This window comes from Streptomyces sp. NPDC059909, from assembly GCF_042730885.1.
Taxonomy (GTDB): domain Bacteria; phylum Actinomycetota; class Actinomycetes; order Streptomycetales; family Streptomycetaceae; genus Streptomyces.
The window spans coordinates 18,625-72,723 of record NZ_JBHWKX010000031.1 but is presented as its reverse complement, the minus strand read 5'-3'; the positions used below and the strand labels follow the sequence as shown (position 1 = coordinate 72,723).

Here is a 54,099-nt window from a genome sequence, read left to right as displayed (position 1 = left end):
TACCCAGCACCAGGGCCGCACGGATGTGGGCGCCCTCGCGGACGAGCTTGGGCAGGTTCTGATCGGTCGGGTCCTGCGTGCCCTGCCACAGCGTGACGTTGACGGCCCGGCCCTGGTTGTGAATCTTCCTCGCGGCCATGAAATAGCGGCTCGTCGCCTTCGTGCCGCCGTACGGGCGCCCGTCCTCGCCCTTCACCGGGCACATGAACGCCACCTGCGCCTCGTCGACGAGGAGCACCAGCGGGTCAAACTGGGTGCCGGGCGGGGCGAGGAGGCGCCGCTCCATCTCGCGTACGCCTTCCTCGGCCATCTCCGTCACGGCCACCACGTGGTCGTCTGTCGGGCCCTGGATGAGCACCGTGGCAAGCCCGTCGAACATGGCCCAGTCGCCGACGCCCTTCAGGTCGCCGATACGGAACTCCACGGTCTTGTCGAGCGCCAGCCACAGGGCCAGGGCGCGCAGCGAGGCGGTCTTGCCCTGGTTGGACAGGCCCGTGATGAGCATGTGCCGCTGGTAGAGGCTGATGGCCGCCGCGTCGCCGCGCAGGTCCTGGCCCCATGGGGCGCGGCCGGCCTTGTAGTCGGCCGTGGCGTCCGCGTCGAGGACGAGCGGCGACGGGCCGATCGGCTCGTCCAGGGCGCCGCTGTCGGCGATCCACAACCTGACCGTGCGCGCGGCCTCGGGGATCGTGATGAACACCTCGTGCTCGTGCCGGTTCAGGTTCTCGGCCAGCTTCCGCCGACGGCCCTGCACCTCCTCGGTCGACACACCCGAGGGCAGGGTGACGTCGACCTCGACACCACACCCGGCGATAACGATCGGCGACAGCATGGCCGCGCCCGCGTCGCCCATCTCCTTGATGGCATTCCTCAGTGCCGCGACACCGAGGTCACGCATGGCCGTGACCACGATGGACGGGGTGATGGGCCCGCCGCCGTTGCTGCGCTGAGCCACGGGCAGCGCCCACTGCGGTGCGGTGTGCTGGTGCCGTCCGACGGCCCACAGGCCAAGCAGGGCCAGCCACGGGCCGACAGCGACGAGCGGGCCCCACACGACACTGGCGATGACGACGAGCCAGTGAATCAGCTCGATGACGGTCATCATCGGGACGGCGACGTCGGCCACGTCGCCGCTGTGGATGGCCATGGCGCCGCCGAGGAGTACCAGGCAGCCAGCTGTGGCCGCGGTGCCCATGGCGGCGCTCTTGGCGAGCTTCTGCGGGGCCATGATGAGGTCCATGCGCCGCTGGTGCCGGGCCGCACGGAACTGCCGTCCGCGCTCATCCCAGTCCGCGGCGAGCTCCATGTTCCCGGCGGCCTCGGCGGCGCGCATCAGCCGCTCGTAGCGGGCCGCTGTACGGCCGTCCCACGCCCGGCGGGTGACGATGCGGGTGCCGCCGAGCAGGTACATGCTGTGGCGCACGGCCACACGGCCGGCAGTACGGGTGCGGTCGTGAGTGGCGACGACGCGCACCCTGCGGCCGGCCCTGCGCCACGCCGTCGGGCTCGGCTGCGGCGGCTGCTTGAACAGTTCGACAACGGTCATGATGGGGTTCCTGTCTCCCTCGTGGGACGGGAGCGGGGCGGCCGGTTTCCTTGGTCGGTACGGCCGCCCCGCGGCTAGCTACTTGGCCTTCTTTGCCTGCTCGCGCTTGCGGGCCTGCTCGAGGATCTGGTTGATGCGGGCCTGCTGTCGGGTGGTGAAGCGCCCGCGGATCGCGGCCCGCATGCTGATCCCGAGGATCCGGGCCAGCTCCGTGTGATTGATGTCGTCCTTGTCGGTGATCCGCATGTCACTTCCGCCCCTTCTGCATGTCGACCCACACCGACCGGAGCACCAGCACGCAGACCGTCAGCGCCACCGCGGAGATGGCCACCGCGACGGCCGAGACGGCCACGGTGAGGAGGAACACGGAGCCGCCCACACCGATGCCGACCCACGCCGCCGGGCTCACCGAAGCCCGCTGTACGGGCGCCGGCGGGGCGGGCTGCTGCTGGGTGAGCTGCTGCGCCTTCAGCACCGCGGCGATGAGCGCCAGCTGCTCGCTGTTGTGGGCCGCGTCGACCGCCTCGCGGGCGGCCTTCTCAAGCTCGCTCATGACCGGGCACCCCCGACCACTTCGCGGCGCAGCTCGGTCGCCTCGCGGCGCGACAATCCGAACGTGTCGCGCAACTGCTCGATGGTCACCCCTCGGCCGCCCGAGGTGACCACCTGGCGGTGCATCCTGCGGGCCTCACGGCGCAGATCAGCCGGGGTACGGGTCACCACCTCGGTGACCACCTCCCGGGGCGTCTCAGCCGGTACGGCAGCGGTCATCTTGGTGGCCATGGCGGCCGGGTCCATGTGGTCCCACACGGGGGCGGCTGCGGGCAGTTCGATGACCGGGGCAGTGACCACCGGCAGCGGCTCAACGTCGGCCCGCTCGATGGTCACGGACGCGGACACCGGGGCCTGCTCGACATGACCGGCCAGGCGCTCGTGCACCTGCCGCATGACCGCAGCGAAGGCGAGCAGCGCAGCCACGGGCGGCACCGCCGCCACGGTGTACTCCATCGGCTGCGCCCCAGCGCCGACACCGAGAACGTTCAGCGCGATCGAGCCGAGCGATCCGACCGCGGCGAGCAGGTAGGCGAACCAGTCGAACCGGCCGCGCAGAGCGGCCCGCAGGATCAGCAGCTCGCCGACCACGATGAACGCGTCGACCGTGCCCGGCCACGCCCAAGCGCGGGCGCCGTCCAGCCCGTTGGCGGCGGCAATGTCGGCGAGATGGCTGTACGAGAGCCAGAACGCCGTGCCGGTCAGTGCCACGGTCACGACCGCGGCGCCGGCCGCCAGGCCCTGGACGGGATTGATGCGCTTCACCGGGCACCTCCTTCGGTGGTCAACTCGATGACGGTGAGTGCGGCGCGCATGGTGGCCTCCAGGTCGCCGACGCGTGCGGCGTATTCGCGCACGTAGTTGCCGTTCGGCTGCTGGGTGAGCGCGTCGGTGATGAGGCGTTGGAGCAGGGCGAGGGCGTCACGCTCGTTCATCGGCTCTCACTCCCACCGGTGCCCAGGGCCGCCAGTTGGCGTGCGAGGTGCCGCAGCTGCGCGGCCGACTCGACGAGACCGGCGGCAAGCTCGTCCAGCTCGCCCGGCGTCATGGTGCGCGCGATGTGGACCGTCTCGACGAGGAGGCCGGTCTGGCCGCCGCCGCTGCCGTGCGGGTTCTGGGCCAGCATCGCGACGAACAGCGGCGCCTCGGCCGGGCCGACGAGGTGTTCGGGCCCGCGGTGGCTGAGGTCGACGTAGTACTCGCGCGGACTGTCGGTGTGGCCGACGCACCAGGCGGGTTCGGGGATCGTGACGTCGCCGCGGTCGATGGTCGGCACCGTGACGGTGCGGGGCGCGGTCACTGCGTCACCCCCTGAGCGATCTGCCGCAGGATCGCCGCGTACTGGCTGCGGGTCTGCCGTTCGCGGACCGAGGGCAGCGTGGCGAGCAGCTCCTCCTCGGCGGCCTCCGCGGCCGGAGTGGGGCCGTGCAGCTCCTCGGCGAGCACGAGGGCCTGGGCGCGGCGGAGTGCCTCGCTCATGACCGCGCGGGGCCGGCGCCTGTCGAGCTTGTCGGCGAGCTGGAGCAGTGCGGCGGCGAGCGGGGCGGCCGCGGGCCACGTCTGGCCGAACGCGTTGCGGTGGTCGTCGTCGTGTCCGGCGGCCAGGATGCAGGGGATGCGGTTGATGCCGATCGCGGGCCCGTTCTCCCAGCCGGGGCGACGGGCGCCACACAGTTGGGCGGGCGGTACGGTCTTGCTCATGGTCTGGACTCCTTGATCGGAAGGGTTCGGATCAAGGCGCCGTTCGGTGGGTGGAATCACCGGGCGGCGCCGCCGTCTCACACACGTCTCACAAACTCGGCGTGTGTGGTCGGGCTGGGAGCCTCTGACCTGGTGTTTTGAGCTTCTCTACGGACCGTGTGGACATGATGAACGCCCCGTAAGCTGGGGAGCATGGCCTATGAGATTCCGGTGACGCAAGCACGGGCGGAGCTCGCCGAGCTGATCAACCGCGTGGTGTACGGCGGGGAGCGCGTGGTCGTCACCCGCCACGGAAAGCCGCTCGTGGCCCTGGTGTCCGCCGCTGACCTGGAACGACTCGAGGGCCTTGCGGACCTCGAAGGCGCTGAGCACCCGGCCGGCGAGCAGGCGGCCACCACCGTGTCGAGGCTGCGCCCGCACTCCCAGCCGTCCGCTCCGGGCGAACGGGGCCGCTTCGGCATCGCGGCGGAGCACCGGCCACCGGGCGGGAGCGCCTGAGGGGAGCGGCGCCCGACGCGTGCGGCACATGAAAGGGCGCGGCACATGAAAGGGCGCGGCACATGAAAAGACCGCGCGCCCCCGTCCGCTACAGCGGGGACGCGCGGCCGTTCGGGGCCAGGGCCCGTCGTCCGGATGAGCCCGGAAGGCAGGCCCTGGTACGGCGGGTCGTCAGGCGGCCGGGGCGGGCTCCGGATCGCGGTGCCCCTCGACCTCGCTGCGTACGTCGGCCCCGCGGTGTCCGTCGACCCTGCGACGGCCGCCGATCAGCACCGCCGCCACGCCCAGGACCACCCACAGGGACAGGACGAGCGCGGGCCGGCCGGCCCCGCTCCCGTCGAAGTACGCCACCGAACGCAGCAGTGAGCCGCTCGCGCCGGCCGACAGCCACTGACCGATCGGCCCGGCGGGTTCCGGCAGCAGTTCCGGCGCGCTCGACACGCCGGAGAACGGGTTGCCGATCAGGACGATCACCAGCGCACCCAGCCCGATCCCGGCCTGGCCGATCAGTGTCGCGAGCCCCGCGACGGCGGCGCCGACGGCCAGCACCGTCAGGCCGAGGACCCCGGCCTCGGCCCACCAGTCGCCGGTCAGTATGCCGAGCCAGCTGTGCGCGACGGCGGCCGCGGTGATGCCCACCAGGACGGCCGTGCCCACCAGAGCGATCACGGCCCGCGCCCCGCGCAGCCCCAGGAGCGTCACCAGTGCGCCCGCTGCCAGCCCGGCCAGGCTCAGCGGCAGGATGCTCGACGCCAGCCCGCCGCCCCGGGGGTCGCCCGACGGGGCCGGGACGATGTCCTCGATCTGCGGCTCCGTGCCCGCGGGCGCGCCCGCCGCGACGGACTCCTTGAGCAGCTGGGCCACGACCGGGCTCGCGGCGGAGGCCGTCAGCACCTTCGGTCCCTGGGGGGTCACCACCATCGCGCCGTATACGACGTGATCCTCGATGGCGTCCCGGGCGGAGGCCTCGTCGGCGTAGCGGTGGACTTCGAAGGCCCCCTCCCGCTGTGCGAAGCGCTGCTCCAGCTGTGCTGTCGCGGCGTCAGGGCCCGCCACGCCGACCGGCAGGTCGCGCGGGGCGAGGCGCGCCGCGGGCCAGGCGAACGCCCAGAGCGCGAGCGCGACGACGAGCGGGACGAGGACGATCACCGCGATCATGCGGCGCGTCGGTGCAGCGGTCGGTGCGGCGGACATGGTGCTCCTTGGTCCGGACATTCCGGGGATGGGTCGAATCCGGGACTGAGTAAAGAGAATGATCGTTCGTTTTCTTCGTCTGGGACACTGTCCTGCCGCGACTGCCGCTTGTCAAGAAAGAATGTTCGTTTTACTTTTGCGACATGGCACGCGTATCCCAGGAACACCTCGACGCCCGCCGCCGCCAGATCCTCGACGGCGCCGCACGCTGCTTCGCCCGCGACGGCTTCCACGCCACGTCGATGCAGGACATCCTCGGCGAGATCGGTCTCTCGGCCGGGGCGGTCTACCGGTACTTCAGCGGCAAGGAGGAGCTCATCTCCGCCATCGCGGAGCAGACGTTCTCCGGGGTCCGCGCCGCTTTCGAGGAAGCCGCGCGCACCACACCGCCGCCGACCCCCGATGTGCTGCTCGGCCGCGTGCTGCGCACGTTCCTGGACGAGGAGGTGCCCGGAGGTGACCGGCAGGCCTTCGCCCGGCTCATCGTCCAGGTCTGGACCGAGACGCTCCGCAACGAACGGCTCGCCGCCGTCCTCCACGACGGCTACAACGGGATGCGACGCGCCTGGGCCGACGTCGTCGACGCCTACCGGGACAACGGAATTCTGGACTCCGACGTGCCGGCCGACCATGTCGCCCGGACGATGATCGCCACCGCGATGGGCTTCATCGCGCAGCAGGCGCTGATCGGCGATGTGCGCGTGGAGGTTCTCGAGGACGGCCTGGGTGCGCTGATGTCCATGCAGGTGTCGAAGATCAGTTAACGCGCCGGAAAAACTTCCGCCCTAACGTTCAAACGTCGGTCACGCGGTCCACGCATCGCGGTCAACGCCCTGTTGGCATGGGCCGGCGTCGCGCTGGCCCGAACTGGCCCTCGCCGGACGACTTGTGAGGTGGAAGCGTGCAACTGACCCCGCACGAGCAGGAACGACTGCTCATTCATGTCGCCGCGGACGTGGCCGAGAAGCGCAGGGCCCGCGGGGTGAAGCTCAACCACCCCGAGGCGATCGCCCTCATCACCTCGCACATTCTGGAGGGCGCCCGCGACGGGCGTACGGTCGCCGAGCTCATGGCCTCCGGGCGCAAGGTGCTCACCCGCGACGACGTCATGGCCGGCATCCCCGAGATGATCCACGACGTGCAGGTCGAGGCCACGTTCCCGGACGGCACCAAGCTCGTCACCGTCCACGACCCGATCGTCTGACGGGGGAACACCGCCATGATTCCTGGAGAGTTCCTCTACGCCGACGAGCCCGTCGTGCTGAACGAGGGCCGCGAGGTCACGCGTCTGACCGTGCTCAACGCCGCCGACCGGCCCGTCCAGGTCGGCTCCCACTACCACTTCGCCGAGGCCAACCCCGGCCTCGACTTCGACCGCGCCGCCGCACGCGGACTCCGGCTGAACGTCGCGGCCGGCACCGCCGTGCGCTTCGAGCCCGGCATCCCCGTCGACGTCGAACTCGTACCCCTGGCCGGTCGCCGGGTCGTCCCGGGGCTGCGCGGAGAGACCGGAGGCCCGCTCGATGGCTGAGCTGACACGTGCCGTGTACGCGGACCTCTTCGGGCCCACGGCCGGCGACCGGATCCGGCTCGCCGACACCGGGCTGCTCGTCGAGATCGAGGAGGACCGCTCCGGCGGGCCGGGACGCGCGGGCGACGAGGCGGTGTTCGGCGGCGGCAAGGTGATCCGCGAGTCGATGGGCCAGTCCCGTACGACCAGGGCCGAGGGCGCCCCGGACACCGTCATCACCGGCGCGGTGATCCTGGACCACTGGGGCATCGTCAAGGCCGACATCGGCATTCGCGACGGCCGCATCACCGGCATCGGCAAGGCGGGCAACCCCGACACCATGGACGGGGTCCACCCGGAGCTGGTGATCGGTCCCGAGACCGAAGTCGTCGCGGGGAACGGGAAGATCGTCACCGCGGGCGCCATCGACGCCCATGTCCACTTCATTTCGCCGACCGTCGTCGACCAGGCGCTGTCGTCCGGCATCACCACGCTCGTCGGCGGCGGTACCGGTCCCGCCGAGGGCACCAAGGCCACCACGATCACGCCGGGTTCCTGGCACCTCGCCCGGATGTTCGAGGCGCTGGAGCACTACCCCGTCAACATCGGGCTGCTCGGCAAGGGCAACACCATGTCGCGTGAGGCGATGCAAGCCCAGCTGCGGGGCGGTGCCATCGGGTTCAAGATCCACGAGGACTGGGGGGCCACGCCGGCAGTCATCGACGCGTGCCTCGGCGTGTGCGAGGAGACCGGCGCGCAACTCGCCGTCCACACCGACACCCTGAACGAAGCGGGGTTCGTCGGCGACACCCTCGCCGCGATCGCCGGGCGAACGATCCACGCGTACCACACGGAGGGTGCGGGAGGCGGGCACGCGCCGGACATCATCACCGTCGTCTCGGAGCCGTACGTGCTGCCGAGCTCCACCAATCCCACCCGACCGCACACCGTCAACACCATCGAGGAACACCTCGACATGCTGATGGTCTGCCACCACCTCAACCCGGCGGTCCCCGAGGACCTGGCCTTCGCCGAGTCGAGGATCCGGCCGTCGACCATCGCGGCGGAGGACGTGCTGCACGACCTCGGGGCGATCTCGATCATCTCCTCGGACTCCCAGGCCATGGGGCGCGTGGGGGAGGTGATCCTGCGGACCTGGCAGACCGCCCATGTGATGAAGCAGCGACGGGGCGCGCTTCCGGGTGACGGGCGCGCCGACAACCTGCGGGCCCGTCGCTATGTCGCTAAATACACCATCAACCCGGCCGTCGCGCAGGGCATGGACCACGAGATCGGCTCCGTCGAACCGGGCAAGCTCGCCGACCTGGTGCTGTGGGAACCGGCGTTCTTCGGCGTCAAGCCGCAGCTCGTCATCAAGGGCGGCCAGATCGCCTACGCGCAGATGGGCGACGCCAACGCCTCCATCCCCACGCCCCAGCCGGTCATGCCCCGCCCGATGTTCGGCGCCATCGGCCGGGCCCCCGCCACGAACTCGGTCAACTTCGCGACGGCCCAGGCGATCGACGCCGGCCTGCCCGACCGCCTGGCCCTCGGCAAGCGCTTCGCCCCGATCCGCAGCACCCGCGGCGTGACGAAGTCGGACATGCGGGAGAACGACGCCCTGCCGCGCGTCGAGGTCGACGCGGACACCTTCACGGTGACGATCGACGGCGAAGCCGTCGAATCGGCCCCGGCGGAGGAACTCCCCATGGCTCAGCGCTACTTCCTCTTCTGACGATGACCACGACCACGCACACGCAGGGCCCCGAACCGGCGCCGCCGGCAGGAGCCTGGGAGCCACCGGCCGCCGTGCCCGTCTCGCCCGGCGACGTCGGGGCGTCCCCGGCGCCGGGTTGCGTCGCCGGTCGGCCTGCCGACGCCGCGGACGTCAGCCCTGCCGAGGCCGCGTGCGCGCGGGGGAGCGCCCTGGAGCTGCCTGGCTCGCGCGGCCGGCACGAATCGGCTCCGGTGGCCGCCCGGCCCGGGAGCGCCGGGACGCCTGGCGTCGCCGTGGACGTCAGTGCTGCCGAGCCCGGGCTCGCGCGAGGAAGTGTCCTGGAGGCGTCCGGCTCCGCCGGGGCGTCAGGGCCGCCCGGGGTGCAGGTCGACGGGACCTCCGTGTTCGGAGCGCCGGTTTGCGCCGAGGCGCCGACCGCCGGCGTGGACGGTGGGGCTGCTGAGCCCGCGTTGTCGCGGCAGACCGTCCCGGGGGCGTCCGGCTCCGCCGGCGCGATCCGCACCGCCCCGGCGGCGGCCACGGGCGCCCGACCCGGGGGGCCGGGGGCGCGGGCCGCGTTGCTGGTGCTGGCCGACGGGCGGTTTCCCGCCGGGGGGCATGCGCATTCCGGTGGGGCCGAAGCGGCCGTGAAAGCGGGACGGATCCGGGATGCCGGGGGGCTTGCCGAGTTCTGCCGGGGGCGGCTCCACACCGCGGGGCTGACCGGCGCCGCGCTGGCCGCCGCGGCGGCACTGGGGGTCGACCCCGTCGAGCTGGACGCGGCCGCGGACGCCCGCACGCCCTCACCCGCGCTGCGCGCCACGGCCCGCAGGCTCGGCAGGCAGCTGATGCGGGCGGCCCGGGCCGCCTGGCCGTCCGACGAACTCGACGCGCTGGCAAGGGCGTTCCCCAAGGGCGCCCATCAGCCCGTCGTGCTCGGGCTCGCCGCACGGGCCGCGGGACTGGGCCCCGAGGACGCCGCGCACTGCGTCGCGTACGAGACGGTCGGCGGACCGGCCACCGCCGTGGTGCGCCTGCTCGGTCTGGACCCCTTCGAGGCCACCGCCGTCCTCGCCCGCCTCGCCCCCGACATGGACCAGGTCGCCCTGCGCGCAGCCGACGCGGCCCGGCATGCCGCAGAGTTCGGCATCGACGCCCTGCCCGCCGCATCGGCGCCGCTGCTCGACATCACCGCCGAGCAGCACGCCGCCTGGCCCGTACGCCTCTTCGCCTCGTAAGACCCCAGGAGCCGCACCATGCATCTCGACCACAGCCACGACACCGGCACGGCGGCCGGCGCCGGCGCCGTACGGCCCGACGGCGCCCGACGCGCGCTGCGCATCGGCCTCGGCGGCCCCGTCGGGTCCGGGAAGACCGCGACCGTCGCCGCGCTCTGCCGCGCCCTGCGCGACCAGCTGTCCATCGCCGTCGTGACCAACGACATCTACACCCGCGAGGACGCAGAGTTCCTGCTCCGCAACGCCGTCCTGCCGCCCGAGCGCATCCAGGCCGTCGAGACCGGCGCCTGCCCGCACACCGCGATCCGTGACGACATCTCCGCCAACCTCGAAGCCGTCGAGGACCTGGAGGACACGGTCGGACCGCTCGATCTGATCCTCGTCGAGTCGGGCGGCGACAACCTCACCGCCACGTTCTCCAGGGGCCTCGTCGACGCGCAGATCTTCGTCATCGACGTGGCGGGCGGTGACGACATCCCCCGCAAGGGAGGCCCCGGCGTCACCACCGCCGACCTTCTCGTCGTCAACAAGACCGACCTCGCCCCCTACGTCGGCTCCGACCTGGAGCGCATGGCCCGCGACGCCAAGGAACAACGCGGCGAACTCCCCGTCGCCTTCACGTCCCTCACCGGCGAGAACGGCGTCGGTCCCGTCGCCGACTGGGTGCGCGCACAGCTCGCCGCCTGGGCCGCCGCCGAGTGAGCGTCCAGGCCACGGCCCGCCTCGTCGCCACGCGCGACGGCGGCCTGCCCGTGCTGGAGAGCGCCGGACCCCTGGCGCTGCGCCGGACCAGGGCCGCCGGACCGTACACCCGCGTCACCGTCGTCGGTGCCATGAGCGCACCCCTCGGCGGCGACCGGCTCGCCATCGAGGCGGACGTCCGCGACGGCTCCAGGCTCCACATCGACTCCGCCGCCGCGACCGTCGCCCTGCCCGGGCGCACCCCGGGACAGGCGGCGTACGACATCGCCCTGACCGTGGGGGAGGGAGCCGAGCTGCGCTGGCTGCCCGAACAGCTCATCTCGGCCCGCGGCAGCGAACTGCGCATGCGCACCCGCGTCGAACTCGCCGCCACGGCACGGCTGGTGCTGCGCGAGGAACAGATCCTCGGCCGGTACGGGGAGGACACCGGCAGCCTCACCACGCGCCTCACCGTCCGTCGCGCCGGCCGCCCCCTGCTCGACCAGGAACTGGCCTACGGCCCCTGCGCACCCGGCGGCTGGGACGGCGGAGCCGTACTCGGCGGACACCGAGCGGTGGGTCAGCTCCTCGTCGTCGACCCGGAGTTCGAGGGGAAACCGGTCAAACCTCGGCAGCTCGGCGAAACGGCGGTCCTCACCCCGCTCGCCGGCCCCGCCGTCCTGATCACCGCCGTCGCGCCGGACGCGCGCGCCCTGCGCCGGCTGCTCGACCCCGACGCGGCCCTGGCCGCCTGACCCACGGGCTCGGAACGCGCCAAGGCGACACGACGCCGCCGGACGACCACGCACCGATTTTCACGCACACAGGGTGTCGCCGTCAGGCGACCGGATTACTGACCCGCCTCCCGCGGTCAGCGGCGCAGCCGCGGGAACTTCCGGGACCGCGACGGCGCGGCGGCCTGCGCCGCCTTCACCTTGGCCGCGTACTCATCCACGTACTCCTGCCCGGACAGTGCGAGGATCTCGTACATGATCTCGTCGGTCACCGCCCGCAGCACGGCCTTCTCGTTCTCCATCCCCGCGTAACGCGAGAAGTCCAGCGGCTCCCCGAAGCGGATCGTCACCCGCTTGATCTTCGGTACGACCTGCCCCGGCGGCTGGATCTCGAACGTCCCGACCATCGCACACGGCACCACCGGCACCTGCGCCTTGATGGCCATCACCGCGACCCCGACCTTCCCCTTGTAGAGCCGCCCGTCGTGCGAGCGCGTGCCCTCGGGATAGATCCCGAGCAACTCGCCCTTCCCGAGCACCCCGAGCCCCTCGCGGATGGCGGCCTGCCCGGCGTCCTTCCCCGACCGGTCGACCGGGATCTGCCCGGCGCTGCGGAAGAACGCGGCGGTCAGACGGCCCTTGAGCCCGGGTCCCGTGAAGTACTCCGCCTTGGCGAGGAACGTGATCCGGCGCTTGATGATCGCCGGCATGAGGAAGTGGTCGGAGAACGACAGATGGTTCCCCGCAACGATCGCGGCCCCGTCCGCCGGAATGTGCTCGAGCCCCTCGATCCGGGGCCGGAACAGCAGCCGCAGCAGCGGCCCCAGAACGACGTATTTGAGCACGTAGTAGAACACGGTGTCTCTCCCAACTCTGCCGAATCGGCTCCGGGGCTGCGTTCTGCCAGGTCACGGTGCGAATCTGCCAAGTCAGTCGATCTGCATGTCTGCTCGACTGCCGTCGGGTCTGATCGGACTCATGCTGACTCCTTGCTGACTTATGTGACAGCCTTTCAGGTGCTGACTTTGTGGCGTGACGCACCCTGCGTGCTGTGGTGATCGATCGTAGCCCGATCAGTTGTGGCCTTGCGGTGCCAGGGCAGGCCGGACATTCGGCAGCGCGGGTCCGGCCGGCTCGCCGGCGCGTGGGTGTGTCCGGCCGTCGGCTCTGTCGCGGCCCCTGAGCACGTCAGTCGGCCAGGGCTCTGTCAGTTCCGTGTCATCGGCGAAGTCCGGCGGATCGTCCGGCAAGGAGAAGCCCGGCCAAGGCGACGCCCATCCAGGCGGTGAGGTACGCGAACGCGGCCGTCGGGGAGACGGCGGAGTGGTGAGCGGTCTCGACCGTGCCGATGGCGACGCAGGTCCGAGGTCCGCAGGATCAGGAGCGCGACGGCGATGTCACCGACCTCGAACGCGGCGACCGCGCCCATCAGCTTGCCCAGGTTCCCGGTCGGCACGGGCTCGATGCGGATCTTCAACGGCGTCTTGTCACGGCTGGTCGGCCGCGGGGTCCTGCGGATCGCGTAGATGATCGCTGCGGTCGCGACCAGGCCGGGGATCACGACCGCGCGGAGGAGGCCGACCTGCCACACCGCTGTCGCCCCCGCGTTCGCTGCGCCGAGGACGGCGGTCGTGGCGTAGCCACCCACCGCCACCTTCCGGCGCCGGGCCGGATCGTCGGCCGGCACCCCACCACGGAAGCGAGCCGCACCAGCCAGGGCGTCCGGCACGCCCTCGATCGCTCCGGGAGCCCGCGGCCGGGGGGCGCCGGGAGTGCTGGTCAGCAGGCTCCGCAGCAAGGCCGTGGAAATTTCATGACCGACATCGGCGAAGAAGCCGGCGGAGCCGATACCGCGGACGCCCGGCGTTACCGGTCGTCGTCGCGGTGGTGCAATGGGGCGGCCGGTGGCCACTCGCGAGCCTGAAGGGCTCGCGGGGGCGGCCACCGGCCGTCGGATGTACAGCGCCGTTACACCATGGGGTCGATGTCCCCGCTGCCCATGCCCTTCTCCAGGCCGCTCTGCTGCTTGAGTTGGCGGGCCTTTTCCTTCAGTCGCTTACGCTCCTGCGGATCGGTGGCACGCTCAGCGGCCTGCTCCATCTCCTGCACCTTCTGGCGCAACTGCTGGGCACGATCGCCGGACTCGCCTGAAACGCTCATGATCACTCCTTTGTGTCATTCGAGCGGGCCACACCAGCGAACCAGGACCCTCGCGGACCTGCACCTCGGACGGCTACGCACCGTGAGTCCCCCACAGGCCGGTGGCCAGTCCCTACGCCGCGAGGGCAGTCCGGGAGCCGGCTCGATCGGCGACAACATCATCGAGACCGGCACCGGGTCCTGCCGCCTCGTCGGCGCCACAGCCAGGGCCCGAGCGCCGGGCGACCTCAGCCGGCAGGTGACCCACCGGCCGAATCGGCGACCTGGCTCTCACCCATGTCATCAAGGGGTGGCCCTGGCACCGTTGAGGCCTGCAAGCGGATCGAGGCGATCGCCTCGACGAGCCGGTCACGGAGCAATTGGCAGACGCCGGGCTCCGCCTCCGCCGCGGCGGAGCCCGGCCGTTGCGCACCGCTCATGCTCAGGTGAGCCGACCCATGACGGCCAGCACCACAGCGGCAGCAACCGTCGCCGTTGAGCACATGACCATCACGTCCCGGCCGCACCTGCCTTCGCGGCCGACGACGCTGTCCAGGGCGTCCCGCCCGGACGACTTGAGCCAGTAGGCCGCGAGCAGGGCCGCATACGGCACGGCATCGTCATCACGAGGTTCCATACCGTCCTCTAACGTGCGATCAAGAGCAACGACAACAGCACGGCCGCTGTATTCACCCTCTCGGCCCAACGGCCGGCCATCGCCGGCCATGCTCGGCCGGTGCGCCTCGGCGGCGTGCGTCAGCCGAAGCGGCCGGAGATGTAGTCCTCGGTGCGCTGGTCGGACGGGTTGCTGAAGAGATTGCCCGTCTCGTCGTACTCGACCAGACGGCCGTGCCGCACACCGTTCGCGTCGACGTCGGCGGTGAAGAAGGCGGTGCGCTCCGAGACCCGCGCCGCCTGCTGCATGTTGTGTGTGACGACGATGATCGTGAACGCCTGCGCCAGATGCTCCATGAGGTCCTCGATCTTGGCGGTGGCGATTGGGTCGAGGGAGGAGCAGGGCTCGTCCATGAGGATCACCTCGGGCTTGACCGCGATGGTCCGGGCGATGCACAGCCGCTGCTGCTGGCCGCCGGACAGGGCGAGAGCGGAGGCCTTCAGCTTGTCCTTGACCTCGTCCCACAGCGCGGCGTGGGTGAGGGTCTCTTCGACCAGGTCGTCGAGGTTGCCCTTGAAGCCGCCCACCCGAGGGCCGTAGGCGATGTTGTCGTAGATCGACTTGGGGAACGGGTTCGGCTTCTGGAAGACCATGCCGATCCGGCGCCGGACCTCGATCGGGTCGACATCGCGCCCGTACAGATCCTCGTTGTGGTAGCGGATCTTGCCGACCACGCGGGCGGTGGGCAGGAGGTCGTTCATGCGGTTGAAGCAGCGCAGCACGGTGGACTTGCCGCATCCCGAAGGGCCGATCATCGCGGTGATCTGGCGGGCCCCGATGTTCATGTTGACGTCGCGCACGGCCTCGTGATCGCCGTAGAAGACGGACAGGCTGCCGACTTCGAAGACCGGGGTGGCCAAGGGCGGCGGCGCGTCGCGGTGGGCGACGTGCGGGGGCCTGGTGCCGCCGGAGGCGTGGGCGGGAGGGGTCATGGCGGTCTCCACCTCGGAGTCGGCGGTCGGTTCCGTGCGGTCGGGCATCGGCTGATCGGCTATCGGTGACACGGCGCTCACCAGCGGCGGGAGAAGTGGTTGCGCAGCCAGATCGCCAGCGAGTTCATGGCCAGCAGCATCACGAGCAGGATGACGATCGCGGCGGACGCGAGTGCGGTGAATTCGGCACGGGACTGGCTGATCCAGTTGAAGATCTGGATCGGCAGAACGGTGAACGGGCTCTGCACGCCGGTCGGGTTGAACGTGATGAAGGTCAGCCCGCCGAGCAGCAGCAGCGGCGCCGCCTCGCCGATGGCGCGGGACAGGGCGAGGATCGAGCCGGTAGCCATGCCGGGGACGGCCGCGGGCAGCACCTGGCGCCAGATCGTCTGCCACTGGGTGGCGCCGAGTGCCAGGGATGCCTGTCGGATGGACTGCGGGACGGCGCGGATGGCCTCCCTGGCGGAGATGATCACGATGGGCAGGACGAGGAGCGACAGTGTCAGGGACGCGGTCAGCACCGTCTGGCCGAAGCCCAGGCCGCGGGCGATCACTCCCAGGCCGAGGATGCCGTAGACGATCGAGGGAACGGCCGCCAGGTTCTGGATGTTGATCTCGACGGCCCGGTTCCACCACCGGCCGGGGTCGGCGTACTCCTCCAGGTAGATCGCGGTGAGGATGCCGGTGGGCAGGCAGTAGAGCGCGGTGAAGGCGATGACCCAGATCGTGCCCGTGATCGCCGATTGGGCGCCGGCGTTCGCGGGGTCGATGATGTCGGGGAAGTTGGTCAGGATCTTCAGGTTCAGCCGCGGCCAGCCCTCCACGACCACGTAGAGGAGCAGGCTGACGAGGAAGACCACGCCGATGGCCAGCGACGCCCACAGGCTGAGCTGGAAGAACCTCTCCCGCAGGGGCATGCCGCGCCCCTTGAGGCGCGGAACGCCGGGAGCGGGGGCGTTTGTCGTGGTGGCGGTGTCGGAGTTCATTCGTACACCTCGCGGTACCTGCGCACCAGGCGGATGCTGATCAGGTTCATCACCAGCGTGATGACGAACAGCAGCAGGCCCACTGCGAAGATCGTCTGGTAGCCGGTGGAGCCCGTGGGCAGGTCCCCGATACCTGCCGCGGCGATGAACGCGGTCATGGTCTGCATGCCTTCGAGCGGATTGAAGGACAGGTTCGGACGTCCGCCTGCCGCGATGGCCACGATCAGCGTCTCGCCGATCGCCCGTGAGATCCCGAGCACGACGGCGGCGACGATGCCGGAGAGCGCGGCGGGGAAGACGACCCTGGTGGAGACCTGCATACGCGAGGAGCCGAGAGCGTACGCGCCGTCGCGCAGGGCGCGGGGCACGGCGTTCATGGAGTCCTCGGCGAGCGAGGCGATCGTGGGAATGATCATGATGCCCATGACGAAGCCCGCCGACAGGGCGTTGAAGACCTGCGGGCCTCTGCCGCCAGGCCAGATCTCCTGCAGCAGCGGCGTAATCGCTTTGAGAGCGAAGAAGCCGTAGACGACGGTGGGGATGCCAGCGAGGACCTCGAGCACCGGCTTGAAGATGCCCCGGACCCGGCGGTCGGCGTACTCGCTCAGGTACACCGCCGAGCCCAGCCCGAGTGGCACGGCCACGAACAGGGCGATGAACGTGACCATCAACGTGGCCGTCACCAGCGGGATGACGCCGAAGTGCGGCGGCTGGAACAGCGGAGCCCAGTCGGTGCCGGTGATGAAATCGCCGAAGTTCACCTTGCCGAAGAATTCGGCGACCGGTGGGAGCAGGGCGATGACGATGCCGATGGTGGTCAGCACGGAGACCAGGGAGGCGGCCACGAGCAGGACGCGGATGGCCCTTTCGCCGTGGCGCGGCTGGGCCTGCTTCAGGAAGCCAGGACTTCCCGCAGCGGCCCGCCGTCCAGAGCCCCGGGAGGTCATGGCGCGTGCCGCTTCCGCAGCGTCTCGAGGTCCTTCTCCAGTTCGGCCTCCTGCTGGGAGTTGAGCGGCACGAACTGGGCGGCCTTGGCGATGTCGGCGTTGTGCTCGACGTAGTACTCGACGAACGCCTCGACTTCCTTCCTGTCGAGCGCAGCGGCGTTCGGGTAGATGAACAGCGGGCGCGACAGCGGCTTGTAGGTCCCGTCCTGAACGGTGGTCTGGGTGGGCTCGACGCAGCCGCCGCCGCCGTCGATCTTCAGGACCTTGAGCTTGTCCTTGTTCTCCTCGTAGTACGACAGGCCGAAGTAGCCCATGCCGCCCTTGGAGCCGGACACGCCCTGGACGGTGACATTGTCGTCCTCGCTGGGCGAGTAGTCGGTGCGGGACTTGCCCTCTTCACCGTTGATGGCCTGCGTGAAGTAGTCGAAGGTGCCGGAGTCGGTCCCGGCGCCGAACAGCTCCAGCTCGACGTCCGGGAACGCGGGGTCGACCTGGTTCCAGTTGTCGACCTTGGAGCCGGGCTCCCAGATCTTCCTCAGCTGCTCGACGGTCAGGCACTCGGCGAAGTCGTTGTCCTTGCTCACGACCACCGACAGGCCGTCGTTGGCGACCTGGAACTCCTCGTACTTGATGCCGTTCCTGGCGCAGATGGCCTTCTCCTCGTCCTTGATCGGACGGGAGGCGTCGGAGACGTCGGTCTCGCCGGCGCAGAACTTCTCGAAGCCGCCACCGGTGCCGGACGTGCCGACCGTGACCTTGACGCCGGGGTTCTCCTGCTGGAAGAGCTGGGCCGCCGCGGTGGAGAGCGGGGCCACCGTGCTGGAGCCGTCCACCTTGATCGTGCCGGCGAGCTTGTCGCCGCCACCGCCGGAGCCCGCGTCGGCGCCGCCGCACGCGACCGCAGCCAGCATGACAGCCGCCGTCAGAGCCACGGGAGCCGTGGCCCGGCGCAGTGGTGGGGAGAGGTACACGTCGACTCTCGATCCTCGTGTCTGTCGGCGGGACGGGCGGTCGGGATGAGGTGCGCTGGGCGCGCATGGCCATTTCTTCGGCTGCCCATATGTGGGCAAAATGCACATGCTGTCACGCCACGATACTTGCCTGCATCCGCGCGGAGGGAGCATTGGGGAGGTATGTGCAGGTCAGGCGTGTTCCAGTCCTGCCACGGGTATTCGATCCCCGGACACGTGGCCTTCCCGGATCCAACCGCCTGCCCGATCGACGACGGCGCCCAGGGCGTCCCCGTCGGGCGACCGGAGTCGGTAAGCCGCGAGCAGGCCCGCACACGGCATGGCGCCGCCATCACCAGGCGGATTGCCACGGCCCAGGAGTCCGCCGATCAGAACGAGAGGTTCGCGCGTGTGTACACCCTGGCCGCGGAGCGTGGGTCACGTTCCGGAAGTGCTCGGCCGCCGGCGGGAGTCACGTCGGGGGATGTGCCGTGTCGGCGCTGGTTTCGATGAGGATCTGCTCGGCCTGGGTGACGTTGTCGACCAGGACGGCTCTGGCCATGGCGGCGCGTGCTGCGTCAGGCGTCGTGTCCGGCGGGACCACCAGCAGTGTGAAGTAGTCCTGATCGCCTCGGGTGATCAGGACGGTGTCGTCACCCACCGGGAAGGAGTCGATATGCACGACCCGGTCGTCGACAGTCAGCCGTGTCGGCAGTTCCTCCCAGGCACCGGCGTCCAGGCCGACGCGGGCGACAGGCCCGAGATACTCGGTCAACGCACTGATCAGCGAGGGAAGCTCGGCACCGATGTCCCGCGACCGCGGCCACCACGCGCCATCCAGGATTCCCTCGCGGGCATGTGTCGTTTCCAGTCGCAGCAGGGCCGTCCCGGGTCTCACTGACCGGTGGACAGCATCCGGCAGAAGCCTGGGAGCGTCGGGGGTGTCGGAGCCGGTCATCGTGTACGCCCGTCCGCGGGCATTGCATCCCGCGCTGTGAAGTGACCTCGCCACTTCACCCTACTCTGCGTACCGGGCCCGCGAACGCCCCGCGAGCGGGTATTTCCGGACCCGATAGTGCCTGGTCACACCCACATGCCAGGCACTCCGGCCGGAGTAGGGTGGAAGCACCGGGAGTACTTCGCACACCGGCTTCCATGCCGGTGCCGTTCTCGGCGAGCAACAACACCGGGACGTCGAGGAGAAGCCCCGGGGACAGGTCCGCGCCATGACCGCGTGGGCTGGTTCACCGACGAGGAGGACGCGTACGAGCCGATCCTGCTCTCGTGCACCGCCGGCCGCTGGGACCTGCTCGTCTTCCCGCCGGAGACGAGTGCGGCTGCCGCCGCCCGGCTTGATGTCCACCGCGGCCACTCCCGGGGGCCGCACCGCCGGCGGTCAGATGACGGACGAGGACACCGCCCGTGACGCGGGGGAGATCCTGAGCCGGGGAAGAGGAGTGGGAGACGGATCGTGGGGCCGCGTCGGCGACGCGGATGCCGGTCGGTCACGGGCTCCCCGTGGCCGGCGGAGGCGCGCGGGACTTTGAGGCGTCTCGCCCGGCCTCGGACCATGTCCACGAGCACACGGAGACTTCAGGATGAATTCCTCGCATCACATGCCCTCTGCCGGGCACGCCGAGGTGCGTATCGTCGCGGCCGAGCCCGAGATCGCCCGCCGGGTCGCGGAGGTGCTCCGTCGTTGCTTCGACGCCACCGAGCAGCGCAGCTACCCGGCCGACATTGAGGGCGGGACCCGCCTTCATCTCACGGTGGACACCACCCGCACGTCGGAGCCGGCGCGGTCATGGCTGCTGGCCAGCGAGTCCTCCTGGGACGACCGCCCGCAGACCGACGAGGTGTGAGGCGGCCGTGCCGTACGTGCCGGCGGACGGCCGGGAGACGGACGGTCCTGGGCCGGCCGTCCGCACGCCCTTCCGCCCGACGCGCTTCGTCGAGTCGCATCTCTGACGGCCACTCACGCGAACGCTGTGTTCCGGACTTACCGATGTCGGCACCGGCCAGGGCGTCCGGTGATGACGGTGGCTCAGCGGTCGGAGTAGCTGAAGTCGCCAACGGTCCAGCCGCTGACGTCCTTGATCGCGACGCGGTACATCCCGCCCGTCTCGGGGATCCCGATGCTGCCTTGCAGGATCCGGGCGACGTGGAAGTGCAGATGCGTGGGCTGCTTGCCGCGATCATGAGGCTTCTGCGCCTGGTCGGCGCTGAAAACGCCGGAGAACGGGCCGAGGCGGTCCGAGTCCCGCAGGACCTCCGACACACGCTGCCTCCACACGGCCTCGGGAGCCAGCCGTCCGGTGATGACGGCGCCGCCGGTCACCACGGTCAGGGACATCTGATTGCTCTGCTCGGACTCCACCATGGCGGCGACGTCAACGAGCAGTTCGTCAGCGTTCGACATGAGAGCCGATTCTAATCCGGCCGGCCGAGGTCGGGCCCACTGCGTGCGCGAAGCGTTGTGTACGGGAACCGGTACGGATGTCACCGACAGGCCGGGCCGTTTTCCAGGGCGTTGTTCGCCAGCTCGGGTGAAACCCCCGGGTCATCCGGACCTGTGCGCCGAGCCCTGTCCACGGGGTCGGCATAGTGACGGGGTCTCTGCACCGGACTCGCAGGAGGAAACGCATGCTCGGCACCGACTTCCGCACCGGGTCACCCATCTGGATCGACCTCGGCAGCCCGGACACGGACGTCTCCGCCGCCTTCTACGGATCCGTGTTCGGGTGGCAGCTCGTGTCCCCCGGGCCCGACGCGGGCGGGTACGGGTTCTTCCAGAAGGACGGGAAGACCGTCGGCGCGCTCGGGCCGCTGACCGAGGAGGGGGCCGAGCCGGCCTGGACGACGTATTTCCGGAGCGACGACATCCAGGCGACTGCCCGTGACGTGGTCGCCGGCGGAGGCGCCGTGCGCGTCGCGCCCATGAACGTGGGCGCGGGGTGGCTGGCCCAGTTCACCGATCCCCAGGGCGCGCAGTTCGCGGTACTGCAGTCCGGGGAAGGCCTGGAGAAGACGTCCGAGGACAACACGCTGGTGTGGGTGGAGTTGCACGTCGGCGAGCCGGAGGCGGCAATCCGCTTCTACCGCGGGCTGTTCGGCTGGCGATCCGAGGAGATGCAGGCACCTGGTATGACGTACCGGGTCCTCAGCATCAAGGACGGCGACCAGCAGGAGGGGTCCTTCGGCGGCGTGGCTCCGCTCCAGGCCCCGCAGCAGGAGGACGCGCGCTGGGTGCCGTACTTCGCCGTGGCCGATGCCGATGCCACCGTCACGGCGGTGCAGGAGAACGGCGGTGCGGTGCTCATGCCGGCCGAGGACGTGCCGGATGTCGGGCGTATCGCCTGGCTCGCAGACCCGGGCCGGGCGGTGTTCGCCGTGCTGAAGCCGAACCCGCGCCAGGGCTGACCGAGGGCCGAGGCCGGCTGACGACTCGCAGCCCCCTCAACAGCTCCTTGGCCCCTCCCTGATCCCTCGCTAGGTTCTGCTCATGCAACCGGTCAGCGCGGTCCTCATCGACATCGACGGCGTGCTCACCGTCTCCTGGCACCCCCTGCCGGGAGCCGTCGAGGCCATGCAGCGCCTCCGCGACACCGGCACCCCCCTCGCGCTGGTCACCAACACCACGTCGCGCACCCGGGCGTCCATCGCGACGGTCCTGGCCGACGCGGGATTCCCCGTGACGGCGGACGACATCCTCACCGCCCCGGCCGTGACCGCCGCGTATCTCCACGAGCACCACCCTGGGGCGCGCTGCCTGCTGCTCAACAGCGGCGACATCCGGGAGGACTTCGCGGGCGTCTCCCTCGTGGACCCCGAGGACGACGCCGCCGCACCGGACGTCGTCATCGTCGGAGGCGCGGGACCGGAGTTCGGCTACGCGGTGCTCAACCGCGCCTTCTCCCACCTCCAGCGCGGTGCCCGCCTGATCGCGATGCACCGCAACCTCTACTGGCGCACCGAGTCGGGGCTGCAGCTCGACGCCGGTGCCTTTCTCCTCGGCCTGGAGCGCGCGGCCCGCGTGGAGGCAGAGGTGATCGGCAAACCCGCGGAAGCCTTCTTCGCCACCGCGGTCGACCGACTCGGCTGCACCGTGCAGGACGCACTCATGGTCGGCGACGACATCGAGTCCGACGTGCTCGCCGCCCAGCGCCACGGGATCACCGGCGTCCTCGTCAGGACCGGCAAGTACCAGCCCGAGACCCACCGGGCGGCATCCGGGACGCCGGATCACGTCCTGAACTCGTTTGCGGACGTCCCCGACCTGCTGGAGCGCCTGACGCACTGACGCACTGACGCCGGGCGCACGCCGCTCGCGCCGCGGCGAGGGCCGGCGCCGGCGGCCGCCGGCGCCGCGGGCCTCTGAGGTCTCACCCCGCTGGGGCTCACACAGCTTCGTTCGCCATACTTGCCCCCGTGGAGCAGCACATCGGTTCAAAGACCCCGCCAGTGCCCGCCGTCGGCCTCGACCCGGCGTTCATTCCCGGCCTCATGCCCCCGCGCGCCGAAGCGCCGGCCGAGGCCGACGACGCGCCCTCGGAACAGGACGGCCCAGCCGCGCCGACGGACGCCGCCCCAGTGGAGGAGCCCCTCGACGCGAAGACACAGGAAGATCCCGCCGACGATGCGGACGACGGACCCGTCTTCGAGGTGTCCGACCGGCGCAGCACCATCGTCGCCGACCGCACCGGCATCACCCTCCGGCTGGACGGGGAGGAAGCCGAGTTCGGCTGGGACGAGATCGGGGCGGTGGAGATCGACACCCCACGGTTCGGGCGCCGGTTCGGCGTCACGGTGTACATCTCGGAGCGGCGCTGGTTCCAGGCCGACGTCGAAGCGCCGTCCCGAGCGGTGCTCAAGGAGTGGGCAGCGGACCTCGACGCGGTCCTGGATGCCCGCTTCGAGGAATCCGAGGCATAGCACCGGCGCCGTCGACGCCCCTGGCAGGACCCGCTGCCGGGGGCGTTCCCTGATCCTGCCCTGGGACGCGGGCGAACTGGCGGACACTGTTCCGACGCGCAGTCCGGCGGCTGGGCACTGCTCCGACGAGTCACCCCGGTGTGTCGCCGCTGCACAGCTTGTGCAACTACCCGGCCGGCGGGGGCCTTTCCCTTGAGCGTCTGCGCAGGCTCACCACGAGGTCGATGGCGGCGGTGAGCGTCAGCAGGCCGCAGGCCCAGGCCAGGGCTGCCAGTTCAGTGGCACCGGGGCTCGCGCCCGGGCCGGACGAGGCCGCCCGGAGAGCGAACAGCACCGTGGCCACGAGGGAAACGAGCATGGCGGCAGACGCCAACAGGAGGCGCAGCCCGAGCACACTGCGGGCTGTCATCGGCTCGGTCCCGGTCCTCTCGCTGGGGCGGGCGATCGTTCCCGAGCGGGAGCGAGGCACCGCTTGGCGACGGCGGGATGATTGCGGTCGGCTCATGAGAGCTCCGTGGTCACGTCATCGGTCATGCGGCCTTCGCTGCGGGATCGGTCGTCCTGACCGTCCCCGGGCCGGGCCGCGGTCGCGCCCTGCGCCGTAGGCAGCACGTCGTTCCGGGTCCCGGAGAGTGCCGTAGGCGACGACGACCTCGATGAAAGCATCCTGTGCGAGCGCGGCGTAGTGGTCGCGCCGAGGTCCTGTCCCGGGCATCGGCCTCACCTTCTCTCCGGAGCTCGCCAGGCGAGCAGCACCGAGGGAGAACCTCCCAAAGGATGTCGATATAACCCTGCTCCCTCGATGTCAAGATATCCCCATGTGGGCTATATGGATTAATAGGTGGAGCATGGATGGAGGGCGTGTGGCGACAGCCCTCTCAACCCGTTCGAGAGGAGCGTGAACGCGGCGCCCCTGCTCGCAGGCGCCTCCCACGTCCCAGCCCGAACGGCTCGGGCCGCCCGACGCGACAGGCGAGCAGCCGCTTCGGCCCGCTCCAGCCCGTGATGCCCCCTTCCGGCTCACGTGCCGGTCGTGCCGCGACAAGGGGAAGCGGGTGCCGTGATGGCGCAACTGGTGGCCGATGGCGACGAGCTGGTGGTCCGTCTGGCGTGGTGGGAGAAGATCGTCGCCCGGCGGTCAAGTCTCCGTGTTCCCTTGGTGACCGTGGGGTCGGTGGCGGTCCAGCCGGACTGGTGGCGTGCCCTGCGCGGCTCACGGGCCCGGGGGCTTTCCGTGCCTGGCGGGCTCTGCCTGGGTGTGTGGAGCCACCACGACACTCAGGACTTCGTCGCCGTCCGCCCGCGACGCGGGGCTGTGGTCTGCGTCGCCCTGTACCGGGGGGCGCCGTTCGCCCGGATCTCCGTCTCCGCCCCGCAGGCGCAGCGGGTGGCGGCAACGATACGCGCAGCGACCCACGCCGCCACCGCCCGCGGTGGGCCGTCGGCCGTCCGGGAACGGCCCGCCTGAGGCGGGCTCCTCCTGCTGGTCCCGACGCTGCTCGGCCAGGTCGTCTTCCAACTCCTTGACCAGAGCTTCCGGATCGAGCACGCGCCGGACCCCGGCGAGGGTCAGGCCTTCGCGCCGCGGCGGTGATCTACTGGGACCTGCGGACCGAGTGGACCGGCAGAGGCGGGAGGCGGCGGATGAGGCTGTTGCTGACGTCCGACACCCATGTGCCCAGGCGTGCCCGGGCGCTGCCGGGCCTGCTGCTCGAGGAGATCGACCGGGCCGACGTGGTGATCCATGCGGGCGACTGGGTGGACGTGGCGACCCTGGATCAGCTCACGGCGCGGGCCCGGCGCCTCGTCGCGGTGTACGGCAACAACGACGGTCCGGAACTGCGGTCCAGGCTGCCCGAAGTGGCCCGCGCGGAGCTCGGCGGGCTGCGCTTCGGGGTCGTCCATGAAACGGGTACGGCGCAGGGCCGTGAGCTGCGCTGTGCCGAGCGCTTCCCGGACCTCGACGTCCTCGTGTTCGGGCACAGTCACATCCCGTGGGACACCACCGCCGCAGGCGGACTGCGGCTGCTCAATCCGGGCTCGCCGACGGACAGGCGGCGCCAGCCGTACTGCACGTACATGACGGCCGTCGCGACGCAGGGGCAGCTGACCGAAGTGCGTCTGCACCGGCTTCCGCCGCGGTCGTAGGAACCTCGCCCTCCCGGCAGGCCCGGCCTGCCCAGGAGTCGACTGTCGGCCGCGGGGGTGCCCAGTGATCGGACCTGTCCACGTCCAAATGTCGAAGACGCTTGGATCTTCTTCGGTCCTTGGGCAGGAAATCTTGACCAATTCCGTTGGCGCTGGATTGGATCGAGCCCGCAAGGTCCGATGAATTCGTCACGCCATCTCGACCCAATCCGACGGGAGTTGCGGTGCTGCGCAGAGGATCCTTCTCCCGGGTGCTGGGCGCCACGGCCGCCGTCCTGCTGCTCGCGGGACCCGTACCGGCCACCCGGGCCTCGGCCCAGGCCGAGACAGGGCCACCCCCCGTCACCGTCCCGGCGCTCACCGACTGGGCGCCTCTCGAAGACAGTCAGTACTCCTTCGGCCGGGCCGGACCACCCGCCTCGTCGTCGACCCGCTCGATACGGACGCCCGCCGCGTCGCCACCACACTCGGCGGGGACATCCGCGCCGCCGGCCAAGGCACCGTACCCCTCGTCAACGGCAGCCCACGGCCGGGAGACATCGTTGTCGACGTCGATCCCGCGTGGAAGAAGGGCCTGGGCGAGGAGGGGTACGAACTCGCCGCGGGCCGCACCTCCGCATCAGCGGAGCGGCCGAGGCCGGCGCCTTCCACGGCACCCGCACCCTGCTCCAGCTCCTCACCGCCGGCGACCTGAGGTCCGCGACGGGCGGGCTGTGCGCCGAGACGCGCAGGGAAAGCTCACGCTCAGCACCCCTCTGGAGCCCGGCAGCCCGGTCACCTTCGAGACCTGCTCCGCCTCGAACACCCTGCAGCGCCGGCGACTGACCGACGTACGCGGCGGCTACCGCCTCACCAACGCCATCCCGCAGATGGCCGTCCATGTCACGCCCGACGCCCGCATGGTGCGGTACCCGTCCGACCAGCAGCAGCCCGCCGTCTGGCGTCTCGCGGCCCACTGACCCCGGAGGATCCGCACATGGCCATCCCCCGTGACGGCCCGTCAGTGGCGGCTGCGGGTGCTCGGGTCCCGAAGCGCCGCGCACCTGGCCGGGTTCGGGCTCTACCGCTCGCAGGTGTAGGCGGACGAGCGGCGCCGGCCGGCTCCTGGGGAGGCGGCCGGCCGGCGCACCTTCCTGCCCGCCCACGGATCCGGCGCAGTGCCTCGCACCCCGCTGTAGGCCACTCGGCGCAGTCGGCTCCGCACGCCGCGTCACCGGTTCCTACGGTGAATGAATGATGATCAGTTCTCTTGCCCGCCCCGCGGTTACGGGCGCGCTGGCCCTCGCCGCCGCAGCTCTGGCCGTCATGCCCGCACCGGCCACAGCGGTCCCACGGGCGGAGCCGCTGCCGCCGCGGCCGGTGTCCGCCGATGTGTCCCTCCTGCACCGCTCCGGCACCCACGTACGACCCGACGAGGACGCGCCCGACCTGCCGGACGTGTCCGCCCTGTCCTGGCTGGTGGCCGACGCCCGCACCGGTGAGGTGCTCGCCGCCCACAACGCGCACCGCCGACTGCCGCCCGCCAGCACCATGAAGACCCTCTTCGCCCTCACCGCCCTGCCCCGGCTCTCAGGCACGCGACTGCACACGGTCACCGACGAGGAGCTGGCCGATGTGGGGGAGGGCAGCAGCCTCGTGGGCGTCACCCCCGGCAGTACGTACCGGCTGCCGGACTTGTGGCGGGGTGTCTTCCTCAGCTCCGGCAACGACGCCGTGCACGTACTGGCCGAGCTGAACGGCGGCTGGCGGACCACGGCCAGGCAGATGCAGGACAAGGCCCGCGCCCTGGGGGCGTTCGACACGCACGTCGTCTCCGCGGACGGCTACGACGAACCCGGACAGGTCTCCTCCGCGTACGACCTTGCGGTCTTCGGGCGAACCGGGCTCGAGAACCGGGAGTTCGCCCGATATGCGCGGACCGTCGACGCCAAGTTCCCCGGCGGCACCTTCAGCGACGGAACCCCCACCTGGACGTACGGCATCCGGAACACCAACCGGCTGCTCACCGGCGCCGACGGGGTGGGGCGCTACCCGGGCATCATCGGCGTGAAGAACGGCTACACCACCCATGCGGGCAACACCCTGATCGCCGCGGCCCGGCGGGACGGCCGTACCGTGCTGGTGACCGTGATGAACCCGCAGAGCGGCGGCGGGCACGCGGTGTACGAAGAGGCCCGGTCCCTGCTCGACTGGGGTTTCGACGCCGCGGGACACGTCCACCCCGTGGGCACGCTGAACGCACCCCCCGCCCCGAAGGCGCAGCATGCCGGTCCCAAGGCCCAGCAGGCCGCTCGGGTCCCGGTCGGACGGACGGCCAAGGCACCCGATCACCACGACTCCGGCAACGGCCACGACTGGCTGTGGGCCCAGCTCGCCGCCGCCTACCTCGCTGCGGCCCTCGTCGTCCGCTGGCGGCGGGGAGCACCCCCCACGGCACTCCTGCGGCACCGGCTGTGAGCCTTCCCCCGTTCGGCCCACCGCGGTTGCTCTGCCGGGGGGCCGGAGGTGTCCTGGCAGAGCGCCCAGCGACGGTCGCAGGCGCCGGGCAGGGCTTTCCGCGAGCCGCATGACTGCGGGCGGGCCCTGTCGACCTACACGAGACATTGGAGATTTCCATGCCCTACAACAAGGGACAGCGCGTGGAGTACCGGGACGAGCAGAACCGGATGCAGGAAGGTCAGATCCAGCGCGCCGAGGGCAGCGGGGAGCAAACGAAGTACGCGATCAAGAACGAGCAGACCCAGCGCGTGGACCAGGTGACCGAGCGCCAGATCCAGCGGCCGCTGCAGTAACGGCCCCACAGACGCGGCCGCCCGTGCACCGCTTCAGCGGTGCATCGGCGGCCGCTTTCCGTCGTGCGACCGGCTCCCATGGGCTCACTCCGGCGCGCTCACGTCCGCGGGCTCACTTTTGCGCGAGTACCGTCCGCAGCACCGCTGCGAACTCCTCGGGCCGACCGAGGAATCCGCCGTGATCGCCGGGGAACTCGACCGGCCGCGTACCGAGCAGCTCGGCCAGCGCCGTGGTGGTCCGGTAGGTGAGCAGGCCGCCCGATGCGGCGCCGATGCCGACGACCACACGGGCCGGGCCGGCCGTCAGCGCGGGGACGTCGGGTACGTAGCGCGCGGTGCCCCGCAGCTCATGGGCGAAGAAGCGGGCACTGTCGGCGAGTTGCTCCGCCGACGGCTCCCCGGGCGGCGGAGTGGGGGCGCCTTCCCCGCCGATGTCGAACCCGGCGTGGGCCATGAACGCCATCCACGCCGGTCCCACCCCCTTCCGGTGGAAGGTCTCGACGATGTCGTCGGTCGTGGCGCGCTGCTCCGCGGCGTCGGGGAGCAGCTCCAGCAGCGGGGGCTCGTGCGCGACGAGCGTGCGCACCCGCCCGGGATGCCGCGCCACCAGCGCGAGCCCCGTCACCGCGCCGCCGCTGCTGCCGAACACGTCGGCCGACTCGGCGCCGAGGGCGTCCAGGAGAGCGGCGATGTCGTCCGCCCGCAGCTCGGGGGTGGAGTCCTGCTCCGGGTCGTCGAGGACGCTGCCGGAGATGCCTCGCGGGTCGTGGGTGACGACGGTGCGGTCACCCGCGAGCGCGTCGGCCAGCGGTGCGAAGTCCGCCGCGGCCATCGGCGCCCCCGCGACGAGCAGCAGCGGTCCCGTGCCGCGGATCTCGTAGTGCAGGCGCCCGCCGGGGACGTCGAGGGTGTGCGTGGTGGTCATGGGCGGTGGTCCTTCCCTGAGTGCCGTCCCGCGGATGCGGTGACAGAGGGAGGACTCCGGCCGGCGCGGGAACTCATCGCCCCTGCCCTGCGTGGGGGTCGCCCCGGCCCCGCTCGGACGGCCGTCGGCGCCTCGGTCGGGGGCAGGCGCGCGGCACGCACCGCCGGCCAGAGGCCCGCCGGAGCGCCGATGACCAGCGTGGCGCCGACGCCGCGCGCCATGGCCCGGGCCGGTACGACCGTCGGCCGGCCCTGGTACGTCCCGTACGAGGCCGTGACGCCGATGCCCAGGAGCACGCCACCGAAAGCCGTCGAGTGCGGACAACAGCGGGCACTCGTACAGGAACTGCGTGCGGATCTGACCGCGGGTCGCTCCGAGGGAGCGGCGCAGGCCGATCTCGGCGCGGCGATCCACGACCGAGATCACCGTGGTGTCGGCGACCTCGACGCCGCCGACGTGCAGGGCGACCAGGGTGACCCCCGCCGAGGCCGGGCAGCAGTCCGCTCAGGGCGTCGTCGGTGGTTCCGAGCACGCCTGGACGTCGCCGACCGCCGGGCCCTCCGCGCGGCTGTACGCGGTGGTGGCGTACCCGTCGAAGCTCAGCTCCCGCTCGGCTTCCGCCCAGCCGGCCGGTCTTCCCATCGCCGGCACCGCGGTGGCGGGCAGGGCGGGATCGGATGTGGGCGAACGCCGGCTATGCGCCTTATTTATCGGTCTTCTGTGATGTCGGCCTATCCGTAGGCAGGGCGGCTCCGAACAACTGGGTGACGCCGTTCACGGCGATCCGATCCGGATCAGGGCCGGCCGGGTTCCTGATCACCAGACAGCGAGACAGCGAGGTAGATCCGATGACTGTTTCCTTCCGAGTCCGCCGACTTGTGGCGGGTGCCGCCGCCGCGGGGCTCCTGGCCGGCGGTGCCGCACTGGGTTCCTCCGGCGCGGCGGCCGCCGCCCCCGCCCCCGCTGCGGCTCCGGCCGCGGCGACGACCGCGCACGTCTCCGGCGACCACGACGACCGGTGCCACTGGAAGCAGGGCCACTGGGAGAAGAGGTGGGCGAAGGACCACTGGGAGAAGCGGTGGTTCAACGGCCACGGTCACGGAGACCGCCACGGTCACGGGGACCGCGATCACCACGGGGACCGCGATCACCACGGGGACCGCGATCACCACGGGGACCGCGGCGACCGGGGGCACAAGGACCACTGGAAGTGGGTCCACCACCCGGGGCACTGGGACAAGCACTGGGTGAAGGGGCACTGGGACTGCCGCCATCGGTGACGGACCCGCCGCCTCACATCGGGGCCGAGGTTCCAGGACCCCGGGTCCTGGAACCTCGCTTCCGAAACGACATCGTCGTCGGCGCCGGCCCAGGCCGCGCGCCCCCTCAGGGAACACCGCCATGACCGCTCCCACCGCACCGCTCGTACGTCCGGCTCACCACCCGCCCGGTGAGCTCGCGATCGCCCTGCCCCCGGGACGCGAGGCCCCCGGGCTGGCCCGCCGGCGGGCCGCCGGCTTCCTCGACGGGCTCCGGCCGCCGCTCGCCCCGGGGCGTCGCGACGACATCCTGCTGATCGTGTCGGAACTGGTGACGAACGCCGTCGTCCACGCACCGGGCCCCTACGCACTGGCCCTGACCGCCGACGCCGACGCCGGAACCGTCGATGTCGCCGTGGACGACGGTTCCACCGCCGCTCCGGTGCCTCGCCGGCCGGACGCGACAGCCGCGACCGGAGGCAGGGGCCTGCGCATCGCGGAGGACCTGGGCGCCCGGCTGTTCACCGAACCGGTTCCGGGCGGGAAACGCGTGCACGCGACCCTCGCTCCGTCGCCCTGCCGTGCTGGGATGCGGCCCGTCCTGTTCGGTGGTGGCATGGATGACTGACGCCCTGAGGGTGCCGTGCCCACGACGAGCGAGGAAAAGCACGTGTCACCAGACCGCTCAGGTCCCGAAGCCCGGCACCGGCTGAGCGGGCTGGGGCTGGACGAGCTGATGGTCCTCGTGGGCCGAGGTGACCGGGACGCCTTCGTGCCCGTGTACGAAGCGGTCAGCGGTCCGGTGATGGGGCTCGCGTACCAGGTCCTCAGGGACCCGGCGCAGGCCGAAGAAGTGACACAGGATGTGCTCGTGGAGCTGTGGCGTACCGCAGGGCGGTTCCGTCCGGAGCGGGGCGGCGCGATGACATGGGCGCTGACGCTGGCCCACCGGCGCGCGGTGGACCGGGTCCGCTCGGCCCGGGCCCGCGGCGAGCGGGAGCGTCGCATGGCTCTCCTGGAGCCGATGGCGGCGTTCGACGCCGTCGGGGAGCAGGTCGAGACCCGGCTCGAGCATCAGCAGGTGCGCGGCTGTCTGGAGCAGCTGACGGAGCTTCAGCGGGAATCGGTGATGCTGGCGTACTACCAGGGACTGACCTACCCGCAGGTGGCCGAATCCCTGTCACAGCCCCTGACCACGGTCAAGGCGCGGATACGTGACGGTCTGGTCCGGCTGCGCGACTGTCTGGGGGCGACGCGATGAGCGACAGCGAACCGCACAGCGCGGTAGGCGCCTACGTCCTGCACGCCCTGCCGGAGCCGGAGCGGCGTGCGTTCGAGGAGCACCTGGCCACGTGCGACTCCTGCGCGCGCGAGGTCGCGGAGCTCTCGGCCACGGTCACGCGGCTGGGACGGGCGGTGGCCGTGGAGCCCCCGGCGGATGTGAAGCGGCGCGTGCTCGAAGAGATCGCCACCGCCGGGCAGGAGCCCCGCCTGGCCCCGGACGCCGGCGCTCCGGGCCGCCCCCGCAGGCTGTCCCGGCTGGTGCTCGCCGCGTGCGTCGCGGCCGCCGTCGCCCTCGGCGGCGTCGCCGTCTGGCAGCAGCAGGAGGCGGAGCGCGCCAGGTCGGCGCTGGAGGAGACGCAGGAGTGGTACGCCGGTATCGCGGAGGTGATGGCCGCACCCGACGTCGCGTTCCGCACCCAGCGGCTGGCGGACGGGGGCACCGGCACGCTGGCGGTCTCGCGCAGCGAGAACGCCGCGGCCTTCATCGCCTACGAGCTGCCGCCGCTCCCGGCCGGCAAGACCTACGAACTGTGGTTCGACGACGACGGCACCTTCAGACCCGCCGGACTGCTCGGCGGAGCCGCGGAGCGTCAGCTGCGCGTGCTGGACGGGCCGGTGGGGAACGCCACCGCCGTGGGCATCACGATCGAGCCCGCCGGCGGCTCACCGCACCCCACGACCCCACCACTCGGCATGTTCGCCCTCCCGGCCTGACCCGGCCGCCCGCGCAGCTGCTCGTTGACGTACGAGCCGGAACGCGCACCGCACGTCAGGCGTGGTCCGCAAGGTGCGGCCCACGAGGCGGGCGTGGCCCGTGGCCCTCGTTGCCCTCGCTGCTGAGGCCCCTGATCCGGTCGTCCACCGAGTCGCGGGCGGTGAGGAAGAGCACCGGCGCATTCCGCCCGGCTGCCCGCGGCCGTGCCGCCACCTCGAAGCCGTCCACGTCGGGGAGCATCACGTCCAGCACGACGACGTCCGGCCGCGCGGACTCGGCGGCCGTCAGCGCCCCGGAGCCGGTCGCGGCGGCGACGACAGGGAAACGGAGCCGCACATCGGCCCTACGTGGGCTTGGAAGCCACCATTCCGAGAGTCACGAGACCCAGCACGACCCAGCCGAACCACAGCCAGCCGTTGCTGCCGAGCGCGACCGTGTAGGCCGTCACGACCACCAGGGCCACGAGGGTGAGCACACCCATCGTCTTCGTGGAACCGGACATGCGCGTCCTCCTCCGGGCCTGTGTGCCGTGGCTGGAAGCCACGGCCATGGCCGTGGAGCCATCGTGACCCCTGAAGCGGTCCGCGCGCTACTGCCGGGAAGCGATCACCGCCCGCGCGCCTGGAGCGAGGCCAGATACGCGTTGTACGCCTCCAGCTCCTTGTCCCCGTCCCGGTCCGCGGCCCGGTCCTTGCGGACGGCCTGACGCTGCTCGGAGCGGTACCACTGGAACACCAGCGCGATCAGCACGAGCACGGACGGGATCTCGCTGAACGCCCAGGCGATGCCACCCGCCGCGTTCTGGTCCGAGAGCGCGGTGATCCCGAGGGACGCCGGCGGATCCGCGTACGTCCGGACCATCGGCTCGGACCCCATCATCAGCGCGATGCCGAAGAAGGCGTGGAACGGCATGCCCGCGAACAGCTCCAGCATCCGCATCACGTAGCCGGGGCGGTGCGGCCCCGGGTCCACGCCCATGATCGGCCAGAAGAAGATCAGGCCGACGGCGAGGAAGTGCACCATCATCCCGATGTGCCCGGGCCTGGACTCCATGAGGAAGTCGAACAGCGGGGTGAAGTAGAGCGCGTAGAGGCTCGCGATGAACATCGGGATCGTGAACGCCGGATGCGTGACGATCTTCATGTAGCGGCTGTGCAGCAGGGCCAGCAGCAGCTCGCGCGGGCCCTTGCGGCCCCGCCCCGCGACCGGCAGCGCGCGCAGCGCCAGCGTCACCGGCGCGCCGAGCAGCAGCAGGATCGGAGAGAGCATGCTGATCACCATGTGCTGCACCATGTGGACGCTGAACATGACCATGCCGTAGTCGTTCAGCCCGGTGCACATCACCAGCGCGATGGTCAGTACGCCGATCGTGAAGAAGATCGTCCGTCCCACCGGCCAGGCGTCGCCGCGACGCCGCAGCCGGACGACACCCCAGCCGTACAGCCCGAGACCGACGAGGCAGCCGATCAGGAAGAAGGGGTCCGCGGAGAACTCCAGGCCCCGCCCCAGCGTGAACGGCGGCAGATCCATCGGCATACCGTGCTCGCCGTGCCCGCTGTGATCCATCTGTGTACTCCCGGAGCGCCCTGATTCGCGGTTGTTGTCCGCCGCACCAGACTAGAACCGCCCCCGGCCGCTGCTGCGACCGGGGGCGGTTCGTCACACGTGCAAGGGGTGCGACCGGTTCACAGGACGCACTCGGCCTCGGCGTACCGCTCCTCCGGGACCGTCTTCAGGGTCTCCACGGCCTGCGCCAGCGGCACCATCGTGATGTCCGTGCCGCGCAGCGCCGTCAGCATGCCGAACTCGCCGCGGTGCGCCGCCTCCACGGCGTGCCAGCCGAAGCGGGTGGCGAGGACACGGTCGTACGCGGTCGGCGTACCGCCGCGCTGCACATGCCCGAGGATCACCGGCCGGGCCTCCTTGCCGAGCCGCTGCTCCAGCTCGACGGAGAGCTGCCGGGCGACACCGGCGAAGCGCTCGTGGCCGTAGATGTCCTTGCCGCCCTCGTCGAACTCCATGGTGCCCTCGCGCGGCTTGGCGCCCTCGGCGACGACGACGATCGCGAACCGCTTGCCCGCCTCGAAGCGCGCGCCGACCCGCCTGGTCAGCTCGTCGATGTCGAACGGACGCTCGGGGACGACGATCGCGTGCGCGCCGGCCGCCATGCCCGAGTGCAGGGCGATCCAGCCGGTGTGCCGTCCCATGACCTCGACGATGAGCACGCGCTGGTGCGACTCGGCGGTGGTCTTGAGCCGGTCGAGAGCCTCCGTCGCGACCCCGACGGCGGTGTCGAAGCCGAAGGTCACATCCGTCGACGCGATGTCGTTGTCGATGGTCTTCGGTACGCCGACGATCGGCAGGCCCGCCTCGGAGAGGAGATTGGCGGCCTTCAGCGTGCCCTCGCCGCCGATCGGGATGATCGCGTCGAGGCCCAGGTCGGCGACGTGTCCCTTGGCGCGCTCCACGCCGTCGACCAGATGCGCCGGCTGCACCCGGGACGAGCCGAGGATCGTGCCGCCACGGGCCAGGATGCCGGCCACGGCATCGAGGTCGAGCTTGCGGTAGTCGGCCTCGAGCAGGCCCTTCCACCCGTCGTGGAAGCCGATGACCTCGTCGCCGTGGTCGACGACGGCGCGGTGTACGACCGAACGGATGACCGCGTTCAGACCGGGGCAGTCGCCGCCGGACGTGAGGACACCAATGCGCATGAGCCCGAATACCTTTGCAACGTGGGCCGACTCCCGGACCACGTCGTCCGGTTGGATCCCCGCCACCCTACCGGCGCGGGGCGGCGGGAACCGAACCGGACGTCCGCACAGTGGACACTGGAGGTTCGTACGAACGAGAGAGCGGTGCGAACGGCCTGTCAGGCGGGCTGGGTCGCGGCCGCGATGCGCTCGTTGCGCAGCGCCTCGTACCACCGGTCGTCGACCGGCGGCAGCGCGTTCACATCGAGGGCCAGCTTCAGCAGCAGGTCCGCGATCTGCGGATTGCGGGCCATGACCGGGCCGTGCATGTATGTGCCGAAGACGGTGTCGTTGTACGCACCCTCGGTGCCGTCGCCGGTGCCGTTGCCCTTGCCGAGCACGGTACGGGCGAACGGGCGGGCCGTCGGCCCGAGATGGGTGATGCCCTGGTGGTTCTCGAAGCCCGTCAGCTGCGGCAGGCCGAGCCGCGGGTCGATGTCGGCCAGCACGTCGCCGACGCACCGCTCGCCCTCGCCCCGGGTCGAGACGACGTCGAGCAGACCGAGGCCCGGCTCACGCTCACCCAGGTCGTTGATGAACTCGTGGCCGAGGATCTGGTACCCGGCGCAGACCGAGAAGATGATCGCGCCGTTGGACGCGGCCCGGGCCAGGCCGCCGTCGCGGCGCAGCCGCTCGGCCGCGAGCCGCTGTGGCCTGTCCTCGCCGCCGCCGATCAGATAGATGTCGCCGGAGGTCGGCACCGGCTGGTCGCTGCGCACGTCGACGCGCGAGACGCCGAGTCGGCGCTGGCGCGCCCGGCGCTCCACGACGAGGGCGTTGCCCTGGTCCCCGTAGGTGCTGAGCAGGTCCGGGTAGACCCAGACAAGCCGCAGGCTATTGTCACTCATGCTCTCGTCTCCTCTGGGTCAGTTGCCGACGCGGCGGCGTACGTCCTGGAACGCCGTGTAGTTGGCGATGAGCTCGATCCGTCCGGGCGGGGCGAGCTGCACGGCCTCGTCGACGGTGTCGCACACGCGGAAGTCCAGGCCCGCGACCTCGAGACGTACGGCCAGGTCCAGCCGGCGGTCGCCGATCACGAGGATCGGGTGTCCGGCGAGCCGGGTGTAGTCGACGTCCCAGAGCCAGGACGTGTCCGTACCGTCCGCGCCGCGCGCGTTGACCGAGAGGATCACCGGCGTCGGCGGCGGGTCGATCAGCGAGAACGTCTCCAGCCAGCCGGCCGGGTTCTTCGCCAGCAGCAGCCGCAGATCGCGGCCGAGGAACGACACGACGTCGTACCGCCCGGCGACGGCCTGCACCTGGTACATGCGCTCCAGGGCGACCTGCGGCGGGACGCCGAAGACCGCGGCGACCGCGGCGGAGGTCGCGGCGTTGGCCTTGTTGGCGCGGCCCGGCAGCTGGAGGTGGATCGGCCAGGCCGAGCCGTGCGGGTCGAGGACGTAGTCGCCGCTCAGCGCCCAGCTGACGGCGGGGCGGCGGAAGCCGCACTCGCCGCAGAACCAGTCGTCGCCCGGGCGCTGCATCACACCGCCGCAGGACGGGCAGGACCAGGCGTCGTCCTTCCACTCCTGCCCCGCGGCGACCCACACCACGTTGGCGGAGGAGGACGCGGCCCAGACGATCAGCGGGTCGTCGGCGTTGGCGATCACGACGGCCTTCGTACCGGCCAGGCCCTCGCGCCACTTCTCGGCGAGCATCCGGGTCTCGGCCGCGCGGTCCAGCTGGTCGCGGGAGAGGTTGAGCAGGGCGATGGCCTTGGGGGTGGTGTCGCGCGCCACACCGGCCAGGTACTTCTCGTCGACCTCGATCACGCCGTACTTGGCGTCGGAGCCGCCGGCGAGGGCGGAGGTGATGCCCGCGGGCATGTTCGCGCCCAGCGCGTTCGAGACGACCGGGCCACTGGCGCGCAGGGCCTCGGCGATGAGCCGCGTGGTGGTGGTCTTGCCGTTCGTCGCCGACACCAGAATGACGTCGAGATGGTGCGCCAGCCGGCTCAGCAGATCCGGGTCGAGTTTGAGCGCCACCCGGCCGCCGATCACCGATCCGCTGCCGCGTCCCGCGGCGCGCGACACGGCCGCCGCGGCCTTGCCCGCCGTCACGGCCAGCTTGGCCCGCGGCGACAATGGCTCTGCGTTGCCAGGGTGTCCTGCCATCGTCCTAGATCCTCCTTGCGTCGGTCGGGGCTCAGCCTATCGAGATCCGGCCAGCGGCCCGAACTGCGGCTCCCGTACGAAACCCGGAGGTCATCGCGGCGGAGGGCAGAACGTACCCTTACCGCCATGCGAAACCGTCCGATCCCCGGCAGTTCCGGACTCGTACGAGCCATGAGGCTGCTCGGAGATCCGGTGCTGCACGCTCCCTGCGAGCCCGTCACGGACTTCGGTCCGTCCCTCGCGACGCTCATCGAGGACATGTACGCGACCATGTACGCGGCGAACGGCGTCGGCCTCGCGGCGAACCAGGTCGGCATACCGCTGCGGGTCTTCGTCTACGACTGCCCCGACGACGAGGACGTCCGCCACCTCGGGCACGTGGTCAACCCGCGGCTCGTCCTGACCGACGGGGTCACGGTGCGCGGCCCGGAGGGCTGCCTCTCGCTGCCGGGCCTCGAGGCGGGCACACCGCGGTTCGACCACACGGTCGTCGAGGGAGTGACGATGGACGGCGAGCCGGTGCGGGTGGACGGGACGGGGTTCTTCGCCCGGTGCCTCCAGCACGAGTACGACCATCTCGAGGGCGGGGTCTACCTGGACCACGTCACCGGCTGGCGCCGCACCCGCGCCCTGCGCGCGGTCCGCCGCGCACCATGGTCACGCCGCTAGGCCCTGTCCGGCCGACCTTGCCTGGCTCGGCGTGCCCTGCACCGCACCTCGCTGCGTTGTCGTCGGTCACCGACTACCCCGTAGCCCTACGGGCACGGGAGGTGCCCCCACCGCGTCGATTTCTCCCCCTGCCTTCGGCGGGGGCCCCACCTCGCCTCGCGATGTACGGCACCCGACCCCGCTCACTGATCCGGCCTGATCGACCGGACAGGGACCTGGCCGGTCCGCCGTTCGCGACCCCGTGTGCCGGGCACCTTGGGTCCGTCCGGTGCCCGAGGACGGACATCCCGGGTCACGTCGTGGTGCGGGGCGCTCCGAGCCTGTCCGGCGTTCGAGGAGGGACACACCGGCTCACGCGGCGGTACCGGCCGCCTCTCACACCTGCCTGCCGGGCCGGCACCGCCCGCGAGGGCCGGGCGCGGCCGCACCGGTGCACGGGCAGGCCCGGGGCCCGGGGCGGGCACCGACTCAGAAGCCAGGGCTGCCGTCGCGGTCCTTGACCTCCGCCAGCATCCCCCACAGGAGATCCGTGAGGCTCCTCACCAACTGCTCGCGGGAGCACGGCCGTTCGCCCAGCCACCAGTCGCCCGCCGCGTGCATCATCCCGACGATCCCGTGCCCCCACACCCGCGCGAGCTCGCTCCCGCCCGGACCCAGGTCCACGCGGTCCTCGATGACCTTGGCCAGCTCCTCGCCGAGGCGGCGCAGCAGCGGTGCCGAGTGCCGGCCGACGTCGAAGCCCTGCTCGGAATGCTCGGACTGCTGGGAGTCCTCGGCCGGGTGCATCAGGAAGCGGTACACCTGCGGACGGGCCTCTATTGCCGCGAGATAGGTGTCGAGGGTGTTCTCGACCCGTTCGCGCCGGTCCGCCGGGGCGTCCACCGCCGCGCGCAGCGCGTCGAGCAGGGCGTCGGTGTGGCGCTTGGCGAGGGCCCGGTACAGTCCGCCCTTGTCGCCGAAGTGCCGGTACAGAATGGGCTTCGTGATCCCGGCCTCCGCGGCGATCGCGTTCATGGAGGCCTGCGGTCCGTTGCGGAGCACCACCCGGTCCGCGGCTTCGAGCAACTCCCGCCGCCGCTGGTCCGCCGACCGCTGCTGGTCGGTCTGCTGAGTCGTGGTCTCCATAGCGTCTCCCCGCCCGTCGTTGTCCTGAGGCCTGCGCAACGTAACACTCCGCAGGGATCGGGCGCCGATCGCACCGGCGCAGGTTGACAGCATCTACTTGCCGGTAACAGACTTCGGTTACCGCAAGTAACACACGGGTGGGTGCTTAAGTGTGTGCATATCAGGAGGGGACATGTCCGAGTTCGCGCTCGATCTCAACGACGACCAGAAGCAGGTCCGCGACTGGCTGCACGGCTTCGCGAAGGACGTGATCCGCCCGGCCGCCGCTGAGTGGGACGAGCGTGAGGAGACACCCTGGCCGGTCATCCAGGAGGCCGCCAAGGTCGGAATCTACTCCCTCGATTTCTACGCCCAGCAGTTCTTCGACCCCACCGGCCTCGGCATCCCGATGGCCATGGAGGAGCTCTTCTGGGGTGACGCCGGCATCGCCCTCTCCATCGTCGGCACCGGACTCGCCGCCGTCGGCGTCCTCGCCAACGGCACCGAGGAGCAGATCGGCACCTGGATCCCGCAGATGTACGGAGACGTCGACGACGTCAAGGTCGCCGCCTTCTGCTCGTCCGAGCCCGACGCCGGCTCCGACGTCGGCTCGATGCGTACGCGTGCCGTCTACGACGAGGCCAAGGACGAGTGGGTCCTCAACGGCACCAAGACCTGGGCGACGAACGGCGGTATCGCCAATGTCCATGTCGTCGTCGCGGTGGTCGACCCGGAGCTGGGCACCAAGGGCCACGCCTCCTTCATCGTCCCGCCGAACACCCCCGGCCTCTCCCAGGGCCAGAAGTTCAAGAAGCACGGCATCCGCGCGTCCCACACCGCCGAGGTCGTCCTCGAGGACGTCCGCGTCCCCGGCTCCTGCCTGCTCGGCGGCAAGGAGAAGCTCGACGAGCGCCTCGCCCGCGCCCGCGAGCGGGCCAGGGCAGGCGGCGGCGTGGGGGTCCCCCCGGCCGAAGGCTGGGGGAGGGGCAAGAACGCCGCGATGGCCACCTTCGAGGCCTCCCGCCCGGCGGTCGGCGCGATGGCCGTCGGCACGGCCCGCGCCGCGTACGACTACGCGCTCGAGTACGCCAAGGAGCGCGAGCAGTTCGGCCGCCCGATCATCGACAACCAGGGCGTCGCCTTCCAGCTCGCCGACATGCGCACGCAGATCGACGCGGCCCGGCTCCTGGTCTGGCGCGCCTCGTGGATGGCCGTGAGCGGCAAGCCGTTCACCGCGGCCGAGGGCTCGATGTCCAAGCTCTTCGCGAGCGAGGTCGCCAAGAAGGTCACCGCCCAGGCGGTCCAGATCCTCGGCGGCAACGGCTTCACCCGTGAGTACCCGGTGGAGCGCATGCACCGCGACGCCGCGATCTACACGATCTTCGAGGGCACGAGCGAGATCCAGCGTCTGGTCATCGCCCGCACGCTGTCGGGGATGCCGATCCGCTGAATCCTCACGTCCGGAAGTCGCTGACCTCGGGTCGGTCGTCCGCGGTGAGTTCGGGCGGCCGACCCGCGGGTCGTCAGGGCCCTTCCGTGGTGTGAGGGTGGTGTGCGGTGGTGTCGGCCATGCGGTCGAGCCATTCCGTCAGCAGGTCGCGCTCGGTGGGTGCGAGGGCGGTCGTGGGGCTGTCGCGGAGGGCCTCGCGCAGCGCGACGGCCTGGCTGGTGACGCCGGCCGGTGCGGCGGGCTCGGCGGCGCCGGCCCAAAGGCCCCAGGTCAGCACGCGAAGGTCCGCGGGCAGGGCGGCGCTCGCGGCCAGGACGACCGCACACAGCGCCGTCCCGGCCACGTGCAGCGTGCCGGGACGGCGGAATTCGGGGCTGTCACCGCGCGCGGCGAGCAGCCACAGCACCGCGAGGACCGCGAACAGCACCCCCCGCGTGCACGGCGAACGCGGCTCCTCGTGCGCTGCCCGCTTCGGGGATGAACGCACCCGGACCGCTCCAGGTGAGGTGCCCGGCCAAGTGGTGGCGGCCTGGGCGACCAGCACCACCATGACCAGGTCGTAGAACAGCCCGAGCGGCCGACCACCCGCTCGCGCGGCTGCTCGCCATGGGCGCGCGGGGGCCGCCACAGCTGACGGCGCAGCCGAGCCCAGGGATCGCGTCCCGAGGCCACACGCGCAGCGTGGATCGTCAGCGGACGAGAGCCTCGGATACGGCCCACAGGCGTGCCGCGTTGTCCCGGTCCAGGGCGTACGGCGCGACACCGGCGACGGCACCTGCTCGCTCGGCGACTGGCTCGGCCTGCGCGCAGTCCTCGAAATAGCGGCCGGTGACGCCCTCCACCGTCGGTGAGGCGGCCAGCAACACCGAGGTCGCGGCGCCCTGCTCAACCGTCTTTCCCGGCGGCAGTGCGAGTTCACCCGAGGCGACGAAGGCGGCCACCTGCTGCATGTCCATGTGCCGGGCCAGGGATGTGTCCGCGATGTTGCCCGGCATCAGTGCGTTGGCGGTGATCCCGTCGTCGGCCCATCGCTCGGCGGCACCGACGGCGAACAGGGCGTTGGCGGTCTTCGACTGCCCGTAGGAGGTCCACGGGTCGTAGGGGCGGAAGCGGTAGGCCAGGTCGTCGAAGACGACCGGTGAGAAGAGGTGGCCGATGGAGCTCACCGAGACCACCCGTGCACCGTTCGCCGCCGCGAGCGCCGGATGGAGGCCAGTGGCGAGGGCGAAGTGGCCCAGGTGGTTGACGGCGAACTGCCACTCCTGGCCGTCAGGTGTACGGGTGAGCTGCGGCGTGGCCATCACTCCCGCGTTGTTGACCAGGATGTGCAGCGGGCCGTGCCAGGCTGCCACGAACTCGGCGACCGTCGACCGGTCGGCCAGATCGAGCCGCCCCACGGTCAACTTCCCTGCTTCGGGCGGAAGTTCCGCCTCCAGGCGGGCCGCCACGCGGGCCCCCGCGGCGGTTTCCCGCACGGCCAGGGTGACGTCGGCGCCCGCGGCGGCGAGCACCCGGGCTGTCTCCACCCCGATTCCGGAACTGGCTCCGGTCACCACGGCCCGGCGGCCGTGCAGGTCGACACCGTCGAGTACGTCGGCGGCGGTGGTGCTCGCCCCGAACGTGAGGGGCGCCTCGACGATCGGGGTCGGGGTCGGGCGTCGTCCGCCCATGAGCAGAAGCGCGACCGGGCCTCTCCCGGGTCAGCCCTGCGCGACCCGGGAGACGTGCTCCCAGTCGGCCCAGGTCTGAAGGCGCTGGGCATAGACGGGCTCGATGATCTCGATGGGTTCCGTACCGAACAGCACCCGCAGCGGCGGGTTCTCAGCATCGACGATCTGCAGCAGGGCGGCGCCCGCGTCGGCGGTGGCGGCGTACCGGGCGTCGCCGAAGCGGGCCGCGATGGCCTCGCGGACCTGGTCGTAGGCGGGGTTCGGCTGGGCGTGCGAGGCGGAGGAGCCGGCCCAGTCCGTGGTGAAGCCACCCGGCTCGACAAGGGTGACCTTGATCCCGTGGCCTGCGACTTCCTGGGCAAGAGACTCGCTGAAGCCCTCGAGCGCCCACTTGGACGCGTGGTACGCGCCGAGAGACGGGAACGCGGCGATGCCGCCGACGGACGACGGACGGCGGCGTCACCCTCCCCGACCTCCCCACCGGCACCCCGCTCGGCGTCGGGCTGCTCTCGTACGAGACGGGAACGGTGGAACTGCCCGGGGGAAGCGTCATCGCCCTCTACACCGACGGCCTCGTCGAGGACCGCCACGACGACATCGACGTCGGGATGGACCGTGTGAGCGCCGCACTCGCGCAGCCCGGCCTCCCTCTGGAAGACCTCTGCTCCGCGATCATCGACACCCTGCCGGCCACGACGTCGCAAGACGACGTCACCCTGCTTCTGGCCCGCACCCGCTCCCCGGCCCCGGCCTCCCCCGCCGGCACGCCGGCCGACTGCTGACACCGGCTGTGCGAGGGGCGGCGTACGCAAGCCGTACGCCGCCCCTTCCTCCGTCGTCAGGCGCCCAGCAGGGCCTCGATCGCGGCCACGACCTCCGGCGCCTCCGGCTCCGTGCGCGGACGGAAGCGGGTGACCTCGCCCTGCGGCGAGATCAGGAACTTCTCGAAGTTCCACTGGACGTCGCCGGCCTCGCCCTCCGCGTCCGCGACCTTCGTCAGCTCCGCGTACAGCGGGTGCCGGCCGTCGCCGTTCACGTCCGTCTTCTCCAGCAGGGGGAACGACACACCGTAGGTCGTCGAGCAGAACGTCTGGATCTCCTCGGCGCTGCCCGGCTCCTGCCCCGCGAACTGGTTGCAGGGCACGCCCAGCACCGTGAAGCCACGGTCCGCGTACTGCTTCTGCAGCCGCTCGAGCCCCGCGTACTGCGGCGTCAGGCCGCACTTGGACGCCACGTTGACCAGCAGCACGGTCGTGTCCGCGTAGTCGGCGAGCGACGTGGGGTCGCCGGTCAGGGTACGCAGCGGGATGTCGCGCAGAGTCATCAGGTTCTCCTCGGTAACGGTCCTTCTCCGGTCACTCTCGCACGGCCGCTTATACGGGCCGGAACAGCCCCTCCTGGACCACCGAGACCAGCAGCCGCCCCTCGCGGTCGTAGATCCGCCCGCGTGCCAGCCCGCGGCCGCCCGTCGCGATGGGCGACTCATGGTCGTACAGGAACCACTCGTCGGCGCGGAACGGGCGGTGGAACCACATCGCGTGGTCCAGCGAGGCCATGTCGAAGCCGCGCGGCCCCCACAGCGGCTCCACCGGGATACGGACCGCGTCGAGCAGGGTCATGTCGGAGGCGTACGTCAGCGCGCAGGTGTGCACGAGCGGGTCGTCGCCGAGCGGGCCGACCGCGCGCATCCACACCGCGCTGCGCGGATCCGCGTCCTTGACCTCCTCCTTGGTCCAGCGCAGCCGGTCCACGTAGCGGATGTCGAAGGGCTGGCGGCGGGCCATCCGCTCCAGCGCCTCCGGCAGCGCGCCCAGGTGCTCGCGGATCTCGTCGGTGACGCTCGGCAGCGTCTCCGGCGCCGGGAAGTCGAGCCGGGGCGGCAGCTGGTGCTCGAAGCCGGCCTCCTCGGGCTGGTGGAAGGAGGCCGTCAGATTGAAGATCGTGCGGCCGCGCTGCACGGCGGTGACCCGGCGGGTGGTGAACGACCGGCCGTCCCTGACCCGCTCGACCTGGTAGACGATCGGCACACCCGGGATACCGGGCCGCAGGAAGTACGCGTGCAGGGAGTGGACCGGCCGGAGGCCGTCCGTCGTCCTCCCCGCCGCAACCAGGGCCTGGCCTGCGACCTGACCGCCGAAGACGCGCTGCAGGGACTCGTTGGGGCTGAGCCCCCGGAAGATGTTGACCTCGATCTGCTCCAGGTCGAGCAGATCGACGAGCCGCTCGGCGGGACTGGTCATGCGGTTCTTTCCACTCTCCATTCGCACCGGGGCCTCAGAGCCGGCCCACGGAGGTGACCCGGATCACGGCCCGGCCCTCCTCGTCGGAGGCCGCCAGATCGACCTCCGCACTGACACCCCAGTCGTGATCGTCGTTCGGGTCGGCGAAGGTCTGCCGGACCCGCCACAGACCGTGCGCGGGATCCTCCTCGATGGACAGCAGCTTGGGGCCGCGGGCGTCCGGTCCCGTCCCCAGGTCGTCGTACTCGTCCCAGTACCCGTCCATCGCCTCGCCCCACGCGTCCTCGTCCCAGCCGGACTCGCCGTCCAGCTCGCCCAACTCGGCGACGTGGTCGAGCGCGGCCAGCTCCACGCGGCGGAACATCGCGTTCCGTACGAGTACGCGGAAGGCGCGGGCGTTCGCGGTGACCGGCTTGACCTGGTCGGCCTTCTCCTGCGCCTCCTCCGCCGTCTCCACCTCGGGGTTGGCCAGCTGCTCCCACTCGTCCAGCAGGCTGGAGTCGACCTGGCGGACCATCTCGCCGAGCCAGGCGATCAGATCCTCCAGGTCCTCGGTCTTCAGATCGTCCGGGATGGTGTGGTCGAGGGCCTTGTACGCGCTCGCGAGATAGCGCAGCACGATGCCCTCGGTGCGGGCCAGCTCGTAGAAGGACGTGAACTCCGTGAATGACAGCGCCCGTTCGTACATGTCACGGATGACGGACTTCGGCGAGACCGGGTGGTCGCCGACCCACGGGTGCGACTTCCGGTACAGGTTGTACGCGTGCCACAGCAGCTCTTCGAGCGGCTTCGGGTACGAGATGTCCTGGAGCCGCTCCATCCGCTCCTCGTACTCGACCCCGTCCGCCTTCATCGCGCCGACCGCCTCGCCGCGCGCCTTGTTCTGCTGGGCGGCGAGGATCTGGCGCGGGTCGTCCAGGGTCGACTCGACGACGGACACCATGTCGAGTGCGTACGACGGCGATTCCGGGTCCAGGAGGTCGAAGGCCGCGAGCGCGAACGTGGACAGCGCCTGGTTCAGCGCGAAGTCCTGCTGGAAGTCGACAGTGAGCCGGACGATCCGGCCCTGGGCGTCGGGGGTTTCGAGGCGCTCCACGACGCCGCCGTCGAGCAGCGAGCGGTAGATCGCGATGGCCCGGCGGATGTGCCTGAGCTGCTGCTTGCGCGGCTCGTGGTTGTCCTCCAGCAGCTTGCGCATGGCGGCGAAGGCATCGCCCGGGCGGGCGATCACCGACAGCAGCATGGCGTGGGTGACCTTGAAACGGGAGGTCAGCGGCTCGGGATCGGAGGCGATGAGCTTCTCGAAGGAATTCTGGGACCATGCGACGAAGCCCTCGGGCGCCTTCTTGCGGACCACCTTCCGCTTCTTCTTCGGGTCGTCGCCCGCCTTGGCGAGCGCCTTCTCGTTCTCGATGACGTGCTCCGGCGCCTGCGCGACGACGAATCCGGCGGTGTCGAAGCCCGCCCGGCCGGCGCGGCCGGCGATCTGGTGGAACTCGCGGGAGCGCAGCGTACGGACCCGGCTGCCGTCGTACTTGGTGAGCGCCGTGAACAGCACCGTGCGGATGGGGACGTTGACCCCGACGCCGAGCGTGTCCGTGCCGCAGATGACCTTCAGCAGACCGGCCTGGGCGAGCTTCTCGACCAGGCGGCGGTACTTGGGCAGCATGCCGGCGTGGTGGACGCCGATGCCGTGGCGCACGTATCGGGAGAGATTGCGGCCGAACTTGGTGGTGAAGCGGAAGTTGCCGATCAGCTCGGCGATCTGGTCCTTCTCCTCGCGGGTGCACATGTTGATGCTCATCAGCGACTGCGCCCGCTCGACCGCCTGGGCCTGTGTGAAGTGCACGATGTAGACCGGCGCCTGCTTGGTCTCCAGCAGTTCGGTCAGCGTCTCGGTGATGGGGGTCGTGCGGTACTCGTACGAGAGCGGGACCGGGCGGGTCGCCGAGCGCACGACGGCGGTCTCGCGGCCGGTGCGGCGGGTCAGGTCCTTCTCGAACATCGAGACGTCGCCGAGCGTCGCCGACATCAGCACGAACTGTGCCTGGGGGAGTTCGAGGAGGGGAATCTGCCAGGCCCAGCCGCGGTCCGGCTCCGCGTAGAAGTGGAACTCGTCCATCACGACCTGGCCGATGTCGGCGTCCTTGCCGTCGCGGAGCGCGATGGACGCCAGGACCTCGGCGGTGCAGCAGATGACCGGCGCGTCGGCGTTCACGGAAGCGTCGCCGGTGAGCATGCCCACGTTCTCGGTGCCGAAGAGCTTGCACAGGTCGAAGAACTTCTCCGAGACCAGGGCCTTGATCGGCGCTGTGTAGAAGGTGACCTCGTCACGGGCCAGCGCCGCGAAGTGCGCACCCGCCGCGACCAGGCTCTTTCCCGAGCCGGTGGGGGTGGAAAGGATCACGTTGGCCCCGGAGACCACCTCGATCAGCGCCTCCTCCTGGGCCGGGTAGAGCGAGATGCCCCGGTCCTCGGCCCATGACGAGAAGGCTTCGAAGAGGGCATCGGGGTCGGCATCCGGCGGCAGCTGATCGATAAGGGTCACGCCCCCCATCTTGCCTGGCTTCGGCGCGGATGAGGGAACCGGCCACCGAGAGGAAGATCGCTACCGGTAGCCTGTCCCGTCAACTGAGCACAACGACAAGACAAATGGGGCGGGAACAGCATGATGGGACCGGCGCACTCCCTGTCCGGGGCCGCAGCCTGGCTGGGGGTGGGGGCGGCGGCGGCCGCGGCGGGCCATCCGATGCCGTGGCCCGTGCTCGTCGTCGGCGCACTGATCTGCGCGGGCGCGGCACTGGCGCCCGACCTCGACCACAAGGCGGCAACGATCTCCCGGGCCTTCGGGCCCCTCTCGCGGGGCCTGTGCGAGGTGGTCGACAAACTGTCGTACGCGGTCTACAAGGCGACGAAGAAGCAGGGCGACCCACGCAGGTCCGGCGGCCACCGCACGCTCACGCACACCTGGGTGTGGGCGGTGCTGATCGGCGCGGGCACGTCGGCGCTGGCCGTGACCGGGGGCCGCTGGGCGGTCCTCGCGATCCTCTTCATCCATCTCGTCCTCGCGGTCGAGGGCCTGCTGTGGCGCGCCGCGCGGGTCTCCAGCGACGTGCTGGTCTGGCTGCTCGGCGCGACCAGCGCCTGGATCCTGGCGGGCGTCCTGGACAAACCGGGCAGCGGCGCGGACTGGCTCTTCACCGGCCCCGGCCAGGAGTACCTCTGGCTCGGCCTGCCCATCGTGCTCGGCGCCCTCGTCCACGACATCGGCGACGCGCTCACCGTCTCCGGCTGCCCGATCCTCTGGCCGATCCCGATCGGCCGCAAGCGCTGGTACCCGCTGGGCCCGCCGAAGGGCATGCGCTTCCGGGCGGGGAGCTGGGTGGAGCTGAAGGTGCTGATGCCGGTGTTCATGCTGCTGGGCGGGGTGGGCGGCGCGGCGGCGCTGAACGTGATCTAGATCCGGAGTTGCCCCGGCCGAGCGTGGTCCACGGCCGTCCTGGCTGAACGGGGTCCACGGCCGTCCTCGCCCAGTGCGATCCGGAGCCGCACGGACCCGCCCCGGCGTCCGGCGTTCGGCCCAGCGCCGGGTGCCGGGGCCGGCACCCGCCGGTAGCGTCCCGGCCGTGAGCGAAGCGACAGGCGAGCGGGGAGGCGAGGGCGCAGGGGCGGTCATCGGGCGGGAGCGGCTGCTCGCGTTCGGGGACGCGGTCTTCGCGATCGCGATCACACTGCTCGCCCTCGACATCAAGGTGGCGGACGGTCTGGCCGAAGCGGACCTCGGCGCGGCGCTGGACGACGCCCTCGCCGACGTGGCCGCGTTCCTGCTCAGCTTCGTCGTCATCGGGGTGCTGTGGCTGGGACAGCACGCCCTGTTCTCCCGGGTCGCCCGGATCGACACCTGTCTGCTCTACCTGTATCTCGCCCTGCTGGCCGTGATCGCGGGGCTGCCGTTTCCCACCCGGCTGATCAGTGAGTACGGGGACACCGCTCTCGGCACGGCGGTCTACGCGGGATCGATCGCCCTCGCCTCGGCCATCATCACCGCGATGGCGCTGCGGATCCTCTTCCGGCCGGCCCTGGCCGAACCGCATGTTCCGCGGGAGAGCCTGCGCCTGTCCGCCCTGGAGGGCGCGGTCATGGTGGTGGTCTTCGCCGCCTCCATCCCGCTCACCCTCGTCTCACCGCTGGTCGCCCAGCTCTGGTGGCTGGCCGCCATCCCGCTCCGCGCCTGGCTCTCCCGCAGGTACAGCGACTGAGGGGCGGGGGTCCGGGGGGCGGGCCCCGGGAACTAACCGTGCCAGGACCGCCACAGCGCCGCGTACGCCCCGCCCGCCGCCACCAGCTCGGCGTGGCTGCCCAGTTCGCTGATGCGGCCGTTCTCGACGACCGCGATCACGTCCGCGTCGTGGGCCGTGTGCAGCCGGTGGGCGATGGCCACGACCGTGCGCCCGTCCAGCACCCGGGCCAGGGAGCGCTCCAGGTGCCGGGCCGCGCGCGGGTCGAGCAGCGACGTCGCCTCGTCCAGGACCAGGGTGTGCGGGTCCGCGAGGACCAGGCGGGCCAGGGCGATCTGCTGGGCCTGGGCCGGGGTCAGGGCGAGGCCACCCGAGCCGACCTCGGTGTCGAGGCCGTCCTCCAGCGCCCGCGCCCATCCGTCCGCGTCCACCGCACCCAGCGCCGCCCACAACTCGGCGTCGTCCGCCCCCGCCCGTGCCAGCAGCAGATTGTCGCGCAGGGAGCCCACGAAGACGTGGTGTTCCTGGTTGACCAGCGCCACGTGCTCCCGTACACGCTCCGCCGGCATCCGGGACAGCTCGGCCGCACCGAGCGTGACCCGGCCCGTCCGCGGCGCGTAGATCCCCGCGAGCAGCCGCCCGAGCGTGGACTTGCCCGCGCCGGACGGGCCGACGAGCGCCAGCCGGGTGCCGGGCGGCACGTCCATGGACACCCGGTGCAGCACGTCGACGCCCTCGCGGTACCCGAAGTGCACCTCGTCCGCGCGCACCGCGCGCCCCTCCGGGCGCACCTGTCCGTCGCCCGCGTCGGGTTCGATCTCCCGTACGCCGACGAGCCGCGCGAGCGACACCTGGGCCACCTGGAGCTCGTCGTACCAGCGCAGGATCAGGTTCACCGGGTCGACCATCATCTGCGCGATCAGCGCGCCGGTGGTCAGCTGCCCGATCCCGATCCAGCCCTGCAGCACGAAGACGCCGCCGATCATCAGCACGGACCCGAGCACGGTCGCGTGCGTGACGTTGATGACCGGGAACAGCACGGACCGCAGCCACAGGGTGTACCGCTCCCACGCCGTCCACTCCTTGATCCGGCGGTCCGACAGTGCCACGCGCCGCGCCCCGAGCCGGTGCGCCTCCACCGTCCGGCCCGCGTCGACGGTCTCGGCGAGCACCGCGGCCACGGCCGCGTACCCCGCGGCCTCCGAACGGTACGCGGACGGCGCCCGTTTGAAGTACCAGCGGCAGCCGATCACCAGCACCGGCAGCGCCAGCAGCACGGCCGGGGCGAGCGGCGGCGCGGTCACGGTGAGCCCGCCGAGCAGCAGAACGATCCAGAAGACACCGATCGTCAGCTGCGGTACCGCCTCGCGCATCGCGTTCGCCAGCCGGTCGATGTCGGTCGTGATCCGGGACAGCAGATCGCCCGTACCGGCCCGCTCCAGCACGCCCGGCGGCAGCCCGACCGACCGTACGAGGAAGTCCTCGCGCAGATCCGCCAGCATCCGCTCACCGAGGATCGCGCCCCGCAGCCGCACCAGCCGTACGAACACCGCCTGGACGACCAGCGCCACCGCGAACAGCGCCGCGGTGCGCTCCAGATGGAGCTCGCGCGCCCCGTCCGCCGCCCGCTCGACGAGCGAGCCGAGCAGCCACGGCCCGGCCATCGAGGCCACGACGGCGACCGTGTTGACGGCGACGAGCAGGACGAACGCCCGGCGGTGCCGCCGCAGCAGCTCGCGTACGTACGCGCGCACCGTCGCGGGCGTGCCCACCGGCAGGGTGGTCGCCGTCCGGGGGGCCGCCGGGTCGAATGCCGGTGGCGCCACGCCGATCATGCCGTCTCCTCGATGTCGATTCCGGCGTCGGTCAGTTGCCCGGTCAGGGGCTCGGTGAGCTGTTCGCCGACATGGGCCGGGGTGTCCTCCGTCTCCCGGGTCACCACCTCGCGGTACCGCGGCTCCTTGTGCAGCAGCTCGCGGTGCACGCCCACGGCCGCGACCTCGCCCTCGCGGACGAGCACCACCCGGTCGGCCCGGTCGAGCAGCAGCGGCGACGACGTGAAGACGACCGTGGTGCGTCCAGAGCGCAGGGCCCGCACCCCCTCGGCGATCCGTGCCTCCGTGTGCGAGTCGACCGCGGAGGTCGGCTCGTCGAGCACCAGCACGTCGGGGTCCGCGACGAGCGACCTGGCCAGGGCCAGCCGCTGCCGCTGCCCGCCCGAGAGCGAGCGGCCGCGCTCGGTGATGGGCGCGCCCATCGCGTCCCTGTCCAGCGCGGCCTGCGCCAGCGCGTCCAGCACGTCCCCGCACTCGGCGGCGGCCAGCGCATCGGTCGCGGACACCGCCCCGGACGCGGGCACGTCGAGCAGCTCGGTCAGGCTCCCGGACAGCAGGACCGGGTCCTTGTCCTGGACCAGGACCAGGCCGCGCGCGACCTCACGGGGCTGCTCGTCCAGGGCGACACCGCCGAGCAGCATGGACGGCAGGCCCTGCGGATCCGCGGCATGCCCGCCGAGCCGCTCAGCCAGCCGCCCAGCCTCGTCCGGATCGCCGCACACGACGGCGGTCAGTGCCCCGGCCGGGGCGAGCAACCCGCTGGCCGGGTCGTACAGATCGCCCGAGGCCACGGCGTCGGACGCCTCCCCGGAGCCGCCCGAGGGCCGCTCCAGCGACAGCACCCGGGCCGCGCGCCGCGCGGACGGCCGGGAGAAGGAGTACGCCATGGCGATCTCCTCGAAGTGCCGCAGCGGGTAGCTCAGCAGCATCACCGCGCTGTAGACGGTGACGAGTTCACCGACCTCGATCCGCCCGTCGCCGACCAGCCCGATGCCGTACAGGACGACGATGATGAGCAGCAGACCCGGCAGCAGCACCTGCAGCGCCGTGATCAGCGACCACATCCGGGCGCTGCGGACGGCCGCCCGGCGCACCTCCTGCGAGGCGCGGCGGTAGCGCCGGAGGAACAGCTCCTCGCCGCCGATGCCGCGCAGCACCCGCAGTCCCGCGACCGTGTCGGAGGCGAGCTCGGTGGCCTTGCCCGCCTTCTCGCGCTGGGCGTCCGCGAGCCGCGTCGCCCGCGGGAGAAGCGGCAGCACGCCGAGCGCCAGCACCGGAACGCCGATAGCGACCACGACACCGAGCGCCGGCTGGTAGACGAGCAGACCCACGACGACCACGACGATCGTGAGGGCCGCCGCGAGGAAGCGCGAGACCGCCTCCACGAACCAGCCGATCTTCTCGACGTCGCCGGTGGAGACCGCGACGACCTCACCCGCGGCGACCCGTCGCGTGAGCGCGGAGCCCAGCTCGGCGGTCCTGCGGGCCAGCAGCTGCTGCACGCGCGCCGCGGCAGTGATCCAGTTGGTGACGGCCGTGCGGTGCAGCATGGTGTCGCCGCCCGCGATGCCGACCGTGGCGAGGGCGATCAGCCCGCCCGCGAGCGCGAGCCGGGAGCCCGAATGGTCGACGACGGCCTGTACGGCGAGACCGACGCCGTACGGAAGTGCCATCACGGAGACGAAGTGCAGCATGCCCCAGGCGAGGGATGTGAGCTGGCCGCCGAGCTGCTTGCGCCCGAGCCAGACGAGGAACCGCAGTCCCGACCGGACATCCGGAACGCCGGGATCGGGATACGGAAGATCGCGAATCTGCATGATGTCCCAGATCGTTCGAGAGGGCGGCTCGGACGTGCAAGGTTCGCTCTCCGCAGTCGGTCGTAGCAACCGATTTTCGGGCGGCATGGCACAGAACCCGCCATGATCACCGGCCGTGCCGCCACGCCCTCTGGCGCCCGCGCGATCCTCACGCTTCACTCCCGACGCATGAGACGACAACAGATCATGTCCATGCTCGCGGGACTGGCCCTGGCGGCCGGTTCCGCGCTCGGCGCGAGCCCCGCCGCGGCGGTGACGGCACCCGCCGGCGCCCCGACGCCACCGGCCGAGTTCGGCAGCGATTGGCACGATCCGCTCACCGCGGTGCCGCCGGTCACCAAGCCGGCCACCAGGTCCTGCTCGGTCACCCTCGCCGAGGCGCAGTTCCGCGACTTCACGCCGTACAGGGGGAGTTACGCGCCTCCTGAGGAGTGCGGCAGCCGCTGGAGCGCCGTGGTGCTGCGGCTCGACGGCAACGTCAAGGGCCGCCAGTACGACCGCCTCGGCCACCTCGCCGTCGGCGGCGTCGAGATCTTCCGTACGTCCACCCCGCAGCCCTCGCCCGACGGCATCACCTGGTCCGTCGAGAAGGACGTCACCCGCTACCGCGACACCCTGAGCCGCCCCCAGCCCGTCGAGATGCTCATCGGCAACGTCGTCAACGACACCTACACGGGCGTCATCGACGTCAAGGTCACGCTCACCTTCTACGCCGCCGACGGCCGCACGGACCGGGCCGCGGTACCGGACCGGGTGCTCCCGCTCGACGCGCAGAGCCTCACCACCCCGCGCAACTCCGAACGGATCCTCGCCGAGGTGTACGCCACCGGCTCGGGCGGCGGCTGCGAGGAGTACTGGTACCTCACCGTCCCCGACCCGGCCCCGTACTCCTGCAAGGCGGACCGAGGTCCGTACCGCGAGGTGCAGATCAGGGTCGACGGGCGCCTCGCGGGAATCGCCGCACCGTTCCCGACCGTGTGGACCGGAGGCTGGTCCAACCCCTTCCTCTGGTACGTGATTCCGGGACCGCGCGCCTTCGACATCAAGCCGGTCCAGTACGACCTCACGCCGTTCGCGGGCCAGCTCAACGACGGCCGCCCGCACCGCATCGAGGTATCCGTCGCAGGGGTGCCGGCCGGGCAGACGGGCTGGAGCACGCCCACGAACGTCCTGATCTGGCAGGACGAGGGCAGCACCGTGGTGACCGGCGCCCTGACCCGCCACGAGGAGGGCGACCTCGCCAACTCCTCCACGTACACTCCCGGTTCGACCGAGCACCGGCTCGACACGAAGGCCGGGCACCGGCTCACCGTCGGCGGATACGTGAACACCTCGCACGGGCGGATCGCGACCGAGGTGACACGCTCGCTCGCGCACACCTCCGCGCACCGCTGGGGCGAGGGCGAGAACCCGGACGCGCTCGAGGGCACCTGGACCGACGACGAGACCGTGACCTCGGGCCGGACCACCACCCGCACCCATCGCACGTACACGATGGACGGCGAGACGACCCTCGGTGCGGGCGACCGGCTGCGGACCGTGCTCACGCTCGGGGACAGGGCCGACACCATGGTGCTGCGCGGCGGGAAGCGCACCGCCTGGTCGCGGCTCGACGACTCGTACGCGGGAGACGCGACGTACACCGCGAACGTGGCGCGCGACCAGCGCCACGCGGTCGGCACGACGGCGGAACGCTACCGGCTGTACGGGGCGCAGGCGCCCGACGGCTGCTACGACCGGAGCCTGCGGACCGTGCAGGGCGTGCTCACGGAGGACCGCCGGCGCTGCTGACGGCGCACGGGGCCCGGCACCGGCGGCCGGGCCCCGCACCGCTCACGCCGAGGGCTTCTCGGAGTCCGCTCCGGAGCGGGGCTTCCTCCCCGGGATCTCCTGCGAGGCACCGCTCGCCTTCACCGAGACGAGGCACCGCCCGCCTTCACCGAGAGGTGACTGAGCAGCACCGGTGCCGTCCAGGTCGCCGCGTCGTACACGTCGAAGTCGGGCGCCGGGGCGTGACGGTGGCCTGACGGAGCCTGATCCATAGGTGCCGACCGGTGGCGGGGGGGGGGGGGGGGCGCGGGGGGGAGGTGTTTTCGCAGGGGGGAAGCGGGAACCAAACAACCAACCCCGCGCATGTTAGCACCCCTGCGCTCCAC

At 71.5% G+C, this 54,099-nt stretch carries 61 protein-coding genes and 4 pseudogenes (1 of these 65 only partly in view); 28 read left to right on the top strand and 37 right to left on the bottom strand.

Going from position 1 to position 54,099, the window contains the following annotated elements; translation table 11 throughout:
- The 7 genes from ACFV9O_RS21810 to ACFV9O_RS21780 all read right to left on the bottom strand — a co-directional run.
- Positions 1-1,546 carry the 5' portion of an ATP-binding protein gene (locus tag ACFV9O_RS21810; RefSeq protein ID WP_385420299.1) on the bottom strand. 509 nt of this gene lie to the left of the window's left edge, so the window shows 1,546 of its 2,055 coding nt (coding positions 1-1,546); its start codon is at positions 1,544-1,546; its stop codon lies off the left edge, out of view.
- A gap of 78 nt (positions 1,547-1,624) precedes the next feature.
- Complete coding sequence (locus tag ACFV9O_RS21805) at positions 1,625-1,792, bottom strand: hypothetical protein (protein WP_385420297.1); 168 nt, start codon at positions 1,790-1,792, stop codon at positions 1,625-1,627.
- Position 1,793: 1 nt separating this feature from the next.
- Positions 1,794-2,099, bottom strand: a complete 306-nt coding sequence (locus tag ACFV9O_RS21800; RefSeq protein ID WP_385420296.1) for a hypothetical protein — start codon at positions 2,097-2,099, stop codon at positions 1,794-1,796.
- Positions 2,096-2,863, bottom strand: a complete 768-nt coding sequence (locus ACFV9O_RS21795; protein WP_385420294.1) for a DUF2637 domain-containing protein — start codon at positions 2,861-2,863, stop codon at positions 2,096-2,098. The genes ACFV9O_RS21800 and ACFV9O_RS21795 overlap by 4 nt, the downstream gene beginning before the upstream one ends.
- Positions 2,860-3,033 carry a hypothetical protein gene (locus tag ACFV9O_RS21790; RefSeq protein ID WP_385420292.1) on the bottom strand — a complete coding sequence of 58 codons (174 nt, stop codon included), beginning with the start codon at positions 3,031-3,033 and terminating at the stop codon, positions 2,860-2,862. The genes ACFV9O_RS21795 and ACFV9O_RS21790 overlap by 4 nt, the downstream gene beginning before the upstream one ends.
- The gene (locus tag ACFV9O_RS21785; RefSeq protein ID WP_385420290.1) at positions 3,030-3,398 is read right to left on the bottom strand and encodes a DUF6907 domain-containing protein; all 369 of its coding nucleotides are present in this window, start codon (positions 3,396-3,398) and stop codon (positions 3,030-3,032) included. Before ACFV9O_RS21785 ends, ACFV9O_RS21790 begins: the two co-directional genes overlap by 4 nt.
- Entirely contained in the window at positions 3,395-3,799 is a 405-nt protein-coding gene (locus tag ACFV9O_RS21780) for a hypothetical protein (protein ID WP_385420289.1), read from the bottom strand. The genes ACFV9O_RS21785 and ACFV9O_RS21780 overlap by 4 nt, the downstream gene beginning before the upstream one ends.
- 192 nt (positions 3,800-3,991) lie before the next feature.
- Here ACFV9O_RS21780 and ACFV9O_RS21775 point away from each other — a divergent pair, with 192 nt between their 5' ends.
- Positions 3,992-4,297: a type II toxin-antitoxin system Phd/YefM family antitoxin gene (locus tag ACFV9O_RS21775; protein ID WP_385420287.1), complete on the top strand. Its 306-nt coding sequence runs from the start codon at positions 3,992-3,994 to the stop codon at positions 4,295-4,297.
- Positions 4,298-4,468: 171 nt separating this feature from the next.
- On the opposite strand, the gene ACFV9O_RS21770 is transcribed toward ACFV9O_RS21775, so the two are convergent.
- A complete protein-coding gene (locus ACFV9O_RS21770) occupies positions 4,469-5,491 on the bottom strand; it encodes an ABC transporter permease (RefSeq protein WP_385420286.1) in 1,023 nt (340 codons plus the stop codon).
- A gap of 143 nt (positions 5,492-5,634) precedes the next feature.
- On the opposite strand from ACFV9O_RS21770, the gene ACFV9O_RS21765 reads away from it, so the two are divergent.
- The 7 genes from ACFV9O_RS21765 to ACFV9O_RS21735 all read left to right on the top strand — a co-directional run bounded on the left by ACFV9O_RS21765 (position 5,635) and on the right by ACFV9O_RS21735 (position 11,392).
- Positions 5,635-6,255 (top strand): TetR/AcrR family transcriptional regulator, encoded by a 621-nt coding sequence (locus tag ACFV9O_RS21765; RefSeq protein ID WP_385420284.1) that lies wholly within the window; start codon positions 5,635-5,637, stop codon positions 6,253-6,255.
- Between the two features lie 137 nt (positions 6,256-6,392).
- Positions 6,393-6,695: an urease subunit gamma gene (locus tag ACFV9O_RS21760; protein ID WP_351234124.1), complete on the top strand. Its 303-nt coding sequence runs from the start codon at positions 6,393-6,395 to the stop codon at positions 6,693-6,695.
- A gap of 15 nt (positions 6,696-6,710) precedes the next feature.
- A complete protein-coding gene (locus tag ACFV9O_RS21755) occupies positions 6,711-7,022 on the top strand; it encodes an urease subunit beta (RefSeq protein WP_385420282.1) in 312 nt (103 codons plus the stop codon).
- The gene (locus ACFV9O_RS21750) at positions 7,015-8,736 is read left to right on the top strand and encodes an urease subunit alpha (protein ID WP_385420280.1); all 1,722 of its coding nucleotides are present in this window, start codon (positions 7,015-7,017) and stop codon (positions 8,734-8,736) included. Before ACFV9O_RS21755 ends, ACFV9O_RS21750 begins: the two co-directional genes overlap by 8 nt.
- Before the next feature lie 497 nt (positions 8,737-9,233).
- Entirely contained in the window at positions 9,234-9,956 is a 723-nt protein-coding gene (locus ACFV9O_RS21745) for an urease accessory protein UreF (protein ID WP_385420355.1), read from the top strand.
- A gap of 18 nt (positions 9,957-9,974) precedes the next feature.
- On the top strand, positions 9,975-10,658 hold the full coding sequence (gene ureG, locus ACFV9O_RS21740; protein WP_385420278.1) for an urease accessory protein UreG: 684 nt from the start codon (positions 9,975-9,977) through the stop codon (positions 10,656-10,658).
- Positions 10,655-11,392, top strand: a complete 738-nt coding sequence (locus ACFV9O_RS21735; RefSeq protein WP_385420276.1) for an urease accessory protein UreD — start codon at positions 10,655-10,657, stop codon at positions 11,390-11,392. Before ureG ends, ACFV9O_RS21735 begins: the two co-directional genes overlap by 4 nt.
- Before the next feature lie 116 nt (positions 11,393-11,508).
- On the opposite strand, the gene ACFV9O_RS21730 is transcribed toward ACFV9O_RS21735, so the two are convergent.
- The 9 genes from ACFV9O_RS21730 to ACFV9O_RS21690 all read right to left on the bottom strand — a co-directional run bounded on the left by ACFV9O_RS21730 (position 11,509) and on the right by ACFV9O_RS21690 (position 18,959).
- Entirely contained in the window at positions 11,509-12,228 is a 720-nt protein-coding gene (locus ACFV9O_RS21730) for a lysophospholipid acyltransferase family protein (protein WP_385420274.1), read from the bottom strand.
- 350 nt (positions 12,229-12,578) lie between these two features.
- Positions 12,579-13,169 (bottom strand): hypothetical protein, encoded by a 591-nt coding sequence (locus ACFV9O_RS21725; RefSeq protein ID WP_385420272.1) that lies wholly within the window; start codon positions 13,167-13,169, stop codon positions 12,579-12,581.
- Positions 13,170-13,339: 170 nt separating this feature from the next.
- On the bottom strand, positions 13,340-13,531 hold the full coding sequence (locus ACFV9O_RS21720) for a DUF6381 family protein (protein WP_385420270.1): 192 nt from the start codon (positions 13,529-13,531) through the stop codon (positions 13,340-13,342).
- Between the two features lie 421 nt (positions 13,532-13,952).
- Complete coding sequence (locus ACFV9O_RS21715; protein ID WP_385420268.1) at positions 13,953-14,147, bottom strand: hypothetical protein; 195 nt, start codon at positions 14,145-14,147, stop codon at positions 13,953-13,955.
- Between the two features lie 119 nt (positions 14,148-14,266).
- Positions 14,267-15,118 carry a phosphate ABC transporter ATP-binding protein PstB gene (pstB, locus tag ACFV9O_RS21710; protein WP_385420353.1) on the bottom strand — a complete coding sequence of 284 codons (852 nt, stop codon included), beginning with the start codon at positions 15,116-15,118 and terminating at the stop codon, positions 14,267-14,269.
- A 77-nt stretch (positions 15,119-15,195) separates the two neighbouring features.
- The gene (gene pstA / locus ACFV9O_RS21705; RefSeq protein WP_385420266.1) at positions 15,196-16,104 is read right to left on the bottom strand and encodes a phosphate ABC transporter permease PstA; all 909 of its coding nucleotides are present in this window, start codon (positions 16,102-16,104) and stop codon (positions 15,196-15,198) included.
- Positions 16,101-17,051 (bottom strand): phosphate ABC transporter permease subunit PstC, encoded by a 951-nt coding sequence (pstC, locus tag ACFV9O_RS21700; protein ID WP_385420264.1) that lies wholly within the window; start codon positions 17,049-17,051, stop codon positions 16,101-16,103. Before pstC ends, pstA begins: the two co-directional genes overlap by 4 nt.
- Positions 17,048-17,983 (bottom strand): PstS family phosphate ABC transporter substrate-binding protein, encoded by a 936-nt coding sequence (locus tag ACFV9O_RS21695; RefSeq protein ID WP_385420351.1) that lies wholly within the window; start codon positions 17,981-17,983, stop codon positions 17,048-17,050. The genes pstC and ACFV9O_RS21695 overlap by 4 nt, the downstream gene beginning before the upstream one ends.
- A 490-nt stretch (positions 17,984-18,473) precedes the next feature.
- Positions 18,474-18,959: a DUF5994 family protein gene (locus ACFV9O_RS21690; protein ID WP_385420263.1), complete on the bottom strand. Its 486-nt coding sequence runs from the start codon at positions 18,957-18,959 to the stop codon at positions 18,474-18,476.
- A 276-nt stretch (positions 18,960-19,235) separates the two neighbouring features.
- Between ACFV9O_RS21690 and ACFV9O_RS21685 the strand changes: the two genes are divergently transcribed.
- Positions 19,236-19,427, top strand: a complete 192-nt coding sequence (locus ACFV9O_RS21685; protein WP_385420261.1) for a hypothetical protein — start codon at positions 19,236-19,238, stop codon at positions 19,425-19,427.
- A gap of 172 nt (positions 19,428-19,599) precedes the next feature.
- Complete coding sequence (locus ACFV9O_RS21680; protein ID WP_385420259.1) at positions 19,600-19,863, top strand: hypothetical protein; 264 nt, start codon at positions 19,600-19,602, stop codon at positions 19,861-19,863.
- 182 nt (positions 19,864-20,045) lie between these two features.
- Here the strand turns inward: ACFV9O_RS21680 and ACFV9O_RS21675 are convergent, their stop codons facing one another.
- Positions 20,046-20,420, bottom strand: a complete 375-nt coding sequence (locus tag ACFV9O_RS21675; RefSeq protein WP_385420257.1) for a hypothetical protein — start codon at positions 20,418-20,420, stop codon at positions 20,046-20,048.
- Between the two features lie 224 nt (positions 20,421-20,644).
- Between ACFV9O_RS21675 and ACFV9O_RS21670 the strand changes: the two genes are divergently transcribed.
- The 3 genes from ACFV9O_RS21670 (at position 20,645) to ACFV9O_RS21660 (ending at position 22,933) form a co-directional block, all read left to right on the top strand.
- Positions 20,645-21,421, top strand: coding sequence for a VOC family protein (locus ACFV9O_RS21670; protein ID WP_385420255.1), 777 nt, complete (start codon positions 20,645-20,647; stop codon positions 21,419-21,421).
- Positions 21,422-21,503: 82 nt separating this feature from the next.
- On the top strand, positions 21,504-22,301 hold the full coding sequence (locus ACFV9O_RS21665; RefSeq protein WP_385420253.1) for a TIGR01458 family HAD-type hydrolase: 798 nt from the start codon (positions 21,504-21,506) through the stop codon (positions 22,299-22,301).
- A gap of 128 nt (positions 22,302-22,429) precedes the next feature.
- The gene (locus ACFV9O_RS21660) at positions 22,430-22,933 is read left to right on the top strand and encodes a hypothetical protein (protein WP_385420251.1); all 504 of its coding nucleotides are present in this window, start codon (positions 22,430-22,432) and stop codon (positions 22,931-22,933) included.
- A 166-nt stretch (positions 22,934-23,099) separates the two neighbouring features.
- Here the strand turns inward: ACFV9O_RS21660 and ACFV9O_RS21655 are convergent, their stop codons facing one another.
- Positions 23,100-23,402, bottom strand: coding sequence for a DUF6343 family protein (locus ACFV9O_RS21655; RefSeq protein ID WP_385420349.1), 303 nt, complete (start codon positions 23,400-23,402; stop codon positions 23,100-23,102).
- Positions 23,403-23,996: 594 nt separating this feature from the next.
- Here ACFV9O_RS21655 and ACFV9O_RS21650 point away from each other — a divergent pair.
- The 5 genes from ACFV9O_RS21650 to ACFV9O_RS21630 all read left to right on the top strand — a co-directional run bounded on the left by ACFV9O_RS21650 (position 23,997) and on the right by ACFV9O_RS21630 (position 27,873).
- Entirely contained in the window at positions 23,997-24,401 is a 405-nt protein-coding gene (locus ACFV9O_RS21650) for a hypothetical protein (RefSeq protein WP_385420249.1), read from the top strand.
- 176 nt (positions 24,402-24,577) lie between these two features.
- A complete protein-coding gene (locus ACFV9O_RS21645; RefSeq protein ID WP_385420248.1) occupies positions 24,578-25,081 on the top strand; it encodes a metallophosphoesterase family protein in 504 nt (167 codons plus the stop codon).
- Between the two features lie 713 nt (positions 25,082-25,794).
- Positions 25,795-26,040, top strand: coding sequence for a hypothetical protein (locus ACFV9O_RS21640; RefSeq protein ID WP_385420246.1), 246 nt, complete (start codon positions 25,795-25,797; stop codon positions 26,038-26,040).
- 274 nt (positions 26,041-26,314) lie between these two features.
- On the top strand, positions 26,315-27,538 hold the full coding sequence (locus tag ACFV9O_RS21635; RefSeq protein ID WP_385420244.1) for a D-alanyl-D-alanine carboxypeptidase family protein: 1,224 nt from the start codon (positions 26,315-26,317) through the stop codon (positions 27,536-27,538).
- Positions 27,539-27,696: 158 nt separating this feature from the next.
- Positions 27,697-27,873, top strand: a complete 177-nt coding sequence (locus tag ACFV9O_RS21630; RefSeq protein ID WP_385420242.1) for a hypothetical protein — start codon at positions 27,697-27,699, stop codon at positions 27,871-27,873.
- Positions 27,874-27,985: 112 nt separating this feature from the next.
- Here the strand turns inward: ACFV9O_RS21630 and ACFV9O_RS21625 are convergent, their stop codons facing one another.
- Together ACFV9O_RS21625 and ACFV9O_RS21620 are read right to left on the bottom strand one after the other, a co-directional pair.
- Complete coding sequence (locus tag ACFV9O_RS21625) at positions 27,986-28,798, bottom strand: alpha/beta fold hydrolase (protein ID WP_385420240.1); 813 nt, start codon at positions 28,796-28,798, stop codon at positions 27,986-27,988.
- 119 nt (positions 28,799-28,917) lie between these two features.
- Positions 28,918-29,461: pseudogene (locus ACFV9O_RS21620) on the bottom strand (ABC transporter permease); the annotation flags it as partial.
- A gap of 185 nt (positions 29,462-29,646) precedes the next feature.
- Between ACFV9O_RS21620 and ACFV9O_RS21615 the strand changes: the two are divergent.
- The 4 genes from ACFV9O_RS21615 (at position 29,647) to ACFV9O_RS21600 (ending at position 32,055) form a co-directional block, all read left to right on the top strand.
- A complete protein-coding gene (locus ACFV9O_RS21615; protein ID WP_385420238.1) occupies positions 29,647-30,078 on the top strand; it encodes a hypothetical protein in 432 nt (143 codons plus the stop codon).
- 121 nt (positions 30,079-30,199) lie between these two features.
- Positions 30,200-30,685, top strand: a complete 486-nt coding sequence (locus ACFV9O_RS21610; protein WP_385420236.1) for an ATP-binding protein — start codon at positions 30,200-30,202, stop codon at positions 30,683-30,685.
- A 108-nt stretch (positions 30,686-30,793) separates the two neighbouring features.
- Entirely contained in the window at positions 30,794-31,318 is a 525-nt protein-coding gene (gene sigK, locus ACFV9O_RS21605; protein ID WP_385420348.1) for an ECF RNA polymerase sigma factor SigK, read from the top strand.
- Positions 31,315-32,055 carry an anti-sigma factor domain-containing protein gene (locus ACFV9O_RS21600; RefSeq protein ID WP_385420234.1) on the top strand — a complete coding sequence of 247 codons (741 nt, stop codon included), beginning with the start codon at positions 31,315-31,317 and terminating at the stop codon, positions 32,053-32,055. The genes sigK and ACFV9O_RS21600 overlap by 4 nt, the downstream gene beginning before the upstream one ends.
- 55 nt (positions 32,056-32,110) lie before the next feature.
- Here ACFV9O_RS21600 and ACFV9O_RS21595 read toward each other — a convergent pair whose 3' ends face one another.
- From ACFV9O_RS21595 to ACFV9O_RS21570, 6 genes are all read right to left on the bottom strand, one after another.
- Positions 32,111-32,392, bottom strand: a complete 282-nt coding sequence (locus ACFV9O_RS21595; protein ID WP_385420232.1) for a response regulator — start codon at positions 32,390-32,392, stop codon at positions 32,111-32,113.
- Between the two features lie 7 nt (positions 32,393-32,399).
- A complete protein-coding gene (locus tag ACFV9O_RS21590; RefSeq protein WP_351234154.1) occupies positions 32,400-32,558 on the bottom strand; it encodes a hypothetical protein in 159 nt (52 codons plus the stop codon).
- A 104-nt stretch (positions 32,559-32,662) separates the two neighbouring features.
- A complete protein-coding gene (locus ACFV9O_RS21585; protein ID WP_385420230.1) occupies positions 32,663-33,622 on the bottom strand; it encodes a cytochrome c oxidase assembly protein in 960 nt (319 codons plus the stop codon).
- 119 nt (positions 33,623-33,741) lie between these two features.
- A complete protein-coding gene (locus tag ACFV9O_RS21580; protein WP_385420229.1) occupies positions 33,742-34,767 on the bottom strand; it encodes a 6-phosphofructokinase in 1,026 nt (341 codons plus the stop codon).
- A 158-nt stretch (positions 34,768-34,925) separates the two neighbouring features.
- Entirely contained in the window at positions 34,926-35,654 is a 729-nt protein-coding gene (locus ACFV9O_RS21575) for a type 1 glutamine amidotransferase (RefSeq protein ID WP_385420227.1), read from the bottom strand.
- Positions 35,655-35,672: 18 nt separating this feature from the next.
- Positions 35,673-36,920, bottom strand: coding sequence for a MurT ligase domain-containing protein (locus ACFV9O_RS21570; RefSeq protein WP_385420226.1), 1,248 nt, complete (start codon positions 36,918-36,920; stop codon positions 35,673-35,675).
- A gap of 126 nt (positions 36,921-37,046) precedes the next feature.
- Between ACFV9O_RS21570 and def the strand changes: the two genes are divergently transcribed.
- Positions 37,047-37,589 (top strand): peptide deformylase, encoded by a 543-nt coding sequence (def, locus tag ACFV9O_RS21565; RefSeq protein ID WP_385420224.1) that lies wholly within the window; start codon positions 37,047-37,049, stop codon positions 37,587-37,589.
- Positions 37,590-38,057: 468 nt separating this feature from the next.
- On the opposite strand, the gene ACFV9O_RS21560 is transcribed toward def, so the two are convergent.
- The gene (locus ACFV9O_RS21560) at positions 38,058-38,714 is read right to left on the bottom strand and encodes a TetR family transcriptional regulator (RefSeq protein WP_385420222.1); all 657 of its coding nucleotides are present in this window, start codon (positions 38,712-38,714) and stop codon (positions 38,058-38,060) included.
- Positions 38,715-38,886: 172 nt separating this feature from the next.
- Here ACFV9O_RS21560 and ACFV9O_RS21555 point away from each other — a divergent pair, with 172 nt between their 5' ends.
- Positions 38,887-40,143, top strand: coding sequence for an acyl-CoA dehydrogenase family protein (locus tag ACFV9O_RS21555; RefSeq protein ID WP_385420220.1), 1,257 nt, complete (start codon positions 38,887-38,889; stop codon positions 40,141-40,143).
- A gap of 73 nt (positions 40,144-40,216) precedes the next feature.
- Here the strand turns inward: ACFV9O_RS21555 and ACFV9O_RS21550 are convergent, their stop codons facing one another.
- From ACFV9O_RS21550 to ACFV9O_RS21540, 3 genes and pseudogenes are all read right to left on the bottom strand, one after another.
- The gene (locus tag ACFV9O_RS21550) at positions 40,217-40,693 is read right to left on the bottom strand and encodes a hypothetical protein (protein ID WP_385420219.1); all 477 of its coding nucleotides are present in this window, start codon (positions 40,691-40,693) and stop codon (positions 40,217-40,219) included.
- A 139-nt stretch (positions 40,694-40,832) separates the two neighbouring features.
- The gene (locus tag ACFV9O_RS21545) at positions 40,833-41,813 is read right to left on the bottom strand and encodes an SDR family NAD(P)-dependent oxidoreductase (protein ID WP_385420217.1); all 981 of its coding nucleotides are present in this window, start codon (positions 41,811-41,813) and stop codon (positions 40,833-40,835) included.
- 231 nt (positions 41,814-42,044) lie between these two features.
- A pseudogene (locus ACFV9O_RS21540) lies at positions 42,045-42,248 on the bottom strand (SDR family NAD(P)-dependent oxidoreductase); the annotation flags it as partial.
- 65 nt (positions 42,249-42,313) lie between these two features.
- Between ACFV9O_RS21540 and ACFV9O_RS21535 the strand changes: the two are divergent.
- A pseudogene (locus ACFV9O_RS21535) lies at positions 42,314-42,595 on the top strand (SpoIIE family protein phosphatase); the annotation flags it as partial.
- Positions 42,596-42,651: 56 nt separating this feature from the next.
- Here the strand turns inward: ACFV9O_RS21535 and ACFV9O_RS21530 are convergent.
- From ACFV9O_RS21530 to ACFV9O_RS21520, 3 genes are read right to left on the bottom strand one after another with little or no spacing between them, the layout of a single operon-like run.
- The gene (locus tag ACFV9O_RS21530) at positions 42,652-43,137 is read right to left on the bottom strand and encodes a glutathione peroxidase (protein ID WP_385420215.1); all 486 of its coding nucleotides are present in this window, start codon (positions 43,135-43,137) and stop codon (positions 42,652-42,654) included.
- Between the two features lie 49 nt (positions 43,138-43,186).
- Positions 43,187-44,053, bottom strand: coding sequence for an acyl-CoA thioesterase (locus ACFV9O_RS21525; protein WP_385420213.1), 867 nt, complete (start codon positions 44,051-44,053; stop codon positions 43,187-43,189).
- Positions 44,054-44,087: 34 nt separating this feature from the next.
- Complete coding sequence (locus tag ACFV9O_RS21520; protein ID WP_385420211.1) at positions 44,088-46,601, bottom strand: DEAD/DEAH box helicase; 2,514 nt, start codon at positions 46,599-46,601, stop codon at positions 44,088-44,090.
- A 120-nt stretch (positions 46,602-46,721) separates the two neighbouring features.
- Here ACFV9O_RS21520 and ACFV9O_RS21515 point away from each other — a divergent pair, with 120 nt between their 5' ends.
- Both ACFV9O_RS21515 and ACFV9O_RS21510 read left to right on the top strand, forming a co-directional pair.
- Complete coding sequence (locus tag ACFV9O_RS21515; protein WP_385420210.1) at positions 46,722-47,513, top strand: metal-dependent hydrolase; 792 nt, start codon at positions 46,722-46,724, stop codon at positions 47,511-47,513.
- A gap of 166 nt (positions 47,514-47,679) precedes the next feature.
- Entirely contained in the window at positions 47,680-48,312 is a 633-nt protein-coding gene (locus ACFV9O_RS21510) for a TMEM175 family protein (RefSeq protein WP_385420208.1), read from the top strand.
- A gap of 32 nt (positions 48,313-48,344) precedes the next feature.
- Here the strand turns inward: ACFV9O_RS21510 and ACFV9O_RS21505 are convergent, their stop codons facing one another.
- A complete protein-coding gene (locus tag ACFV9O_RS21505; RefSeq protein WP_385420206.1) occupies positions 48,345-50,126 on the bottom strand; it encodes an ABC transporter ATP-binding protein in 1,782 nt (593 codons plus the stop codon).
- Positions 50,123-51,943, bottom strand: a complete 1,821-nt coding sequence (locus ACFV9O_RS21500; RefSeq protein ID WP_385420204.1) for an ABC transporter transmembrane domain-containing protein — start codon at positions 51,941-51,943, stop codon at positions 50,123-50,125. Before ACFV9O_RS21500 ends, ACFV9O_RS21505 begins: the two co-directional genes overlap by 4 nt.
- Positions 51,944-52,111: 168 nt before the next feature.
- Between ACFV9O_RS21500 and ACFV9O_RS21495 the strand changes: the two genes are divergently transcribed.
- Entirely contained in the window at positions 52,112-53,734 is a 1,623-nt protein-coding gene (locus ACFV9O_RS21495) for a peptide-N4-asparagine amidase (protein WP_385420202.1), read from the top strand.
- A 42-nt stretch (positions 53,735-53,776) separates the two neighbouring features.
- Here ACFV9O_RS21495 and ACFV9O_RS21490 read toward each other — a convergent pair.
- Positions 53,777-53,946 (bottom strand): annotated as a pseudogene (locus ACFV9O_RS21490) (gfo/Idh/MocA family oxidoreductase); the annotation flags it as partial.
- Positions 53,947-54,099 lie beyond the last annotated feature (153 nt).

Coding starts and splice junctions, on each gene's coding strand:
- ACFV9O_RS21805 (WP_385420297.1), bottom strand. CDS start 1,792: ATGCGGATCACCGACAAGGACGACATCAATCACACGGAGCTGGCCCGG.
- ACFV9O_RS21800 (WP_385420296.1), bottom strand. CDS start 2,099: ATGAGCGAGCTTGAGAAGGCCGCCCGCGAGGCGGTCGACGCGGCCCAC.
- ACFV9O_RS21790 (WP_385420292.1), bottom strand. CDS start 3,033: ATGAACGAGCGTGACGCCCTCGCCCTGCTCCAACGCCTCATCACCGAC.
- ACFV9O_RS21780 (WP_385420289.1), bottom strand. CDS start 3,799: ATGAGCAAGACCGTACCGCCCGCCCAACTGTGTGGCGCCCGTCGCCCC.
- ACFV9O_RS21775 (WP_385420287.1), top strand. CDS start 3,992: ATGGCCTATGAGATTCCGGTGACGCAAGCACGGGCGGAGCTCGCCGAG.
- ACFV9O_RS21770 (WP_385420286.1), bottom strand. CDS start 5,491: ATGTCCGCCGCACCGACCGCTGCACCGACGCGCCGCATGATCGCGGTG.
- ACFV9O_RS21765 (WP_385420284.1), top strand. CDS start 5,635: ATGGCACGCGTATCCCAGGAACACCTCGACGCCCGCCGCCGCCAGATC.
- ACFV9O_RS21755 (WP_385420282.1), top strand. CDS start 6,711: ATGATTCCTGGAGAGTTCCTCTACGCCGACGAGCCCGTCGTGCTGAAC.
- ACFV9O_RS21750 (WP_385420280.1), top strand. CDS start 7,015: ATGGCTGAGCTGACACGTGCCGTGTACGCGGACCTCTTCGGGCCCACG.
- ureG (WP_385420278.1), top strand. CDS start 9,975: ATGCATCTCGACCACAGCCACGACACCGGCACGGCGGCCGGCGCCGGC.
- ACFV9O_RS21720 (WP_385420270.1), bottom strand. CDS start 13,531: ATGAGCGTTTCAGGCGAGTCCGGCGATCGTGCCCAGCAGTTGCGCCAG.
- ACFV9O_RS21715 (WP_385420268.1), bottom strand. CDS start 14,147: ATGGAACCTCGTGATGACGATGCCGTGCCGTATGCGGCCCTGCTCGCG.
- pstB (WP_385420353.1), bottom strand. CDS start 15,118: ATGACCCCTCCCGCCCACGCCTCCGGCGGCACCAGGCCCCCGCACGTC.
- pstA (WP_385420266.1), bottom strand. CDS start 16,104: ATGAACTCCGACACCGCCACCACGACAAACGCCCCCGCTCCCGGCGTT.
- pstC (WP_385420264.1), bottom strand. CDS start 17,051: ATGACCTCCCGGGGCTCTGGACGGCGGGCCGCTGCGGGAAGTCCTGGC.
- ACFV9O_RS21690 (WP_385420263.1), bottom strand. CDS start 18,959: ATGACCGGCTCCGACACCCCCGACGCTCCCAGGCTTCTGCCGGATGCT.
- ACFV9O_RS21680 (WP_385420259.1), top strand. CDS start 19,600: ATGAATTCCTCGCATCACATGCCCTCTGCCGGGCACGCCGAGGTGCGT.
- ACFV9O_RS21675 (WP_385420257.1), bottom strand. CDS start 20,420: ATGTCGAACGCTGACGAACTGCTCGTTGACGTCGCCGCCATGGTGGAG.
- ACFV9O_RS21670 (WP_385420255.1), top strand. CDS start 20,645: ATGCTCGGCACCGACTTCCGCACCGGGTCACCCATCTGGATCGACCTC.
- ACFV9O_RS21665 (WP_385420253.1), top strand. CDS start 21,504: ATGCAACCGGTCAGCGCGGTCCTCATCGACATCGACGGCGTGCTCACC.
- ACFV9O_RS21650 (WP_385420249.1), top strand. CDS start 23,997: ATGGCGCAACTGGTGGCCGATGGCGACGAGCTGGTGGTCCGTCTGGCG.
- ACFV9O_RS21645 (WP_385420248.1), top strand. CDS start 24,578: ATGAGGCTGTTGCTGACGTCCGACACCCATGTGCCCAGGCGTGCCCGG.
- ACFV9O_RS21635 (WP_385420244.1), top strand. CDS start 26,315: ATGATGATCAGTTCTCTTGCCCGCCCCGCGGTTACGGGCGCGCTGGCC.
- ACFV9O_RS21630 (WP_385420242.1), top strand. CDS start 27,697: ATGCCCTACAACAAGGGACAGCGCGTGGAGTACCGGGACGAGCAGAAC.
- ACFV9O_RS21625 (WP_385420240.1), bottom strand. CDS start 28,798: ATGACCACCACGCACACCCTCGACGTCCCCGGCGGGCGCCTGCACTAC.
- ACFV9O_RS21615 (WP_385420238.1), top strand. CDS start 29,647: ATGACTGTTTCCTTCCGAGTCCGCCGACTTGTGGCGGGTGCCGCCGCC.
- ACFV9O_RS21610 (WP_385420236.1), top strand. CDS start 30,200: ATGACCGCTCCCACCGCACCGCTCGTACGTCCGGCTCACCACCCGCCC.
- sigK (WP_385420348.1), top strand. CDS start 30,794: ATGGTCCTCGTGGGCCGAGGTGACCGGGACGCCTTCGTGCCCGTGTAC.
- ACFV9O_RS21600 (WP_385420234.1), top strand. CDS start 31,315: ATGAGCGACAGCGAACCGCACAGCGCGGTAGGCGCCTACGTCCTGCAC.
- ACFV9O_RS21590 (WP_351234154.1), bottom strand. CDS start 32,558: ATGTCCGGTTCCACGAAGACGATGGGTGTGCTCACCCTCGTGGCCCTG.
- ACFV9O_RS21585 (WP_385420230.1), bottom strand. CDS start 33,622: ATGGATCACAGCGGGCACGGCGAGCACGGTATGCCGATGGATCTGCCG.
- ACFV9O_RS21580 (WP_385420229.1), bottom strand. CDS start 34,767: ATGCGCATTGGTGTCCTCACGTCCGGCGGCGACTGCCCCGGTCTGAAC.
- ACFV9O_RS21575 (WP_385420227.1), bottom strand. CDS start 35,654: ATGAGTGACAATAGCCTGCGGCTTGTCTGGGTCTACCCGGACCTGCTC.
- ACFV9O_RS21570 (WP_385420226.1), bottom strand. CDS start 36,920: ATGGCAGGACACCCTGGCAACGCAGAGCCATTGTCGCCGCGGGCCAAG.
- def (WP_385420224.1), top strand. CDS start 37,047: ATGCGAAACCGTCCGATCCCCGGCAGTTCCGGACTCGTACGAGCCATG.
- ACFV9O_RS21560 (WP_385420222.1), bottom strand. CDS start 38,714: ATGGAGACCACGACTCAGCAGACCGACCAGCAGCGGTCGGCGGACCAG.
- ACFV9O_RS21555 (WP_385420220.1), top strand. CDS start 38,887: ATGTCCGAGTTCGCGCTCGATCTCAACGACGACCAGAAGCAGGTCCGC.
- ACFV9O_RS21550 (WP_385420219.1), bottom strand. CDS start 40,693: ATGGTGGTGCTGGTCGCCCAGGCCGCCACCACTTGGCCGGGCACCTCA.
- ACFV9O_RS21545 (WP_385420217.1), bottom strand. CDS start 41,813: ATGGGCGGACGACGCCCGACCCCGACCCCGATCGTCGAGGCGCCCCTC.
- ACFV9O_RS21530 (WP_385420215.1), bottom strand. CDS start 43,137: ATGACTCTGCGCGACATCCCGCTGCGTACCCTGACCGGCGACCCCACG.
- ACFV9O_RS21525 (WP_385420213.1), bottom strand. CDS start 44,053: ATGACCAGTCCCGCCGAGCGGCTCGTCGATCTGCTCGACCTGGAGCAG.
- ACFV9O_RS21515 (WP_385420210.1), top strand. CDS start 46,722: ATGATGGGACCGGCGCACTCCCTGTCCGGGGCCGCAGCCTGGCTGGGG.
- ACFV9O_RS21505 (WP_385420206.1), bottom strand. CDS start 50,126: ATGATCGGCGTGGCGCCACCGGCATTCGACCCGGCGGCCCCCCGGACG.
- ACFV9O_RS21500 (WP_385420204.1), bottom strand. CDS start 51,943: ATGCAGATTCGCGATCTTCCGTATCCCGATCCCGGCGTTCCGGATGTC.
- ACFV9O_RS21495 (WP_385420202.1), top strand. CDS start 52,112: ATGAGACGACAACAGATCATGTCCATGCTCGCGGGACTGGCCCTGGCG.